Genomic DNA, 54472 nt, shown 5'->3' with positions numbered 1-54472 from the left:
CCCGAATCCCGAATCCCGAATCCCGAATCCCGAACGTTGCTCCGACACGAGATGTGTAACCCGCCATGCAAGACACCGAACTGAATTTCGAAGGCATCGAGCGCCTGCCGCTGCGCACCTTCACCGAAAAGGCCTACCTCGATTATTCGATGTACGTCATCCTCGACCGCGCCCTGCCGCATCTCGGCGATGGCCTCAAACCGGTGCAGCGGCGCATCGTCTATGCCATGTCCGAACTCGGTCTGGCGGCGACCGCCAAATACAAGAAATCGGCACGCACCGTCGGTGACGTACTCGGCAAGTTCCACCCCCACGGGGACTCGGCCTGCTACGAGGCCATGGTGCTCATGGCCCAGCCGTTCTCCTATCGCTATCCGCTGGTGGACGGCCAGGGCAACTGGGGCTCACCCGACGATCCCAAGTCCTTTGCCGCCATGCGCTACACCGAATCACGCCTGACCCCGTACGCCGAGCTGCTGTTGTCCGAGCTTGGCCAGGGCACGGTCGATTGGGTGCCGAACTTCGATGGCACGCTGGAGGAGCCCGCGCTGCTGCCGGCACGCCTGCCGAACGTACTGCTGAACGGCGCCACCGGCATTGCCGTGGGCATGGCCACCGATATCCCACCGCACAATCTGCGCGAAGTCGCCGCCGCGACCATCCGCCTGCTGGAGCAACCCAAGGCCACGGTGGCACAGCTCTGCGAGCACATCCAGGCACCGGATTTCCCGACTGAGGCCGAGATCATCACCCCGCGCGCCGAGATCCAGCAGATGTACGCCAGCGGCACCGGTTCGGTGCGTCTGCGCGCCCGCTATGAGCAGGAGCAGGGCGACATCGTCATCACCGCGCTGCCGTATCAGGTGTCCGGTTCCAAAATACTGGAGCAGATCGCGCAGCAGATGAACACCAAGAAGCTGCCCATGGTCGAGGACCTGCGCGACGAGTCCGACCATGAAAGCCCCACGCGCCTGGTGATCGTGCCACGCTCCAACCGTGTCGATGTCGAGGCACTGATGTCACATCTGTTCGCGACCACCGACCTGGAGCGCAGCTACCGCATCAACCTCAACATGATCGGTACCAACGGCCGCCCGGCGGTGAAGGATCTGCGCAGCATCCTCGGTGAATGGCTGGAGTTCCGCACCGCGACCGTACGCCGGCGCCTGGAACACCGTCTCGACCGCGTCACCCGCCGTCTGCACCTGCTGGACGGTCTGTTGATCGCCTTCCTCAACCTCGACGAGGTGATCCGTATCATCCGCACCGAAGACGAGCCCAAGCCGGTATTGATGGCCCGTTTCAAACTGAGCGAGGAGCAGACCGACTACATCCTCGACACCCGTCTGCGGCAATTGGCGCGCCTGGAGGAGATGAAGATCCGTGGGGAGCAGCGCGAGCTGGAGGCCGAGCGCGACGACCTGGCAAAGACCCTCGCCTCACCGCGGCGTCTGAAGCAGCTCATCCGCAAGGAGATCAGCGAGGACGCCGAGCGCTACGGCGATGCGCGCCGCTCGCGGCTGGTCGAGCGCGGGGCCGCCCGAGCCCTGGACGAGACGGCGCTGATCCCCAGCGAGGCGGTCACCCTCGTGCTGTCGGAGAAGGGTTGGGTGCGCGCCGCCAAGGGTCACGAGGTCGACGCGGCCGCGCTGGCCTACAAGTCCGGGGACGGTTTCCTCGCCGCGGCGCCGGGGCGCAGCAATCAGCAGGCGGTATTCCTGGATTCGACCGGCCGCAGCTACTCGCTGCCGGCGCACGCGCTGCCCTCGGCGCGCGGCCATGGGGAGCCACTCACCGGCAGGCTGAGCCCGCCCGATGGTGCCGTGTTCGTCGGCCTGGCGCTGGGTAATCCGGACGATCTCTATCTGGTCGCGAGCGACGCCGGCTATGGCTTCGTGGCGCGGCTCGAGGATTTGTACGCCAAGAACAAGAACGGCAAGGCCGTGCTCAACCTGCCGGCCGGCGCGAAGGTGCTGCCACCGCTACCCATCACGGACGTGGGCAGCGACCAACTCGCCGCCGTCAGCTCTGCCGGTCGTCTGCTGGTGTGCCCGCTGAGCGAGCTCGCACACATGGCACGCGGCAAGGGTGACAAGTTCTTCGCCATCCCCGCCAAGAAGGTCGCGGCGCGCGCGGAGTTCGTCGTCGCGGCACGCCCGCTGACGCCGGGCGGGACCTTGCTGGTGCGGTGCGGCAAGCGCTATCTCAAGCTCAAGGGGGCGGATCTGGATGCGTATCGTGGCGCCCGCGGCGCGCGCGGCGCGAAGCTGCCACGCGGTTTCCAGGGCGTCGGCGGTCTCGACGTCGAGGCTTGAGCACGTTGAAGAAAAAAGCTCATTTCAGTCACAGAAACACGCGGCAGACACGGAGATGAAACCGTGTCGCGAAGCGCCGGTTCGTCACCTGGCCGGTGGGGTGGACTGGTAGGTGAGGCGTACGATTTTGTCTGCGTTTTTCCGTGTGTTTCCGTGGCGCATGCGGTTTTTGGGCTGAATACATCCCCTGCCAGACACGCTGAGGGGCACCTTCGCTACGGCGGGGAATTATTCACAAGCACTGAACCGGCCCCTCGGGACAGGTTCGCCGCATCTCAATGGGACGTCACGGTACCGCGCCCGGCGCAGCCGTCGATGAGCTGGGGGGTGAGGTGGCCGGGGCGACGGTTGGCGCGACGGGCAGCGGCGCCGTGGCCTCGGGGTTGGTGCCCTGCAGCTCCTCCAGCTTCTTCAGGACCCGTTCGGCGCGATCGAGATTGGTGCGCGCCTGCTCGTTTTCGGGGTCCAGCTCCAGAATCTCTTTCCAGATGTCCCGCGCCTGCTCGATCTGACGTTCGCGATAGTGAACGCTGGCACGCTCGTTGGCCTCCTGCGCATAGGCGGCGATGGCGGCATCGATCGAGGCGCTGAGTTCCTGCAGCTCTGCGGTGTCGCCCTGCAGGCGGCGCAGTTCGGTCAGGGCGCCCTTGGCCCCCTTGAGGTCGCCCTGTGTCATGGCGGCCATCAGTGCGGTCCGCTGCTGGCGGATGCGTTGCTGGGGGGTGACGGTCGCGCGCGTCGGCGCTGCAGCCTTGGTGGGGGCGGCAGCCTTGGGCGGATGCTGGAGCGCCTCCAGGCGCTGGCGTTCGGCAGCGACGAATTCGGTGCCGTTCACCTGTACGGCGGCGGTGAGGGCCTCCTCCGCCAGACGCAGCTGCCCCGTGGCGATCGCCTGGTTGGCGCAGTCGCGCAGGCGTATGGCCAGTTCGCCCAGCTCCTGCCGCTCGCGCCGGCTCAGCCAGTCCTGCAGATAATCGCGCGCCTCCAGCGAGGCGCGCGCCTGCAACAGCGCCGATTTGTCCGCCAGATAGCGGGCGCGCGCGGCGTCCATCTGGCATTCGTTGGTGGCCAATCGCTGGGCGCGCGTCGCCGCGATCTCGCGGCGGGCATCGAGCAGGCGTTTACTGTACGGAAGCTCTTTGAGGGCCAGGTCCAGCGTGTCCTCGGCGCGGAACCATTCGCCGGCATCGCGCTGCTGACCTGCCAGTGTGACGACCTCATCCTCGAAGGCCCGGCGCGCGACATCCATCCGGCGTTCGGTCGCGGGCCCGGGGGCGGCCACCTGTTCCCGGCGCGCTTCGGCATAGCTGGCGATCGCGTCGCGGAGGGACTGGTCGTCCGGCGCGCCCTGCTGTTGGGGCAGCAGCGAACAGCCGGCGAGGAGGCAGCCGGCGAACAGGGCCGGGAGACGGGGGATCGTTGGGTGCACCTTCATCAGCCGGTGCGGCGGTGACCCTGCCACCACAACTGCTGTATCTGCCGCTCGAAGGCCTCCCGGTACGGGGGCGCCACGTCCTTGATGAGGTACGTGGTGACGGGGTGCTGGATGCCGCGTAGACGGATGGAGCGATGCCGGTGGGCGACGAAGCGGTCCGTTACGTCCGGCCGGGTATAGACCTGTTCGGTCACGACGATCTGACCGGCCTCTGCGGTCGAACCCAGACGCGACGCCAGATTGACGGAATCACCGACCACCGTGTACTCCATGCGCTCGCGGGCGCCCATGTTGCCGGCGAGCATACTGCCACTGTTCAGGCCCAGGCGGAAGCGTACCGGTGCCTGGCCGCGCGTCTCGCGCTGTTCGTTCTCCATGGCCACCAATCGCTGGATGGCCAGTGCACAGGTGATGCCATGGAAGCAGTGTTCGGGATCGGCCTGGGGAACGCCGAACACGAGCATGGCGCAGTCGCCGATGTATTTGTCGACCATGCCCTGGTTCATCTCGCAGGCGCTGACGATATGGGCGAAGTAGCGGTTGAGCAGATTCGCGATCTCTTCGGGATTCATGCCCTCGGCCATGCCGGTGAAGCCGGCGATGTCTGCGAACAGTACCGTGGCCTCGACCCGCTGCCCGCCGAGCTGGATGGAGTGACTGCCGGTCAGGACCTCGCGCGCCACGCTGGGCGAGAGATAACGTGACAGCGCCGTCTCCACCTCGGTCTTCTCCTTCATGTGCTCGGCGTAGCGGTTGAACGAGGACATCAGGTTGCCGATCTCGTCGTTGCGGCGCTCCGCGAAGCGGAAATTGTAATGGCCCTGCTCGAGGGCACGGCTGGCATCGATCAGCTCATGGATCGGGCGCGACAGCCGGCGGCTGATGAGGTGGGTGACGAACGCGCCGATGATGACCACCAGGATGCTGGCGAAGACGATGCTCTGGGTGGCGCTGCGCATGGACTGGTCCAGGGTCGAGCGGCTCAGGGTGACGACCACGTAGCCGGCGACGATGTCCTGGAAGCGCGCGCTGCTGGTGTAGGCGACCAGCATGCGCGGCGGGGCGCGGTGGTTCGGCCGACTGGTCCACTCCAGGCCACGCAGGTTGCGCGCGTCCACACCCGAGCGCTCACCGGCGTAGGGCGCGTCGGCCTGGAAGGGCGTCAGACCGGCCTCGGCCAGTACCTCGCCCGTGGCCGACAGGATGGCCGTGCCGAGGACATTGCCCTCGGCCGTCAGGTTGCTGGTCAGCACGCCGAGCGCCAGCCGGTCGTCGGTCAGCAGCGGGTCCAGTGCCGAATGTGCGATCTGGGCGGCGAGTGTGCTGCCAAGCTGATCGATCTGGCCACGCAGTACCTGGTTCTGGTGCTGGACGATGACGCCGGCGAGCATACCGATGCAGGCCACCATCAGCACCGAGATGGTCAGCGACAGTTTGTAGACGATGGGGATATGGGCCGGGTTGAAGCGCTGCAGAAAGGCCTTGATCCGCATCCAGGTACCGGGTCGCGGCAACGCTTGCGTGTGGGCGCCGTCTGCCGGGGCCACCGGTGCGGGGCCGGCCTGTGGATCTGTTGTGGTGCCGTTCATCGTCGTGGTCCTGGGGACTGGAGGCCGGGCTCATGAGGCGGGCGCCGGGCTATTGATATGCACGAATCATACCCCAGCGCCTTGAAATCCGCTGATCCCGCCCGCGCCCTCGTGCCGGCTGCCGCTCGGAGACGCCTGCGGTCCTCGATCGCCGTCTATTCAGTGACCCTTGAATATCATAGAGGTTTCACCATCGATGAAACGTATTTTCCTGTTCCTGGCCACCAACCTGGCGATTTTTTTGGTACTGAACATCGCGCAGCATCTCCTGGGCGTGGGGCGCATCCTGGCCGGACAGGGTGCGAACCTGGACCTGAATGCCCTGCGGATCTTCGCGGCAGTGCTGGGTTTCGGTGGTTCGTTGATCTCCCTGGCGGTATCGAAATGGACCGCCAAGTGCATGGTCGGTGCACGGGTCATCGGGACTCCGCACACCCCGGGCGAGCAGTGGCCGATGGCAATGGTCCGCCGCCAGGCGGAGCCGGCCGGCATCGGCATGCCGGGGGTGGGTATCGATGCCGCCCCGGATATGAACGCCTTCGCCACCGGCGCCTCGCGCAATAACGCCCTGGTCGCGGTCAGTACCGCCCTGCTCGACCGCCTGCGCCGGGAGGAGGTGGCGGCGACTCGCCCATGAGGTGAGCCACGTGGCCAACGGCGACCTGGTGACCCTCGGCCTGATCCAAGGTGTTGTCAACACCTTCGCGTCCTATGCGGTACAAAGCCGCGCTCGCCGGGCGGACAGGCACGCCCCGAGAGGTTAGAATAGCCCGCTTTCGTAATTCAGCCATGAGTTGAGCCATGTCGACCCTGATCCGTCCCTTCGCCGCGTTGCGCCCGGTCGCCGGTCACGCCGCTGATGTCGTCGCACCGCCCTATGATGTCCTGAACAGTGCCGAGGCACGCGCGCGGGCCCATGGCAGGCCGTGGAGTTTTCTGCATATCTCCAAGCCCGAGATCGATCTGCCGGAGGGCGCCGACCCGTACGCCCCGGCGGTGTATGCGAAGGCGGCGGAGAACCTGACGCAGTTGCGCCGCGAGGGTGTGCTGGTGCAGGACGAGCGGCCGTACTACTACATCTATCAGTTGCAGATGGGTGAGCATGTCCAGACGGGGCTGGTGGCGGTGGCCGCGGTCGCGGACTACGACACCAACCGCATCCGTAAGCACGAGTTCACGCGACCGGACAAGGAAGACGACCGGGTACGCCAGATCGACGCACTGAACGCGCAGACCGGCCCGGTGCTGCTCGCCTGTCGTTCGGATGCCGCTGTCGACGGATTACTGAACGCGGTCGCCGCTACAACACCCGAGGTGGAGGTCACCGCCGACGACGGTATCGTACATCGGCTGTGGGTGGTTCGCGATGAAGCGACGATCAACGAGATCACCCAGCGTTTCGATGCCATGCCGAATCTCTATATCGCCGATGGTCACCACCGTTCCGCCTCGGCCTCGCGCATCGCCGCTGCGCGCCGTAGCGCCAATCCGCACCATACCGGCGCGGAGCCGTACAACTATTTCCTCACCGTGATCTTCCCGCACGCGCAGATGCGTATCTTCGATTACAACCGGGTGGTGCGAGATCTGAACGGCCGCACGCCCGAGGAGTTTCTGTCCGAGGTCCGGAAGGTATTTTCCGTGGAGCCCAGCACCGACCCGGCACGGCCGGCGCAGCGCGGTGAATTCGGCATGTATTTGGGAGACCGGGGAGGGCATTCAGGCGGGCGATGGTACCGGCTGCGTATCGACCCCGAGCGCATCCCCACCGACCCGGTGGCGCGCCTGGACGTCAGCCTGCTGCAGGACAATCTGCTGCAGCCGCTGCTGGGCATCGATGATCCGCGGCGTGACGCACGCATCGACTTCGTCGGCGGCATCCGCGGTCTGCAGGGTCTGGAGAAGCGTGTCGACAGTGGCGAAATGCAGGTTGCCTTCGCCCTGTTCGCCACGCCGATGCAGGACCTGATGGCAGTCGCCGACGCCGGCGCGGTCATGCCGCCGAAGTCGACCTGGTTCGAGCCCAAGCTCGCCGACGGGCTGGTGTCGCACCTGCTCGACTGATGATCTCCGTCAGAGCGAGCCTTCCGAGAAGTCGTAGGTGAGGCCTTCGGCGGGTTCCTGCAGGAAATTGCCCTGGATGTACTGCACACCGTACTGGAACAGCACGGTGAGGCTGGTGGGGTCCTCGACGAATTCAGCGATGCACACCTTGTTCATGGAGCGGGCCATCTCGATGATGGATTTCACCATCGCCTGGTGACTGTCATCGCGCATGAGGTTGTGGATGAACTTGCCATCGATCTTCAGATAATCGACGGTCAGATGCTTGAGCAGCTGGAATGAATTCGGGCTGCTGCCGAAGTGTTCCAGTGAGGTCTTGCAGTGCAAGCTGCCTACCGCCGTCACGAAGGCCTTGGCGCTCTTGAGATACTTGCAGGCATCGGCCTCGGCGATCTCCAGCACGATGGCGTCGCTGGACAGGCGCGCGGCCTTCAGCCGTTCGTGGATCCACAGCGGCAGTTCGTGGTCATCCAGGGTCGGACCGGCGATCTTGATGAAGAAGACGGTATCGGCACCGCCGCGGCGGCGTTGGGCCAGTACCTCGATCGCCTTCGCCAGCACCCAGCGGTCGATGGCCGCGATCTGGCCGGTCTGGATCGCCACCGGGAGGAACTGCCCCGGACGGATGTCCTCGCCCTCACTGTCGCGCATGCGCAGCAGCACCTCGTACTTTTCGCTGACCTCGCCCTGCAGGCTGACGATGGGCTGATAGACCAGATGAAAGCGGTCTTCGGCCAACGCCTCCTGGATGAGATTGCTCCAGGCCTGCTCACGCTCCTTGCCAACCTGTTCGTCCGCCACCGGGTTGTGCAGGTGTACGCGGTTGCCGCCCGAGGCGCGTGCCACCTCGCAGGCCAGATCGGCGCGCGACAGGAGTTCCTGTGCCTCCGGCGAACTTTCGGTGATCAGGCTGATACCGATACTGACGGTGATGGTGACGCTGCGGCCCTCCACGTCGACGATGTGTTCCTCGATGGCGCGGCGCAGTGCCTCCGCCAGTGTCTGAGCCGCGGCGGCGTCGGCCGGCGTCAGCAGTACGGTGAAGGAGCTGTCGCCGAAGCGGGCAGCAATGCCCTGTTCGCCGACGTGCTCGCGGATCAGGTTGGCGGCGTCGCTGATGACCAGGTCGGCACAGCCCAGGCCGACCGATTCCTTGACGGTCTTGAAATTATCCAGCAGCACATACAGCAGGCAGCTGCCACCGGAGCCGGCCCGTGCATTGCCCGCCGCGTCCTCCAGTTCTTCCATGAAGTATTGGCGGTTGTACAGCCCGGTGAGGATATCCTGCTTGCTCAGGAATTTGAGTTTGCGCTCCAGCTCCTTGTCGCCCAGTGCCTGGTCGCGGATCACGATCTGGGTGCAGGGCTCGCCTTCGATGGAAGCCGGCGTGAATTCCATGCGTGCATTGAAACTGCCCTTGGCGTTGACGCACTTGACCTCGAGTTGCTGCTCAGCGCCTTCCTCCTTCGCGTAGGTCCGCAGGAAGTCCTTGAACGCCCCATGGCCCTCCGGCGCGACCGTGTCCATGATCGGCGTGCCTTCGATCTCGTCGAGGTCGTCGAATCCGAACATCTCCAGATACGATCGGTTGGCGTAGATGTGCATGCCATCGTGCACATAGGCGATGGCATCGCGCGAACTGTCCAGTAAGGCGCGGCAGCGGCGTTCGCTCTCCTGGTAGCCATTGCGGTGGAAGCTGAGCGCACGACGCATCTCCAGATTCCTCTGTTCGCGCGCCACCACCAGCTGCAGATGTTCCGGGTAATCAAAGGAGACCAGGTCCGTGGCGCCGGCGCGCAGGGCCTCGGTGACACCTTTTTCGTCAGCGGTCGCGCCGATCGCGATGACGGGGATTTCGGCTTTGCGGCTACGCAGCAGACCGACGAGTTGCTCCAGACCGAGCGCCTCGAGTTCCTGCGAACACAAGACCAGGTCGGGTGGCTGTTGTTCCAGCGCCTGCTCGAGGTCTTCCTGGTCTTCGACATAGGTGAAGCGTACCGCCTGGCCGGCGTTGCGCAGCACGTTGGCGATGGCTTCGGCGTCGTTCTGGGTTTCCTCGGCGATGATCAGGCGCAGCACCTGTTGTTCCTTGTTCACCGTATATCTCCGTAGGCTGCCCGGGGTCCTCGAGGGAGGGTAGGTCTGTGGGGGACTACTCCGACGTAGCGGCGTGTGCAGAGGGAACTGAACCGCGGCACCGGCGCCGGTCTGGCCCCGTTTTTACAGGAATCGCTACCGGTTTTCCATACTGCGGAATCCTGCTAGCATCGGAGTCGAAGAGTTGTTGCGGACCGTTACGATGCGCGAGCACCGTGGCGGGGGTCCGGCCTCGCCGAGGTGGGCCGCCATCAACTGGAGTCAGTCATGCAAGAGGTCATTGTCAGGGCAGAAGTCCCCGAGGACGTCCGGGCGATCGATGTAGTGAACCTCAGCGCCTTCCAGGGTGAGGAGGAGGCGCGCCTGGTCAGTGCGATCCGCCGTTCGGCGGACTTCGTGCCGGAGTTGTCCCTGGTTGCCGAACTCAACGGCCGCATCGTCGGCCACCTGCTGCTGTCGAAGGTCAAACTGCAGCGCGGCGGGGAGAGTCACGTGGTGCTGGCCCTGGGGCCGATGTCCGTGGTTCCCTCGCAATCGCACCGGGGTATCGGTTCGGAGCTGATCCGGGCCGCCACCCAGCGGGCCCGGGAGATGCGCTACGTGGCGATCGTGGTGGCGGGACAGCCGGACTATTACCAGCGCCTCGACTTCAAGCCGGTCTCCACCTGGGATCTGGTATCGAACCTGCGGCTGCCGGAAGACGCCCTGACGGCGATGGAGCTGGTCCCCGGTGCCTTGAACGGCGGGGGCAAGGTCATCTACCCGGACGTCTTCGCGGAAATCTTCTAGGGAATCTCTTCACCTAAACTCGCTTGGCATACGGGCGGTGTCCATGTAAGGGCGCCCCTAGAGCAGTTCCCACAGCGCCTCGAAGTCATCTCGCGTGCCGGCGTCCGTCCCTGCGCCGTGGTGCAGCGGATGGAACTGGAACTGCGCAAAGATACCGGTATTTTCCACCAGTTTGGTGAGCTCGACCCGCAGCTCCTTGCCGTGGCTGTTGACCAGCAGATGATCGCCCACCCGATAGGGGAGCGCGGCGGTGAGCAAGGTGGCCGGCTGATCGAGCGCCTCGATGGCCGGCAGCAGCAGGCAGCGGGTGTACTCGCCCGCCCCGCGTTTTTTGGCGCCTACCGCGACGGCACCCGGGGCCAGCATCTCCACTCCGAGTTCCAGCCCCTCAGCGGCGACCTTCATCCAGCGCACGACGCCGAGGCCGAGGTGAAAGCTGTCGAGGTCGGTGCTCTCGCGCAGGCCGAGCAGTTCACCCACCCGCGCCTGTGACCCCGCAGTGCTGTCCCACAGCAGCCGATAGCCACCGGCGCTGACGTTGACCATCTTCCAGTCGTGGGTGCGGTAGTCGGGTGCGCCGGGGGTCTTGGTGGATACCCCCGTCGGTGCGGTCGTCGATTGGAAGTCGATGTACTGGGTGGCCGCGGCGCGGGTGTGGGTGTCATGGAGGGGTCGGGCGCCGCCGAGCTCCCATACGTCGCGCGTAGTCCGCCGTACCGCGGCCGGCTCCTTCGCATCGAACCGGGCCAGGTTGTCGAACAGCCCCGGGTTCGCCGCGTCGCCGGCGAACGCGGCCTCGCCACCGATGAAATAATGGGCGGTGCTCAGGCCCAGCGCGACCACCGCGGTGGAATGCCGCTGGCGGCGCGAGAAGCGCCGTTTGGGCAGGACTCCCCAGGCCAGCATCAGGCGCCGCAACACCTGTTCATTCACCCGCTGCCCCGTCTGGCCGTCGCGCCGCAGGCTGCCAAGGTGGTCACGGACCACCTCGGCCAGGCGCGTCGCATTCAGGATGCGGCAGGTCTCGTCGCGGTATTCGGCGGCATGCAGCACCAGATAGATGGGTGGGACATCCGACTGGAAATCGACGACGAACCGGCCCGTGGGGTTTCTCGGTTCCGCCAGGCGCTCGAGCGTGGCATGCCGGCACCAGTCGGCGAGCCAGGCGTGGATCTGCTCCACCTCCCCCGGGCGGAGCCGGTACGGACAGGCCAGTGCCAGCAGGAGGATGCGCTTGTAGCACGCCTCGATGGTGTTCTCGACGGCGGGCTGCTCCGGATCCTGGATGGCGGTCGCGTCAATGCCGTCCGCTTCCGCGGCCTGGTAGAGGGCATGGATGTCACTCCATACACCGGTTGGATAGGGGGCATAGGTCTGGTAGGCGCGCAACAGTACCGTGCCGAGATCGTTCAAGGCGCGGTGGATCGCGACGGCACGGGTACGCCGGTTACCGAACCGGCCGCGTCCCTTGGCGCTGTCTTCGACCACGATGCGATAGCCGAGCGCCAGCTGTTGGGCGAGTGCTTGTGCCAGTTCGGCGATCTGCCGGCGTTTGTCTGTCAGCGGCAGCGGCTGACCGACGAAATGTGCCTTCATCGCGTCGGCGACCGTCTGCAGTGGTGCACGCAGGCGCTCGAGCATGGCGAGGCGCTGCTCGGCCGGCAGCTCCGTCTGGTTGGTCTCGATGAGGGTGTGGTAGAGCCGCCGACCGCTCTCGCCCAGGTTGGCGAGCGGCAGCGCGGCGATCCACCGTTCGACCTGGGCCGGTCGGCTGTCGAAGGAATCCGGGGTGGGTGCCTTACGGGCGGGGGTGCGCTGGTCCATGGCGTATCCGTATATTTCGAGCTGTCGCGGTCGCCGTTCGGCCGCGGCGTTTCCAGTGTTACGGCCGCGGACCCATCTTCTATAGGTGTACCCTCAAGAGTACAGGGCACCCTCTGCGGGCAAGGGCGTCTTGGCGGGTGCGTCCGCCTGTTCGCGCACCAGGCGCGGGACCAGGTAGCCGGGCAGGCGGGCGCGCAGCTCTGTCATCAGGGCGATGGCCTCGGCATCGGGCACCTCGAAATGTGCTGCACCCTGGACCCGGTCGAGCTGATGCAGGTAGTACGGCAGCGCCCCGGCCTCGAACAGCACCTCCGACAGGGCGCAGAGGGTGTCCGCGCGGTCGTTGATGCCGCGCAGCAGCACCGCCTGGTTGAGTACTGGCACACCGGCCGCCGCGGTCTGGCGCAGGGCCTGGCGCACGCGGGTGTCGATCTCGTTGGGGTGATTGGCGTGGACGACGAGGACGGCACCGAGGCGGCCGCCGGCCAGCGTCTCCAGCAGTCCCGGGGTGATACGCGCCGGCAGTACGACCGGCAGGCGGCTGTGGATACGCAGTCGCCGCAGGTGCGGGATGGCAGCGAGGTCCGTACACAGTGCAGCGAGCCGCGTGTCGCCGAGTGACAGCGGGTCGCCGCCGCTCAGGATGACCTCGGTGATGTCGGCATTGGCGGCAATGTAGTCGAGTGTCGCTGGCCAATGACTGCCGCCGGGGTTGGCCTCCGCATACGGATAATGGCGGCGGAAGCAGTAGCGGCAATGGACGCCGCAGGCACCGGTCAGGGTCAGCAGTACGCGGCCGCGGTATTTGTGCAACAGGCCGGGCACGACCATGGCGGCGGCTTCGTGCAGCGGATCGGGGCCATAGCCGCTCGGTGCGGCCGCACCTTCCGCCGCCTGGGGCAGTACCTGCAGCAACAGCGGGTCGTGACGGTCGCCGGGCCGCATGCGGGCGATGAAGCCACGGGGTACGCGCAGGCCGAAGAGCCCGGCAGCGGCCTCGGCAGCGGGTTCCGCCGGCAGCCCCAGCAGTGCGAGCAGTTCGTCAGCCCGGGTGACCGCCGCGGCGAGTTCGCGGCGCCAGACAGGTGCATGTTCCGAGTGCCTCGATCGCGGTATGATAGACGCCGTTTTGTTCATGGAGGGGACCTTCGGGTTTGTCCGGGCAGCGGCCGGTGCGCAGGTGCGAGTGTACACGCCTGTGGACGGTCGGCGAACGGGCGCCGCGGGTCCCGTCTCAGCGTAAATCAGGTCGGAAGGCGGTCGATGGCAACCTACAATACCAGTGAATTCAAGGGCGGACTCAAGGTCATGCTGGATGGTGACCCATGCGTGATCATCGAGAACGAGTTTGTGAAGCCGGGCAAGGGTCAGGCCTTCAACCGCGTCAAGCTGCGCAACCTCAAGACCGGCCGTGTCATCGAGCGCACCTTCAAATCGGGCGAGACCCTGGAAGGTGCCGATGTCGTGGATACTGACATGCAGTATCTCTACACCGATGGTGAATTCTGGCATTTCATGGTACCGGACACCTTCGAGCAGTTCGCGGCCGATGCCGCTGCCATCGGCGACAACGCCAAGTGGCTCAAGGAGCAGGATGTCTGCGTGATGACCTTATACAACGGTGTGCCGCTGGCGGTGACCCCGCCCAATCACGTCATCCTGGCCGTCACCGAGACCGATCCGGGTGTGCGCGGCGACACCTCCGGTGGTGGCGGCAAGCCGGCCACCCTGGAGACCGGCGCCGTGGTGCGGGTACCCCTGTTCATCAACATCGGTGACCTCCTCAAGGTCGACACACGCAGCGGCGAGTACGTCGCGCGCGCGAAGGAATAGGGACGACTGCGCTCCGGACCTGATGTAGGGTGCGTCGAGGCGCAGCCTGACGCACCGGGTTCCCGCGCCACGGTGCGTCGCTGGCGCCGACGCACCCTACAGATCTTTTCGTGGATTTCGTGGCTGAAATGAGGTTTCCGGGATGAACAGGCGCCGCCCAGGACCGGAGACCGTTTCAACATGGCTTCGGGCCGGCGCCGGTGTGCGCCATGGCTGACTGGCGGCCCACCGCCGTGCTGGGCACGCTGCGGCTGCGGGCGCAGCTGTTGGCGCGGGTGCGGCAATTCTTCGCGGCACGCGGCGTGCTGGAGGTCGAGACGCCAGTGCTGTCCGCGGCAGCCACCCCGGCACCCTACCTCGACAGTCTCACGGTCGCCTATCACGGCCCGCATGCGCCGCCGTCCGGACGCTTGTATCTGCACACCTCACCGGAATTCCCCATGAAGCGTCTGCTCGCCGCCGGCAGCGGCAGCATCTATCAGCTCTGCCGTGTGTTCCGCGACGGCGAGGCCGGCGCGCGCCACAATCCGGAATTCACACTGCTGGAATGGTATCGCGTCGACTTCGACCTGCGGCAGCTGATCGATGAGGTGGAGGCCCTGCTGCGCAGTATTCTGGCCGGGGTGCGCGAACTGCCGCAGGCCGAGTACTGGAGCTATCGCGCACTGTTCCAGACCTATGCCGGGGTGGACGGGCTGACAGCCGACGTGGGTGCATTGCGCACCTGTCTGGAGCGGCACGGCCACCGCCCGCCGGCGGGCATGCCGGAAGACGATCCTGATCCCTGGCGCGACCTGCTGCTCACGCACGTCATCGAGCCGCAGCTGCGCGGTCTGTTGTTCGTTACCGGGTATCCCGCGAGCCAGGCGTTGCTGGCACGCCTCGAGGCCGGCAACCCGCTGGTGGCCGCGCGCTTCGAGTGTTATCTCGACGGGGTGGAGCTCGCCAACGGTTTTCACGAACTCGCGGATGTCGCCGAACAGCAGCGGCGCTTCGAACGGGAGAATACCGCACGGGCCGCCGCGGGCCGGTCGCCCGTGCCACCGGACGAATACCTGCTCGCGGCGCTGGAGGCCGGGTTGCCGGACTGTAGCGGCGTCGCGCTGGGTTTCGACCGGCTGATGATGTGCGCCGCCGGCGTGGCGCGCATCGATGAGGTGCTGGCGTTCGGGATTGCGCGCGCCTAGGAGCCTGTCGGATTTGAGCGATCGTAGCGAGCAAGATGGGAGAGCAGTCTCAAATCCGACAGGCTCCTAGAACGAAACTGGGGCCGCCCATGGCATGGGCGGCCCCGCGTCGCGAGGACAGGTGCGAAAGCGCAGACGTCAGTCGAACACCTCCTCGTTCGCCGGCAGACCGGGGTCGCGGGACCATTCATTCCACGAACCGAAATAGTTACGCACCCGCTCGAAGCCGGCCTCCTTGAGTGCGACATAGGTGTTGGAGGCGCGCGCGCCCTTGAAGCAGTAGATGATGATGTCGTCCTCAGGATAGAGGCCATATTCGGCGCACAGGGCGCGGATCTTGTCCGGGGATTTGAAATATGGGATCTGGCCATCGCGCTCCAGGAATTCATACCACTCCATCCAGAGTGCCCCCGGCAGACGTCCCTTGCGCGGCGCGAAATCCACACCATAAGGCGATGAACTCTTCGCGACCCATTCGATACGGTCGCGGATATCGAGCAGTTTGACGCCCGGGTCCTGCAGACACTTCAGCACCTCGTCACGGGTGGCGAGCATGTGCGGCTGCGGCTTGACGGCGAACGCCGTCGGGGTGGTCGCGACCGTGTCGGCATCCGCCGGCAGGCCTTCGTCCAGCCAGGCACTGAAGCCGCCGTCCAGGACGCCGGTCTTCTCGTGGCCGAGATAGCGCAGCAGCCAGTAGCCGCGGCAGGAGCCGCCATAGCGGCTGTCGTAGGCGTCTTCATAGACGATGGCGGTGGTGTCCGGGGTGAGGCCTATTTCGGAGAGCTGGTCGCGGAAGTGCGCGTGCATCTTCTCCAGACCCTCGGGCGTGGTCTCGGACAGATAGTAGAAGATATCCGGGACATTGACCGCGCCCTGGATATGGTGCTCTGCATAGTCGTCCCGGTCGCGGATGTCGATCAGCAGGACCTTCTGTCTCTTCATCAGCTCCATCGCTTCGCCGGGTGTGTACAGCAGTTTCTCGGTCATGACTCCGTCCTCATTCGGTGGTTGCTGGGTGTATGCCGCCAGGGGGCGGTATCTACGGACCTGAGACAGGCGCCTCAGTGGGTATGTTCGAAGCGCTGGGCAGCGGATTCGGTATCGGTCTCGCCGTCCTTCAGCGGCGGGCGTGCCGCGAAGGCGGGGAAGAACACGCGCTCCTCCTCATCGGCCCGCATGCCGTACATCTTGTTGTGCTGAAAGGGTGCGTTCATCATCACCTGGCCGCCATGCTCGCGCGCCTCGCGCTGCGCCATCTCGAGTTCCTCGGCAGCGCGGCCCTCCCAGGGCATCACGTAGTAGCGGGGGTGTGACTCTCCCGGCAACTGCAGCCACAGATAGATCTCGCGATTCCGTTCGTCCTTGGTGCGTGAGCCCAGCACCACCACTTCCTTGGCGTTGTTGAAGAATTCCTGACTTACGGGTTTGGGCAGCGACAACAGCTGGTTGTAGAGGAATAACGCGGTGCCGACCGAGGCGCCGAGATACAGCAGGCTGATAGCACGAAACAGATTGCTGCGCGTGGTCTTCATCGAGAACAATGCATAGCCCAGGCAGAGGATCAGATAACCGATGAGCAGAGTGACCAGGTGCGTGTGCATCATTTGTGTCCGTCGAAGTTATAGCTGCCGGTCGCGGTGGTGATGAGTTTTTTCGGCAAGGAGTTGACACTGCCAGCCACGAGTTCGCCATCCTCGTCGAGCTGAAAGCGGAACACGGTCAGCTCCTCGCCCATCTGCCGCAGTTCCACGTCCGATACCAGGATCTGCCGGCTGGCGCGCGCGGTACCGGACGGCTTGATGGTGGACACCAGCACCGTGACCGGTACCGGCCAGATGTCGGCGCGGTTGAAGTACATGTGCAGATTGACAGTGTACTCACCCGCCACGATGCCGCGCGAATAGGCGTTCTCGTAGTTCAGCTTGGAGACATCGTTGCGGAAGCCGATGTCATCGCGCAGCAGATTGAAGACCTGGCCGGCGAGATTGGAGTAGCCGACGGGATTGTCGCCCGGACCTTCCACCCACAGGTCCACATCCGCGTCGATGTCGTCGGGCCAACGCGCCTCGATCATGACATTGCCGGGCGCGGCCGCCTCTTGCTCGGTACGCTTCTTCTCCGGTGGGTTGATGTGCGGCAGCATGATGATCACCAGTGCGATGAAGCCGAGCAGCGCCAGGGTGATCACATCACGGAACACGACGTCGGAGTCGTCGTCGGCCTCCGCGTCGAAGGAGAAATGCTTGCTCATGCGGCGGGGTCGGGATCGGCCGCCTCCAGGATGGCGGCGATCAGATTGACGACGCCGGTGCGCAACATGGTGTAGTTGGCGTTCAGCCACAGGTTGGTGATCGCGCCGACCAGGGTGGTGTACAGGGCCACGCCCATGCCGTTGGTGAGCACCGCCACCAGCTTACCGACCTGCGAGGTGTCGCCGACGGCGTTGGCCGGCACCTGAGTGAGCACCATGATGAAGCCGATCACCGTACCCAGCAGGCCCAGGGTCACCAGGGCGGAGGCGATGTACCTGACGAAGGCGATCCGGGCGAACAGCTTGATCTCGAAGGCCTCCTTGACACTCTCACGGTCGCTGCGCGCGCTCAGCTCGGTGAAGTCCCGCAGCTTACCCTTGCCGCCGCTCTTGACGGCGTTGATCTCCCGGGTGGTCTTCCAGACGCGGTAGCCGCACAGCACCATGCCGTACAGGAACAGCAGCGCGATCACATAGGTGATGCGCGATGAGTCAGATTGGAATACCGGTACCACCAGGCCCTGCACGAAGAAAATCAGCAGAACCGTGAGCCCGACCAGATTGAAGGCCATCCAACGGTAAAACAGCAGATTGTTCCAATTCATGATTCCCCTTGCCCGTGGCGCGGTACGGTGGCCGCCTGTTCTGGTTGGTGGTGGCTGTCAAAGCCTGACGCGGTTGTTCAGCAAACCCTGTGCCACCGAGTTATTCGATTGATAATTATTAATAAAGTGGTACAGGCCGGGTGATTTGGCGTGCCCACGTTCCACTTCGGAACGGTACTGAAACGCCCCGCGGTAGCGGGCGCGTTTCAACGCACGACGCCCCGTAGCGCGGGATACCGGTTCCGCATCCGTTGCGGGCGCTGACGTTATCCGGGAAACTCCCCGCCCATGCAGGCACATACCTTTCAGGCCGAGATCGAGGTGGGCGCCGCTGGCATCCACTGCCGCGGGCCGTGGATCGTCGCGGAACTGGGTGCGGTGGCCCGAGAACTCGACCGCCTGCAGCCCGGTGGGAGCGCCCCGGTCGTGGTGGACGCCGCGGGCGTGGCGGCCCTCGATACTACCGGTGCGTGGCTGCTGCGGCGCCTGCAGCGACGGCTGGAACAGGCAGGGCGCGAGGTCCGGATCGAGGGGCTGAGCGCACCGTTCGCGGATCTGCTGGCGCAGGTCACCCAACTGGGCGGTGTCGAGCTGGCGCGGACGGAACGCCTCGGGCGCTTTGCCGAACTGGGACATCGGGTGGCGGAGGGGCTCGAACAGGTTTACACCTTCTTTGGCTTCTTCGGCGAGGTCGTGCTGCGTATGGGCGCCCTGGCGCTGACACCCTGGCGCGTTCGCTGGAATGCCGTCTGGACCGACCTGTACGCCGCCGGCGCGACCGCGCTTGGCATCGTCGGTCTGCTGTCGTTTCTGATGGGGGTGGTGTTTGCCTACCAGGGTGCGGTGCAGTTGAGCAGCTTCGGCGCCAACATCTATATCGCTGACCTGGTCGGCCTGGTGATGACGCGCGAACTCGGACCGTTGCTGGCGGCCATCATCGTGGCGGGCCGCACCGGCTCGGCCTACACCGCGCAGATCGGCACCATGAAGGTGACCGAGGAGGTGTCGGCGTTACGCACCATCGGTGTCGATCCGCTGGACCTGCTGGTGATCCCCAAGGTGCTGTCGCTGTGTATCGCGCTGCCGCTGCTGTCGGTGTTCGCTGATATCATGGGTGTGGCCGGCGGCATGGTCCTGTCGAAGGCACACATCGGGTTGAGCTTCACTGTGTTCCTGGACCGCATCCAGGAGGCGGTCTCGGTACGTTCCTTCCTGATCGGTATCGGCAAGGCGCCGGTATTCGCGCTGATCATCGCGTTGATCGGTTGCTTCCAGGGCTTCCAGGTCAAGGGTAGCGCGGCCAGCGTGGGGCAGCACACGACCATCTCCGTGGTGCAGTCGATCTTCCTGGTGATCGTCGCCGACGCGCTGTTCTCGGTGGTATTCAGCTGGCTGGGCATCTGATCCCAACAACCGGCTGCAGTCACGGACATGCAGGGAGGCTGACATGAATTATCAGGAGCAAGGCTTCCATTGGCCACGGAAGCAGACGGAATACGCTGACAATGAAACATCGTCGCGAAGCTCCAGCTTGGCACCTGGCGGGCAAGGGATATCTCGTCCAGCGTACAAATGGCCACGGAAACACACGGAAATACACGGAAGGTGGGGACACGGTGGGCTTTGCATTCCGTGTGCTTCCGTGTGTTTCCGTGGCCAATGTGGTTTCCGGGGTTGCGTAGGGGTGCGCCTGGTATGACGACAGACGCAGAGCTGGTACTGCAACTGCGCGGCGTGTGCACGCGCTTTGGCAGCTTCAGCGTGCACGAAGGCCTCGATCTGGATGTCCGCCGCGGCGAGGTACTGGCCATCGTCGGCGGTAGCGGCAGTGGCAAGACCACCTTGCTGCACGAGATGATCATGCTGCGCCGCCCGAGCGCGGGCAGCATCCGACTGTTTGGTGAGGAGATCGTTGCCGCGGGGCCGCGCGTACAGGCACGGCTGCGGCGACGCTTCGGCGTACTGTTCCAGCACGGCGCGCTGTTCAGCGGCCTGACCGTGCAACAGAACGTCGGCGTGCCGCTGCACGAACATACCGATCTGGATGCGGCCCTGATCGACGAGATCGCGCTGCTCAAGATCCAGCAGGCCGGCCTGCCCGTGGACGCGGCGCTGAAATATCCCAGCGAACTGAGCGGCGGCATGATCAAGCGCGCGGGCCTGGCGCGGGCCATGGCGCTGGACCCGCAGCTGCTGTTTCTGGATGAACCGACCTCCGGCCTCGATCCGGCGAGCGCCGCGGGCTTTGACGAACTGGTGCTGCGGCTGAAACAATGGCTGGGCTTGACCGTGGTGATGATCACCCACGACCTGGATTCGCTGTGGCGGGTCGCCGACCGCGCCGCCGTCCTGGGGGACCGCCGCGTGGTCGCCGTGGCGCCGATGGCGGAGCTTGCGCAGGTCGAGCATCCCGCGGTGCGGGTCTATTTCGAGGGACCGCGCGCGCGCGCCGCACAGCCGCGCTGAGGCCGTACGAGAACCAGCCAGATGGAATCGAAGCCGCATTACGTCATCGTCGGGATTTTTGCGCTGCTGCTGGGTACGGCGACGGTCGGGCTGAGCCTGTGGCTGGCCTTCGGCGACCTGACGGCCGAATACCGTACCTACCGCATCTACACCAACGAATCCGTCGCCGGCCTGTTCGTCGATTCGCAGGTGCGGTACCGCGGCGTCGACGTCGGCAAGGTGCGCGCGCTGGAACTGGATCCCGATAATCTTGAGCAGGTACGCATCACCGTCGACATCGCCGCCGATGTGCCGATCAAGGAGGACACCGTCGCCAAACTGACCGTGCAGGGCGTGACCGGCATCGCCTCGGTGGAACTGTCGGGTGGTACGGCCGCCGCGCCGGAGCTCAAGGCAAGGGCCGGCGAACCGTATCCCGTCATTCAGACGGTGCCCTCGTTGTTCTCGCGTGTGGATACCACCGTGTCCGAGCTGATCGGCAATCTCAACACCGTGGCCGCCGACCTGCATGCCCTGCTCAATCCCGAGGTGCGCGGTCATTTCACCAGTACGCTGAAGCACATTGCCGAACTCAGCGAGACGCTGGCCGGGCAACGCGAGGCCCTGGCCGGCAGCATCGAGGCGTTCTCGCGTTTTGCAGGCAACGCGGCTGATGCCAGCGCCCAGATGCCGGCCCTGGTAGCCCGTGTCGACACTGCGGTCATCGCGCTGGAGGCGATGGCCGAGGACATCGCCGCGACCTCCCGCGAGGTACGCGAGCAGGTACAACTGGGCGGTGACCGGTTGGAGGCGCTGGGCAGTCGCACGCTGCCGGAGACGGAACGGCTGCTCAGTGAGTTCCGCCGGCTCACGGCCAGCTTCCAGCGTCTCAGCGATCGCCTGGAGGAGGACCCGCGGGTACTGCTGTACGGTCCGCAACTGACGACCCCGGGGCCGGGCGAGTAGCGAGGATACGAACGATGCACAGACGTGGTCTGCCGTTTGCACTGCTGGCACTGCTGGCAATGGCCTGGCTGGCGGGTTGTTCCATTCTGCCCAAGCCCGAGCCGCAGACCTTCGAGCACTATGTCCTGGAGCCGCAGATCGCCCCGGCGGTGGGCCCGACGACGGGCGCCGGGCCGGTGCTGCTGGTCGCCGTGCCGCAGGCACGCTCGGACCTCGACACGCCCCGCATGGCCTATCGCCAGCAGGATTTCGACATCCGCTATTTCGCCCGCAGCCGCTGGGCGGAGACGCCGCCACAGTTGCTCCTGCCCGGCCTGGCCGAGGCACTGGAGCAGAGCGGTCGCTTCGCGGCCGTGCTGCGCGCGGGGTCACCGGCCACGCCGGGCCTGCGCCTGGACACCGAGCTGTTGGATTTCAGCCAGGACTTCCGCACCCGGCCGAGCGAGTTCACGCTGCGGCTGCGGGTGCAACTGGTCGATCTCACTGATCGGCGTGTCGTCGCCAGCCGCATCTTCGAGGTGCGCCGCGCCGCGCCGGAAGAATCGCCCTACGGCGGCGTGCAGGCGGCCAACGCCGCCTGGCAGGCGCTGCTGCCGGAGGTGGTCGAGTACTGCATCGCCAGCCTGCCCGCCGCCGGCCCGCGCTGAAACCATCATGCTGAGCGGTGTACGCATCGTACTGGTGCAGACTAGCCATCCCGGCAACATCGGTGCCGCCGCGCGCGCAATGAAGACCATGTGCCTGGAACAGCTGGTGCTGGTGCGCCCGGCACGTTTCCCGAGCGCCGAGGCGACGGCGCGCGCGTCGGGTGCGGATGATCTGCTGGCGCGCGCGCACTGCTGCGATACCCTGGAGGAGGCGGTTGCGGATTGTGGTTTCGTGGTCGGCGCAAGTGCACGGCTGCGCAGCCTGCCCTGGCCGGAACTCGATCCCCGCGCCTGCGCCGAACGGTTGCTCGCGGAGCGTGCACGGGCCCCGGTCGCGCTGGTGTTCGGACGGGAGCAGTCGGGGCTCACCAATGCCGAACTGGAGCGCTGCCACGTCCTGGTGCACATCCCATCCAACCCGGATTACGCCTCGCTCAACCTCGCCCAGGCGGTGCAGGTACTGACCTACGAGCTGCACATGGCCAGTCTGGGCCACGCCTGGCGCGGCTCACCGCCTGACTCCCCCGCCTGCACGGCCGCCGACATGGAACGCTTTTTTGCCCATCTGGAGCAGACGGTCATCGACCTCGAGTTCCTGGATCCGCAGCGGCCGCGACAGCTCGTGCGGCGGCTGCGACGTCTGTTTCAGCGCGCCCAGCCCGACGCCAACGAAATGAACATCTTGCGCGGTATCCTGGGCGCGGCTCAGGCCAAGGCGCGGGCCGCGCGCGGTGGCTGAGGAGAGCCGGCAGCTGCACGGATCGCGCCGCGATGACCGTCCTGTGCCCGGGGCTTCCTCGCTGCGGCGAGCGCCCCGCTGTCGCCCCCCGAACGAAGCCGGTACAATGGCCGCGCCCCGTGGTCGGTTTTGCCGGCACTCCCGCGGGATACGTGGTCCATGCTGCCAGCGGTGATCCGCCCTCTATGACATCCAGGTTCGGCCGCCTTCGGGAAGATGTGCGCTGCGTGTTCGATCGCGATCCGGCGGCGCGCAACACGTTTGAGGTACTCACCACCTATCCCGGACTGCACGCCGTGCTCGGGCACCGCCTGAACCACAAACTGTGGACCTTGGGCCTGAAATGGGTGGCACGCTTCGGGTCCATGCTGATGCGCTGGTTCACCGGCATCGAGATTCACCCCGGCGCCCGGATCGGCCGGCGCTTCTTCATCGACCACGGTATGGGCGTGGTGATCGGCGAGACCGCTGAGATCGGCGATGACTGCACCCTCTATCACGGCGTCACCCTGGGCGGTACCAGCTGGCAGAAGGGGAAGCGCCACCCCACGCTGGGCAACGACGTCGTCATCGGTGCCGGGGCAAAGGTCCTGGGACCGGTGATCATCGGTGCCGGCGCGCGCATCGGTTCCAATGCCGTGGTCCTCAAGGACATCGAGCCGGGCGCGACCGTGGTGGGCGTGCCCGGACGGGTGGTGACCCGCCGCGAGCCCGAAGACGACCGCCGTGCCGCCATCGCCCGCAAGATGGGCTTTGATGCCTACGGTACCACCAAGGACATGCCTGACCCGGTGGCGATCGCGATCAATTGCATGCTCGATCATATGCATGGCATGGATCAGCGGCTGGAAGAGGTGTGCAAGGGGCTCAAGACCCTGGGCGCGGAACTCGACGAGGTAGACCTGCCGGACCTCGGCGCCTGCGAAATCGAGAGTACGGGCGGGTCATCCGTGCCGCGCGAACCGCCGACAGGCGAGGAGAACAACGGCAGGGATGATGGCAATTCTTGACTGATTTACTAAGGTATGGCATCGTGGCAGGCGTCCTTACCAGTGGGCGGCCCGCGAACCGGGCTGCCGAAGTCAGCAGGCCGATCGAATGAAACTCACGACCAAAGGGCGTTACGCCGTCACCGCCATGCTGGATCTGGCATTCCATGGCGGTGGTGGGCCGGTCAAGTTGGCGGAGATCTCGGAGCGCCAAGGCATATCCCTGTCGTACCTGGAGCAGCTGTTTACACGGCTGCGCAAGGAAGGCCTGGTGGCCAGCACCCGCGGACCGGGTGGTGGTTACTCGCTGGGCCACCCCTCTGACCAGATCGCCGTTGCCGACATCATCGAGGCGGTCGACGAGAGCGTCGACACCACGCGTTGCGGCGGCCTGTCGAACTGCCATAACGACGAACGTTGCCTGACGCATGACCTGTGGACCGAGCTCAGCGATCAGATCCGCGGATTTCTCAGCCGGATCTCCCTGGGGGATCTGATGGCGCGCGGTGGGGTGCGGGAAGTGGCTGATCGCCAGGACCGCGCCGCAGGCAAGGGTGGCGTCGTGGAAATACCGGTTCCGTTCACCTCTGCGCGGGTGTAGGCGGCGGACCAGCCTGCGTCGGTGATGGGGGCTTCGGTCGTTCTTGTAATACAATAACCTTGCATATCGACAGGCCTTTCCGCGGTAGCGGTGGCCTGTGGCCCTGCCCGGAGGCCACTGCAGCGGTCCGTCGCAGACCGCGTCGCGGGTGCGGACAGAAATGATGAGATGAGATGTGACCATGACGGTAAAGACGCCGATCTATTTTGACTACAGTGCGACGACACCTGTGGACGCGCGGGTGGCGGAGGCGATGTGCGCCTGCCTGACGCGGGACGGTTTGTTCGGCAATCCGGCCTCGCGCAGCCACCCATTCGGTTGGGACGCGGAGGCCGCCGTGGAGCGTGCCCGCGCACAGGTGGCGTCGCTGGTCGCTGCCAACCCCAAAGAGATCGTGTTCACCTCGGGCGCGACCGAGTCAAACAACCTGGCCATCAAGGGTGCCGCCCACTTCTATCAGAAGAAAGGCCGGCATCTGGTGACGGTCAAGTCCGAGCACAAGGCGGTGCTGGACACCTGCCGGCAGCTGGAGCGCGAAGGCTTCGAGGTGACCTACCTGGATCCACAACCGAACGGCCTGCTGGATCCGGACATATTCGCCGCGGCCCTGCGCGCGGACACCCTGCTGGCGTCGGTGATGCATGTCAATAACGAGATCGGTGTCATCCAGGACATCCACACGCTTGGCGAGATCTGCCGTGCCAAGGGAGTGTTGCTGCACGTCGATGCCGCCCAGAGTGCCGGCAAGGTGCCGATCGATCTGGCCAGCCTGCCGGTGGACCTGATGAGCTTCTCGGCGCATAAGGCCTACGGGCCGAAGGGTATCGGCGCCCTGTACGTGCGCCGCAAGCCGCGCGTACGTCTGGAGGCGCAGACGCACGGCGGCGGCCACGAGCGTGGCCTGCGCTCCGGTACGCTCGCGACCCACCAGATCGTCGGCATGGGTGAGGCCTTCCACATTGCCGCGAACGAGATGGTTGACGAGAACAGGCGCATCCTCGCCCTGCGCGAGCGCCTGTGGGATGGCCTCAAGGATATGGAAGAGGTCTACATCAACGGCGATCTGACGCAGCGCGTGGCCGGCAATCTGAACGTCAGCTTCAATTTCGTCGAGGGCGAGAGCCTGATCATGGCACTCAAGGACATTGCCGTATCCTCCGGCTCCGCCTGCACCAGCGCCTCGCTGGAGCCGAGCTATGTCCTGCGCGCCCTGGGGCGCAACGATGAGCTCGCGCACAGCTCGATCCGTTTCACGCTGGGCCGCTACACGACCGCCGAGGAGGTCGACTACACCATCACCCTGGTGAAGGAGAAGGTGGCCAAACTGCGTGAACTCTCGCCCCTGTGGGAGATGTATCAGGAAGGCATCGATCTGAACACGGTGCAGTGGGCGGCGCATTGATTCAGAGGCAAGAGACAAGCGATTAAGAGGCAAGTGAAATCCTGTATTTTCTAGCTTGCATCTCGCACCTTGTCTCACGCGACCCGAAGCGCCGCCGTCTGAATACCACCGTAACTGATGAACGTTAGGGCAGCAATCGAGGACTAAGCCATGGCCTACAGTGACAAGGTGTTGGACCATTACGAGAACCCCCGCAACGTGGGGAGCCTGGACAAGAATGACACCCGTGTCGGTACCGGCATGGTCGGTGCACCGGCCTGCGGCGATGTCATGAGGCTGCAGATCAAGGTCAACGAACACGGCGTGATCGAGGACGCCAAGTTCAAGACCTACGGCTGTGGCAGTGCGATCGCCTCCAGCAGCCTGTTGACCGAATGGGTCAGGGGTAAGACCCTGGACGAGGCGAGCCAGATCAAGAACACCCAGATCGCTGAGGAGCTGGCGTTACCACCGGTGAAGATCCATTGCTCAGTGCTGGCCGAAGACGCCATCAAGGCGGCCATTTCGGATTACCAGACCAAGCAGACGGGTGGACAGGTGAGCAAGACGGCCTGAAGACGGGGTACGCAAGCATGGCGATTACATTGACTGCAGGTGCCGCCGAGCGGGTACAGAAATTCCTGGCCAACCGTGGCAAGGGTATTGGTCTGCGTCTGGGCGTGAAGACCACAGGCTGCTCCGGCATGGCCTATGTACTGGAATTCATCGATGCCATCGAGGCGGACGATCAGGTGTTCGAGAGCCACGGTGTGCAGGTCGTCATCGACCCCAAGAGCCTGGTCTACCTGGACGGTACCGAACTCGACTATGGCCGGGAAGGTCTGAACGAGGGCTTCAAATTCAGCAACCCGAACGTGAAGGACACCTGCGGCTGCGGCGAGAGCTTCAACGTCTGAGTACATCCCGGGCACACCCCGGGCGCGCAGTCATCACCGGCCCGGCCCAAATCCGATCCCCCTGATCCGTGGACCTCAAGCAGAACTACTTCGAACTATTCGGCCTGGCGCCGGGTTTCGGCCTCGACCGTGCGGTGCTCGACGCCCGCTACCGCGATCTGCAGCGGCTGGTGCATCCGGACCGTTTCGCCAGCGCGGGCGATCAGGAGCGGCGCATCGCCATGCAGCAGGCAACGCGCATCAACGAAGGCTACCAAGTACTGAGGGACGCCCTGGCGCGCGGCCGCTACCTGCTGGAGCTGCGCGGTCATCGTTTCGATGACGAACGCGCCACCCATCAGGATCCCGGTTTTCTGATGGAGCAGATCGAACTGCGCGAGGAACTGGCGGCGGTGCGCGACACCGCGGATCCTGGCGGTGCGCTCGCGGTTATCCTGGGGCGCATCGGCACACGCCTGGAGAGACTCGAGATCGAGCTCGGTGCCGCGCTCGCGCAGCCCGATGAGATACCCGCAGCGGCGTTGACCGCCATCCAGCACCTGCAGTTCTTCCGCAAGCTCGCCCACGAGGCCGAGGAACTGGAGGCCGAATTGGAAGACGAGCTCGGTGGCTGAGTCCGCGTCAACCACAAAGGACATAACCGGGTCCGCAAACCTGAAAACCGTATTGGCCACGGAAACACACGGAAGCACACGGAAGGCACTGAAATAAATTCTGATTGATCCAGGTTTACTCGATGCAGGGCAAATCCCGAGAGGATTCAATACTGAAAACCTCCGTGCCTCCGCGTTGAACATGTATAAAACGCTATAGATCCCAGCAGTGACGCAGAGTCGTGAAGCCCCGGTGCAGCGCCTGGCGGGTAAGATGGGCTGCTGTGTGAAGCAGTTGATCCCGTCCGTATTTTTCCGTGTATTTCCGTGGCCAATACGGGTTTTGGGATGACTATACCGTTCCTTCGTGTCCTTTGTGTCCTTAGTGGTTAAAATCGCTCCCTATGGCATTACTGCAGATCTCAGAACCCGGCCAGTCCAGCGCGCCGCACCAGCACCGGTTGGCGGTCGGTATCGATCTCGGCACCACCCATTCGTTGGTCGCGACCGTGCGCAGCGGTCTGGCGGACACCCTGCCCGACGACGACGGGCGACATCTGCTGCCATCGATCGTGCACTATCGGCCGGATGGCAGCCGTGTCGTCGGCGTCGAGGCCAGGGCGGCCGCGGCCCGGGATCCGCTGAACACCATCGCCTCGGTGAAGCGCCTGCTGGGCCGCGGCGTCGAGGACATCAAGACCCTGGGCACGCAGTTGCCGTACACCTTCGTGCCCGGCGTCTCCGGTATGCCGCGCATTCGCACCGCCGGCGGCGACGTCAGCCCCGTGGAGGTCTCCGCCGAGATCCTCAAGGTCCTGCGGATCCGCGCGGAGGAATCGCTGGGCGGTGAGCTCGCCGGTGCGGTCATCACCGTGCCGGCCTATTTCGACGATGCCCAGCGTCAGGCGACCAAGGATGCCGCCACGCTCGCCGGGCTGAACGTGCTGCGGTTGCTGAACGAGCCCACCGCAGCGGCGGTCGCCTACGGTCTGGACCGCAACAACGATGGCGTGATCGCAGTCTACGATCTCGGCGGCGGTACCTTCGACGTCTCCATCCTGCACCTGAACCAGGGTGTGTTCGAGGTCCTGGCCACGGTCGGCGACACCGCGCTCGGCGGTGACGACATGGACCGCGCCGTCGCCAGCTGGATCATGCGCGCGGCGGGCATCGGTGACGACGCCGACCACAAGCAGATGCGCCGTCTGCTGCGCGACGCCTGTGCCGCCAAGGAGGCCTTGACCGAGACCGGGGCTGTGCCGCTGCGGATAGAATTGATGGATGGCAGCCACTGGGAGGGTGAACTCACCCGTGCGCAGCTCAACGAACTGATCGACCCACTCGTCAGCCAGACGTTGGGTCCCTGCCGCCGCGCATTGCGGGATGCCGGCGTGAAGGTCGACGGGATCACCGCCGTGGTGATGGTCGGTGGTTCCACCCGCGTGCCGCGCGTGCGCGAGCGTGTCGGCGAGTTCTTCGGGCGTGCGCCGCGGGTCGACATCGATCCCGACAAGGTGGTCGCCATCGGCGCCGCCACCCAGGCCGATATCCTCGCCGGCAACAAACCCGGGAACGAAACACTGCTGCTGGACGTGATCCCGCTGTCGCTGGGTATCGAGACCATGGGCGGGCTGGTGGAGCGGATCATTCCGCGCAATACGACCATCCCGGTGGCACGCGCCCAGGAGTTCACCACCTTCAAGGACGGCCAGACCGCCATGGCGCTGCACGTGCTGCAGGGCGAACGTGAACTGGTATCCGACTGCCGCTCACTGGCGCGCTTCGAGCTGCGCGGGATCCCGCCGCTGGTGGCGGGTGCGGCGCGTATCCGCGTGGCCTTTCAGGTCGATGCCGACGGGTTGCTGAGCGTGACCGCGCGCGAGGAGACCAGCGGCGTGGCGGCGAGCATCGCCGTGAAGCCGTCCTACGGTCTGGCCGACAGCGAGATCGAGACCATGCTGCGCGATTCCATGACCCATGCGCACGACGACATGGAAGCGCGCAAACTGCGCGAACGGCGGGTCGAGGCCGACCGTGTCATCGAGGCCCTGAACGCCGCCCTGGCGGCGGACGGTGCCTTGTTTCTGGACGCCACCGAGCGCGCCCGCATCGACGCGGCGGCCGCCGCGCTCGACCGCCTGCGCCGCGGCGACGATGCCGGCGCCATCAAGCAGGCCATCGAGGCCGTCGAGCAGGCCAGCGCCGACTACGTCGCCCGGCGCATGGACGCCCATATCCGCCAGGCCATGGCCGGCCATGGGGTGGACGATTTCAAGTGATCATGAGTATGACCACAGGCGTCGCGTGGATGGGCGATCATACAAAATCATTGTTGGCCACGGAACCACACGGAAAACACAGAAAAACTCATTAGATAAAATTCCAGACCATGGCATTTGAGATGATCGCCGGACTTTTGCATTACGCACTATTCCGTGTCTTTCCGTGTGGTTCCGTGGCCAGCAATGATTTTCACAATACGAATCTGAGTAAGAGCAATGCCCCAGATCATTTTCCTGCCCCACAAACAAATCTGCCCGGACGGGGCGGTCATCCAGGTCGAGCCTGGCGTCACTGTGTGCGACGCCGCGCTCGCGAACGGCATCGAGATCGAGCACGCCTGCGAGAAGTCCTGCGCCTGCACCACCTGCCACGTCCACATCCGCGAGGGTGCCGAGTCCCTGAACGTTGCGGAGGAGACCGAGGAGGATCTGCTCGACAAGGCCTGGGGCCTGGACCCGGACTCGCGGCTGAGCTGCCAGACCGTGGTCGGCGACACCGACCTGGTCGTGGAAATCCCCAAATACACCATCAATATGGTCAGTGAAGCAGCGCCGAGGTCCTAGGGCCGAAGGGAACCCCCCCATGTTCCCGACCCCGCCCCTAGAACCTAGAACCTAGAACCTGGGACTTGAATGTATGCAATGGACCGACACCCTCGACATCGCCATCGCCCTGGATGAGGCCTACCCGGACGTGGATCCGCTGCGGGTCAATTTCGTGAATCTGCGCAACTGGGTCCTGGCCCTGGAGGGTTTCGACGACAATCCCGACCGGAGTGGCGAGAAGATCCTGGAAGCCATCCAGATGGCCTGGATCGAGGAACGCGACTAGCCGGATGCCGCTGCCGCTGCAATTGCCCGTGATTGCCGGCAGCGGTACACTAGGGTGCTGGAGTTCTATTCACTAAACCCGCGTTTAGCCGCGGGTTTATGTTATCTTCCCCGGCAGCTCGCGGAGCCCCGTGCCATGGCCGTCGAGCGCACCCCGTCCATCATCAAGCCCGATGCGGTGGCCAGGGACGTCAGTAACGAACTCTGCCCGCGTACGCGGTGATCGTGTAGTAACCACAAAGGGTACCAAGGGCACAAAGGTTTCCGGAATCTCTGATTTATCCGTCATTGCGAGCGTAGCGACAAAGCAATCGCCAAGCCCTTGATGCATCAGCTGGGAGAGTGCTTCACTTCGCTCGCGATGATGGCTTCAATGAGTTGATCAGAGATACCTTTATTTTCAATCCGATCTCCTTCGTGTACTTCGTGTCCTTTGTGGTTAAAGTGAATTGATTGTAAGGCTGCATGACGCATACGGCTGAAATGACCGACACCACCAAGATCAATCTGCTGAATTTCGATCGCCAGGGGCTGGAAAACGTCTTTTCCGGTCTCGGCGAGAAGCCGTTCCGTGCGCGGCAGATCCTGCAGTGGGTCTATCAGCGTGGCGTCGACGACTTCGCTGCCATGAGTGACCTCAGTAAGGCCCTGCGCGCGCGTCTGGTGGATCTCGCCGAGGTACGCCTGCCGGACGTCGCGCTGGACCAGAAATCCGATGACGGTTCGCGGAAATGGCTGCTGCGGCTGGCCGACGGCAACTGCATCGAGGCCGTCTACATCCCCGAACGCGACCGCGCCACGCTGTGCGTGTCCTCGCAGGTCGGTTGCGGGCTGAACTGCAGCTTCTGCTCGACGGCGCAGCAGGGCTTCAACCGGGATCTGACCACCGCCGAGATCATCGGCCAGGTGCTGGTTGCCAGCCGGCTGCTCACCGCCGACGGGATCAGCTGCAACGAGAACGGCCGCGCCATCAGCAACGTCGTGATGATGGGCATGGGCGAGCCGCTGTTGAATTTCGACAACGTCGTGCCGGCCATGCGGCTGATGCTCGACGATCTGGCCTTCGGCTTGTCCAAGCGCCGGGTGACGCTCAGCACCTCCGGCGTCGTTCCCGAGCTCGACCGGCTGCGCGAGGCCTGCGATGTGGCGCTGGCGGTGTCGCTGCACGCGCCCACGGACGAACTGCGTGACGAACTGGTGCCGATCAATCGCAAGTATCCGATCCGGGAGCTGCTGGCTGCCTGCCGGCGCTATGTCGGGGACGGCTCGCGCCGCCGTGTGACCTTCGAATATGTCATGCTCGATGGCATCAACGACAGCGACGAACAGGCGCGTGCACTGGCCAGGCTGCTGCGCGACGTGCCGGCCAAGGTCAATCTGATTCCCTTCAACCCGTTCCCGAACACACGCTACCGCCGCAGCCCGGCGGAGCGCATCGCGCGCTTCCAGCAGATCATCGTCGACGCCGGTCTGGTGACCATCACCCGCAGGACCCGCGGCGACGACATCGACGCCGCCTGCGGCCAGCTGGCCGGACAGTTCCAGGACCGCACGCGACGGCGCCTGCGTGCCATCGGGGTGGCCGCACAACACCTGCAACAGGATGTGGTTTCATGAGACAGCTCGGAATGGCAGCCGTCCTGGCGGCGGCATTGATGGCTACCGCCTGCACGCAGAACACGAAGGATTATCCGCCCGGCCAGAGCCCGGCCGAGATCAACGTCGAACTGGGCCTGCACTACATGCGCGAGGGCGAGAAGAACGCCGCCATGGAGAAGTTCCAGAAGGCGCTCGAACAGGAGCCGAACCTGGCGGCGGCGCACAGCGGCATCGCCGTGCTCTACGAGAGTCTGGGTGAGACCGCCAAGGCGGATCAGCACTTCCGGCGCGCCGTCAGTCTCAACCCGAAGGATGCGCGTGCACAGAACAACTACGGTGCCTTCCTGTGCCGGGATGACCGCTGGCCGGAGGCCGAAAGGCATTTCCTCGCAGCGGCCAACGAGCCGCTGTACGACGCCCCGTACATGGCGCTCACCAACGCCGGCATCTGCGCCTACGGCGCCAAGGATGTCGCCAAGGCCGAACAGTACTGGCGGCGGGCGCTGGAACTGAATCCGCGCTATCCGGCCGCGTTGCTGCAGATGGCGCGCCTGGGGGTCGAACAGAAGCAGTACATGAGCGCGCGCGCCTATCTGCAGCGGCTGCACGAGGTGGTGCGGCCGAGCGCCGAGAGCCTGTGGCTGGGCATTCAGACCGAGCGCGCCCTTGGCGACCGCAACGCCGAGGCCAGCTACAGCCTGCTGCTGAAGAATCACTTCCCGCAGTCCCCTCAGGCCAGGCAGCTCCAGGGCAAGGCGGCCGATGAGTGATACGCCCGTAACCAAGGCACCTGTAACCGACACGCCTGGCACCGAAACCGCTGGCACCGTGACGGTTGACCCTGCAGGTGTAGGGCCGCTGTTGCGCGCGGCCCGCGAGGCGCAAGGTCTCTCCACCGGTGCGATCGCGGTCCAGCTGAATCTGAACGTACGCACCGTCGAGGCACTGGAGCAGGACGACCACCGGCGGTTGCCCGCGCCCATCTTCGTGCGTGGTTACCTGCGTAACTATGCACGCCTGGTCGGAGTGGCTGAAGATCGGGTGCTGGAGGCCTATCAGGCTCAGGCACCGACCGAGCCGGCGCCGCGCAGTATCGGCCTGCCGCGCCGGCGGCGCCTGAGCCTCCGTGCGCCGCGCATCCCCTGGACGGGGCTGTTCACGCTGTTGCTGCTGGGCGCGCTGGGCCTGCTGGCCTGGGAATTCGGGCCGACCCTGGTGGCGCGTTTCAGCGACCAGGCGCCATCGGCCGAGGCGCCGGCGGCATTGACCCTGCCGCTGCCCGATGGCGACGCGGCGGACAGCGGTGACCAGGCACCGTCGGTGGCGACGGACCCGCTGGATCTGGTGCCTCCCCCGACACCCCTCCAGACACCCACCACATCCATAGAAGAAGATGGCGGGGCGGTCACCCCTCTCGATGAATTCGAGCCGGTGCTGCCGCCGGAGGCCGGGATGGAGCCCGACGCACCGCCCGTGACCGAAGCCGATACGCTACCCGATGCCGCGGTTGCGGCGCTTGCAGAACCGCCGGTCACCGCAGCGCCTGCCAGCGTGCCGGCCGCGCCGGAGGAGGTGCAGTTGGAACTGCACTTCACCGATGACAGCTGGGTGGAGATCAACGCCGCCGACGGCACGCGCCTGCTGTACGGTCTGATGCGCAAGGACCAACGGCGCAGCGTGGCGGGGCAGGCGCCGCTGCGGGTGCTGCTGGGCAATGCCCAGGCCGTCGAGCTGCAGGTCGACGGTGTACCCTTCGATCTGGCGCCCCACACACGCGAGGCGGTTGCCCGCTTCCGTCTGGACGCCGATCGTTGATGCCGGCGGCGCCGGTTTTAGCGGGGTTCCCCCCGGTTTCCGATCCACGCTCGACACGCATACAGCCCATGTCACAATCACCCAAGACACTGCAGGCCATCCGCGGGATGAACGACATCCTGCCCGGCGAGACCGGTGCCTGGCAGCAGCTCGAGGCCCGCTTCCGTGCATTGCTCGGCGCCTACGGCTACCGTGAGATCCGCATGCCGGTGGTCGAGAAGACCGAGCTGTTCAAGCGCTCCATCGGCGAGGTCACCGACATCGTCGAGAAGGAGATGTACACCTTCGAGGACCGCAACGGCGACAGCCTGACGCTGCGTCCCGAGGGTACCGCCAGCTGCGTACGCGCCTGCATCGAGCACGGCCTGCTGCACAACCAGGTGCAGCGGCTGTGGTACATGGGGCCGATGTTCCGGCACGAGCGCCCGCAGAAGGGCCGCTACCGTCAGTTCCATCAGCTTGGTGTCGAGGCCTTCGGCATGGATGGCCCGGATATCGATGCGGAGCTGATCCTCATGACGGCGCGCCTGTGGCGCGTGCTCGGACTCACCGACGTCGCGCTGGAGATCAATTCGCTGGGCACCGCGGCGGCGCGCGCGGCCTATCGCGACGTCCTGGTCGCGTACCTGAGCGCGCACCGCGCACAGCTCGATGAGGACAGCCAGCGGCGCCTGCACACCAATCCGCTGCGCATCCTCGATAGCAAGAACCCCGTCATGCAGGGCCTGATCGAGGCCGCCCCCCGGTTGGCCGACCACCTGGACCTGGAATCGCAGGCGCATTTCGCCGCGTTGCGTGCCCTGCTCGATGCCGCTGGTGTCGCCTACCGTGTCAACCCACGCCTGGTGCGCGGCCTGGATTACTACAGCCGCACGGTATTCGAGTGGGTCACCGATCGCCTCGGTGCGCAGGGCACGGTCTGTGCCGGCGGTCGCTACGATGGCCTGGTCGAATACCTGGGTGGCCGGCCCACGCCGGCGGTCGGCTTCGCGCTCGGCATGGAGCGTCTGGTTGCGTTGCTCGCCGATCTCGACGTGCGGCCGGACGCCCCGGCGGTGCATGCCTATCTGGTGCTGGTAGGCGAGACCGCCCAATGCCAGGGGCCGGTGCTGGCCGAACGCCTGCGCGATGCTGTGCCCGGCCTGCGCCTGCAGGTAAACTGTGGCGGTGGCAGTTTCAAGGGTCAGTTCAAGCGTGCCGACCGCAGCGGTGCGGCCTGGGCCCTGATCGTCGGCGAGGACGAGGCGCGGTCCGGCCGCATCGGCATCAAACCCCTGCGCGGCACGGCCGGGCAGGAGACCCTGAGCGAGGCCGACGCGATCGCGCGGCTGGGGGAGTGGGTGGGGCGTGAGGAGTGAGGAGTGAGGAGTGAGGAGTGAGGAGTGAGGAGTGAGGAGTGAAACTTCTTTATGGCCACGGAAGCACACGGAATGACACGGAAAACTCAATGAGCAAAAGCCCAGGTTGTGAGCAAGTGGGTTGATTACTGGGCTTTTACCCAAGCATTTTTCCGTGTTGTTCCGTGGATTCCGTGGCCAAAAAAGTGTTTGTGTTTTTTGCCTAACGCCTAACGCCTAACGCCTCACTCCCCACCACCCGAAACAATCTGCAATACGGAGTCCGTCCAGTGGAGATCTATAGAACCGACGAAGAACAAGGCGAGGCCCTCAAGGGCTGGCTGCGCGAGAACGGTCTGCCGCTCATCACCGGCGTGCTGCTCGGTCTGGCCGCACTGTTCGGTATCAGGGCCTGGACCGAGTATGGCGACCGCTATGCGGAGGGGGCGTCGAACCTGTATACCCAGTTGGTTGCCGCCATCGGTGCCGGCCAGCCGGAAGACGCTGCCCGCGCCTACGACGAAATGATCAAGGAATTCCCGGGTTCGGAATATGCGGTGCTCGCCGCCCTGCAGATGGCCAGGGTACAGATCGAGCAGGACGACCTCGCCGGTGCCCGTGGTCAGCTGCAGTGGGCCTACGAGCATGCCAAGGATGAGGGGATCAAACACAGCGCGCGCCTGCGCCTGGCGAGGGTGCTGCTCGGCAGTGGCGATGCCGATGCCGCGGAGCAGCTGATTGCGGGGGTCGATGCGCCGAGCTACACGGTGCTGTATGAGGATCTGCGTGGCGACATCGCGCGCGCACGCGGCGACCTGGAGGCGGCTCACGCGGCCTACGAGCGTGCCCTGGCGGCGGCGCCGGAACAGTTGTCGGGGCGCGCCCTCATCGAGGCCAAGCGCGACGACACGGTGCGCGTGCCTGACGCCGGCCCCCAGTCATGAGACGCCTGCTGCCCGTTGTACTGTTGGCGCTGGCCGTTGGCGGGTTGAATGGCTGCGCCTGGCTGCGCGGCAAGGACAATGTCGAGCCACCTGCCGAACTACCCGAATTCGAGCCCCGTGTGCAGTTGCAGTCGCTGTGGGAGCGCGATATGGGCGCCGGCATCGACGCACAGTTCCTGCGATTGCGCCCGGCCGTGGATGGTGGACGGGTGTTCGCCGCCGACCGCAAGGGTAAGGTCAGTGCCGTCGATGCGGCCAGCGGTAAAGGCATCTGGGAGACCAGGACCGGCATCGCCGTGTCCAGCGGCGTGGGTGTCGGCGACGGTCTGGTGCTGGTCGGCAGCAGCGAGGCCGATCTGGTCGCCCTGGACTGGAATGACGGTCACGAGGTGTGGCGCACGACGCTCACCAGCGAGATCCTGTCCGTACCGGCCGCCGGCAACGGCAAGGTGGTGGTGCAGACCGTCGACGGCAAGCTGGCCGGGCTGAATGCCGCCGACGGCAAACGTGTCTGGGTGCTCGACCGCAGCGTGCCGGTGCTGTCGCTGCGGGGTACCAGTTCACCCGTGCTGGTCCAGGGGGCCGTGGTCGCCGCGTTCGACGACGGCAAGCTCGCCGTGCTGGACCTGGAGCGTGGCCTGCCGGTCTGGGAGACCGGTATCGCCATTGCCCGCGGCCGTTCGGAACTGGAGCGCATGGTCGACATCGACGCGCCGCCGCAGGTCTGGGGAGGAACCATCTATGTCGCCGCCTACCAGGGCCGCGTGGCCGCCGTCGAAGGCAACAGTGGACGCGTGTTGTGGTCGCGCGACATGTCGTCTGCAGCCGGCGTGGGGGTCGATTTCAGCCAGGTGTACGTCACCGATGACAGCAGCGATGTGTGGGCGCTGGAGCGCGGCAACGGTGCCTCCGTCTGGAAACAGGATAAGTTCCAGCGGCGTGCACTGACCGCGCCCGTACCTTTCGGTGAATATGTCGTCGTGGCCGATTTCGAAGGCTATGTGCATCTGCTCGCGCGTTCCGACGGCGCCATCGTCGGCCGCACGCGCGTCGATCGCAAGGGCGTGCTGGCCACGCCCGTGGTCGATGACGACACCCTGTTCGTCTACGGCAACGGCGGCAAGCTGGCAGCGTATAAAATCAGAGGGGCTGGGGACTAGGGACCAGGGACGAGGATGGAAAACTACCCGCCAGCAGGCGCAATGCGCGAGTGATACGCCGTGTGGAGCGGGTGTTCCATATCCAAGGTCTGATGGCACGTACTCAAACCCTTCCTTCTAGGCCACGGAATTCACGGAACAACACGGAAAGAAGTTACGATGTAAACTCAGGATCATCACCCACGGTTTGGTTTCCGGGCTTTGTACAGTGAGTCTTTTTCCGTGTCATTCCGTGTGCTTCCGTGGCCATTTTCCGGGACATCAGCGTACGTAAGCGCCATGCTGTCCAAAGTCCATTCTCCGGTCGTCAGCCCCCAGCCCCCTGGCCCCTAAGATTCCTATGCTTCCCGTCATCGCCCTGGTCGGTCGTCCCAACGTCGGCAAATCGACACTGTTCAATGTGCTCACGCGCAGCCGTGACGCGCTGGTCGCGGGTACCCCTGGACTGACGCGCGACCGTAAGTACGGCGAGGGCAAACTCGGCGGGCGGCCCTATCTGGTGGTCGATACCGGCGGTCTGTCCGGCGACGAGACCGGCATCGACGCACTCATGGCCAAGCAGTCCTGGCTGGCGGTGGAGGAGGCCGATGTCGTGTTGTTCATGGTGGATGCGCACGCTGGTCTGACCGTCACCGATGAGGCCATCGCCACACGCCTGCGCCGCGCCGGCAAGTCCGTCACCCTGGTGGTCAATAAGGTCGATGGCTGCAACAGTGCGGTGGTCACCGCGGAGTTTCATCGCCTGGGGCTGGGCGAGCCGTTGCCCATTGCCGCCGCCCACGGCCAGGGCGTGCCGCAGCTGATGGATCGTGTACTGACCGGCCTGCCGGAGCCGGAGGTTGGCGAGGCGGCCGCGCCGGAGCACGATGACAGTATCCGCATCGCCCTGGTCGGCCGCCCCAACGTCGGCAAGTCCACCTTGCTCAACCGCATCCTCGGCGAGGAACGCGTGGTCACTTTCGACCAGCCCGGTACCACCCGCGACAGCATCTACGTACCCTTCGAGCGTGACGGGCAGCGCTATACCCTGATCGACACCGCCGGCGTGCGACGCCGCGCCCGCGTCAGTGAGGCCATCGAGAAGTTCAGTGTCATCAAGGCGCTCCAGGCCATGGAGGCGGCGCACGTGGTGATCCTGGTGCTGGATGCGCACGCGGGCTTGAGCGAGCAGGATGCGACGCTGGCCGGCTACGCCGCCGATTCCGGGCGTGCGCTGGTGGTGGCGATCAACAAGTGGGACGGCCTCGACCCGGACGCGCGCAACTGGATTCGCCAGGAACTCGACCGGCGCCTGCCGTTCATCGGTTTCGCCGAGTTCCACTTCGTCTCCGCGCTACACGGTTCGGGTGTCGGCGACCTGTTCAGTGCAGTACGGCGCTGCTACCGCTCGGCCACGACGAAGTTTTCCACGCCGCAGCTCACGCGTATCCTCGAACAGGCGGTGTTCGCGCATCAGCCGCCCCTGGTGCAGGGCCGTCGCATCAAGCTGCGCTACGCCCACCAGGGCGGGCAGAATCCGCCACTGATCATTATCCACGGCAACCAGACCGAGCACGTCCCCGAGGCCTACCAGCGCTATCTGGTGAATGTCTTCCGCAAGGCGCTCGACATCGTCGGTACCCCGGTACGCATCGAATTCCGCACCGGCGAGAACCCCTTCAAGGACCGGCGCAACAAACTCACACCGCGACAGCAGGCGAAGCGCAAGCGCATGGTGCGCCATATCAAGAAGAAGGGCTGAAGCAAGGGTGCTAGGTGTTAGGCGTGAGGCGTGAGGAGTGAGGAGTGAGGCGTAAAAGACAAACCTTTTTTAGCCACGGAAGCACACGGAACAACACGGAAAAGGGCTTTTGCAAAATCCCAGCAAGCAAGCTGCCCGGTTACCACCAGGGCTTTTACATGAAGTAGTTTCGACTTGATCTGACACCTGACTTAAAAAAGTGAGGGTTACCGGTTCTGATGGAAGTGCGAACTCACCATCGGACCCGGTAACCCTCATGCTCACAAACTGGGCTTTTGCTCAGTGAATTTTTCTGTGTTTTTCCGTGTGGTTCCGTGGCCAGAGATGGGTTTTATTTTTCTCCTCACGCCTCACGCCTCACCCGCCACCAGGTTACTGTGTCTCTTCCACCACCTCGAATGCCGAGAATTCCACCTCGGTACGACGGTTCGGCCCCAGGCATTCGATCAGCGCCCGCCCGGTCATGCCCTCACAGTTCACTACCGGGTTTTTCGGACCCATGGCGGCAGTCTCCATGATATCGGTCTGGATACCCTTGCCCGCGAGATAGGTCTTCACGGCGTCGGCGCGGCGCTGCGACAGGCCCATATTGTAGGCCTCGCTGCCGATGCGGTCGGTGTAGCCGGTGATCTGGATGCGTGGATCCTTCTTGCCGGCCAGTTCGGCGGCCATCTCGTCGAGCTTGGCCTTGCCGGAGTCGGTCAGTTCGGCCTTGTCGAAGCCAAAGTAGGTGTCGGACTCGAGACTGATGCGCACCACGGTCCGCCGGGGCTCGGGTGCGACTGCGACCGGTGCCGGTTCCTCGACCTTGGCGATCAGGTGCGGCTCGCATTCGGCGATGGCCTTGTCCTTGGTCCAGGAGGAGGTGTGCCAGCATTCCCCGAAAGCGCTGCGCCAGATGGTGTTGCCAGAATTGGCGGCGTAACCCTGGTGGGAATCCGCGGCTGCCGGTGTGGCGAGCGCCAGCCCCGCCGTGAACAGGGTGGTCAGCAGGGTTGTGTACAGGGTTCGATTGTTGTTGGTGGTCTTCATGGTTGCTTCTCCTTAGCTGAAAATCGGATCCCGGACGATGTGCCGGTGGTCCGCGATCGGGCCGGTAACTCGGTAGGGGTGCGTGTACGACAGGGAATGGGCAGTACTTCAAACAATGGCGCAGTCCCTGCGACCTCCATAAGACACAGCATAGGAGACATACGCCGTCTGTCAAATGATCGACGGCAAGGGTACGGCGGCTGTGACGGGTTTATGACACATGTCTCCGTCTACAACACGGTGGAGTGTACGTTGCCCTGCCCGTCCCGTCGATACCCACTGCCTGCCGGCCGCCATGTCTGGATCCGAGCCCGGGCCCGGCAACCCGGTCGACGACAAGGATATTTGTGCTCCATCACGTTGGCCCGTTACTTGAATGGCAGGTCCGGCAGTAGCCGGTGGATTGTCTGCGCGAGTCGGGCATCGGCTTCCTGGATTCAGCCGCTGTGTATCCATCTGGACGCAGGGCGGCGTGCAGGTGACACCGTTCATACGGAAGGTGGTCGGACATGGTTTGGAGTTCAAGGCATTCAAACACCCTCAAGACCCGGCGCGTGCATGCGCGTTGCGCGCGAGTGCTCGAGCGGGGTGAAATGCAGCACTGCGGGAGGCTTCCCGGCATGACATGGAAATTTCTGGCTGGCACCGCCCTGGCGGCCCTGAGTGTTGCGGTGCTGGCGGGGCCGCCGAAGTACGAACCGCCGCCGCTGACCTACCAGATCGTCGCCGTGCGCCTTACCGGGGGTGGCACCGACGAGGCGGGCAGCGTACTGCTCGAGCAACAGACCGGTCGCACCTGGGTCCTGGTGCAGCGCGGCAGTGCCCCGCCGTCCTGGCAGGCGCTGGCCTTCGATTCCGGGTTCACCCTCAATCAGCAGCTGCAGCCGCCCGAGGCGACACGCCAGTTGGCCGGAAAATAATCGTACGTCACGATTCCAGGGCGGTTGCGGCGTACTTCGCGCCGTCGTAGCACCCACCCGTCACAGAACCCCGCACCCCGTTCGGCGCGCGGGGGTTCGACACCTGTTCAATCCCGCAGCAGCAGCAACGGACTCGTCGACAGCACCTGCCGCGTCGTGAGGTAGCCGGCGGCGGCGATCGCGAGTGCGCCGGTCAGTGGTGCCGCGATCCACACCGGCCACTTCCAGGCGTAGTCGAGATGGAAGACCTGGGTGTAGAGCAGCCAGATCACCAACTCGCAGCCGGCGGCGGCGAGCAGTCCGGCGAGCAGGCCGATCAGTGCGAACTCGGCAACATGTCCGGCGCGCACCTGGCGGCGGCTGGCGCCCAGGGCGCGCAGCAGCGCGCCCTCGTGCAGGCGCTCGTCGTGACTCGCGGCCAGCACGGCGAGCAGCACGGCGAGGCTGGCCAGCAGCACGAAGCCAAGGATGTACTCGATCGCCAGCGTCACCTGTTCGAGGATGCGTCGCACCTCGTTGAGCAGCACCTCCACGTCCAGCACGGTCACGGCCGGGAAGCGCTCCACCAGGCGCGGCAGCAGGCCGCGCTGCGCTGCAGCCAGATGGAAACTGGTCATGGCCGTCATCGGAAAGGCGTCCAGCGCACCGGGCGGAAAGATCATGTAGAAGTTCGGCCGGAAGGAATCCCACTCGACGCTGCGCAGGCTGGTGACCGTCGCTGTCAGCGTCTGCCCCGCGATCAGGAACTCCAGGGTGTCGCCCAGCCGGATACCGAGGCGTTCGGCCAGCTGCTGTTCCACCGACACCGCGGCGGCGTCCGCCGTACCCTGTTCGGTAGCCGCGAACCAGCGGCCGGCGAGGATGCGGTTGTCCGCCGGCAGGTCGGTACTCCAGGTCAGGTTCAGGTCGCGGTGCAGGGCATTGCTGTCCTGCGCCTCCTTGGTCACCGCCGCCCGCATCGGTTCGCCGTTGATCGCGGTGAGGCGGCCGCGCACCACGGGGTACACCGGTGCGCCGTCGATACCCGCGGCCTGCATGAACGCCATCCAGGCGGCCTGGTCTGCGGGCAGGATGTTGATGGCGAAGTAGTTGGGCGTGTCCGCCGGCAACTGTGCCTGCCAGCTCTCCAGCAGATCGGTGCGCAGCAGCAGAGTCACGCTCATCGCCATCAGCACCAGACCGAAGGCGAAGATCTGCCCGGCGCTGGCGGCGCTGCGGCGCCACAGGCTGTTGATGCCGAAGCGCCAGGCCGTGCCGACGCGGTGTCGCAGCCGATGGCTCGCGGCGAGCAGGGCGGCGGCCGCGCCCAGCATCAGCAGGGCGATCCCGGCCGTGCCGGCAGCGAGACTGAGCGTCAGACGCGCATCGCCGGTGTAATACCCCATCAGGCCGAGCAGCGTCGCGATCGCCAGCCCGTAGACCAGCCAGGCGCGCGGCGGGCTGGGTGCCAGGTCGCGGCGCAACACGCGCAGCGGCGGCACCCGCTGCAGCCGCAGCACGGGCGGCAGTGCGAAGCCGACCAGGGTGATCAGACCGGTGGCGGTGCCGACCAGCAGTGGCAGCGGCCCGGCGGCCGGTGGCGTCAGCGGGAACAATTCGGCGAGCAGCGCCACCAGCCCGTACTGTGCGATCCAGCCGAGTGCGGCGCCCGTCAGACTGCCCGCCAGCCCCAGCAGCAGCATCTGCCACAGATACAGTGCGAGGATGTCGGCCTGCACCGCGCCCAGGCAGCGCAGCATGGCACTGACATCGTAATGGCGTGCGCTGTAGCGCCGTACCGCCATCGCCACTGCCACGCCGGCCAGCCCGATGGCGACGAGACTCGCCAGGCCGAGGTATTGCTCGGCCTTGTCCAGTGCGTTGCCGATCGCCGGCCGGCCGGTGCGTGCCTCCTGCAGATGTTCCTGCTCGCCGAGTCGCGGCTGCAACCAGTCACGGTAGCGCGCCACGGCCAGTTCGTCACCGGCGAACAGCGTGCGATAGGTGACGCGACTGCCAGGCTGGATCACACCGGTGCGCGGCAGGTCGTCGACGCGCATCAGGACGCGCGGCGAGAGATTGAGGAAATCGCCGCCGCGGCTGGGTTCGAAACCGAGTACGCCGGCGATGCGGAACTCGGCGTCGCCGATGCGCAGCCGGTCATCCAGGGCGAGTTGCAGCGCGCCGAACAGCCGTGATTCCGCCCACAGCGTGCCCGGCGCGGGCATCGTCTCGGCGGGCCGTTCGGTGCCGAAGGGCGCGTCCGCGATGCGCACCGCGCCGCGCAGCGGATAGTCGGCGGCGACCGCTTTGACGCTGACCAGCTGCAGGCCGTGGTCGGCCACCGCCATGCTGGCGAATTCCACCGACTGCGTGTGACGCAGGCCGCGCCGCCGGGCCTCGTCCAGCAGTTCGGCACGTGCCGGCGTCGAGCCCTCGAGCACCAGGTCGGCACCGAGCAGTTCCGTGGTCTGCTGGCCCAGCGCGCGCGTCAGCCGCTCGGAGAAGGCGGTGACGGCGGTGGTCGTGGCGGCGGCGACGGCGAGCGCGAACAGCAGCGCGTGCAACTCGCCGGCACGCCCATCGCGGCGCAGCAGCCGCCAGGCGAGCCGTAGCCGGCCGCTGCCGGTCATCGTGGCCGCTCCGTCGCGCGGCCGGCATCGAGCTGCACGTGGCGCCGGCAGCGCTCCGCCAGTGAGGGGTCGTGGGTGACCAGCACCAGTGTGGTCTGCTGGTCGCGGTTGAGCTCGAACAGCAGCTCGATGATGCGTGCTCCGGTGACGCTGTCGAGGTTGCCGGTGGGTTCGTCGGCGAACAGCAATGCGGGCCGCGCGACGAAGGCGCGGGCGATGGCGACGCGTTGCTGTTCGCCGCCCGAGAGCTGGCGCGGATAGTGGTCGAGGCGGTCGGCGAGGCCGACGCGCCCCAGCCAGTCGCGGGCATATTCGCCGGCATCGCGTCGCCCGGCGAGCTCCAACGGCAGCATGACGTTCTCGACGGCCGTGAGGCTGGGCAGCAGCTGGAACGTCTGGAACACGAAACCGATCTGTCCGGCGCGCGCGCGCGCGCGGCCGTCCTCGTCCAGACGGCTGATGCAGACCTCGCCGACCCACACTTCGCCGTCGCTGGGAACATCCAGACCGGCCAGCAGTCCCAGCAGGGTGGACTTGCCCGAGCCGGATGCACCGAGGATGGCGACGCTGTCGCCGCGATTGATCTCCAGGTCGACTTTGTCCAGGATCGTCAGGGTACCACCGCCGATCGGTACGACTTTGCTGAGCTGATGCACCGTAATGAGAGCAGTCTTTTCCATGTGGGTCCTTTGGAGCCTGGCCTGGGTGGCGCAGGCCGACGGTGCGGTGGATGCCCAGTCTGACCGTGCGCCGCGCATCCTGGTTCTCGGCGACAGCTTGAGCGCCGCCTATGGTATCCGAATCGAGGAGGGCTGGGTGGCGCTGCTGCAGCGGCGGCTGCGTGAGCACGGCCTGCCGCAGCAGGTCGTCAACGCCAGCGTCAGTGGCGAGACCAGCGCCGGCGGCCGGGCGCGCCTGCCGGATCTGCTGGCACGGGAGGCCTATGCCGTGGTGATCGTGGAGCTCGGTGGCAACGACGGCCTGCGCGGGCTCGGTATCGACCAGACCCGCGATAATCTGCGCACGATCATCCGCACCGCGCACGCCGCTGGTACCCGGGTGCTGCTGGTCGGCATGCGTCTGCCGCCCAACTACGGCCGCACCTACACCGAGGCCTTCGCCGCGATGTTTCCGCAACTCGCCGCCCAGGAGCGGGTGGCGCTGGTGCCCTTTCTGCTCGACGGTATCGCCACCCGGCCAGGTCTCATGCAGCCCGACCGTATCCATCCGCGCGCCGAGGCCCAGGCTCACATGCTTGATATCGTCTGGCCGGAACTCGAGCCGCTGCTGGACACGGGGGACTGAGCAGCGCGGCCGCACGATGGCTACCGCGCGCAAAGCATATGGCCACGGAAACACACGGAAACACGCGAAAGGCGGGGATGTGGCGGGTTTTGCATTCCGTGTACTTCCGTGTGTTTCCGTGGCCATATGCTTTGCGGGGCGCGGCATGCAGGCTGCGCCCCGACGCAGCCGCAGTCTGTCGAGGACATTCGACCCACCGTGCCGTGCATTTTGCGCCCTGGCCAGCCAGCTCTCCCAGAGGGTAGAATCCGCGCCTTTCACCGTCCGCGCCTTGACAGGCCCGGTCCCTCGACCAATCTTGATGGGGATTCGACCATGACCCGGACCGCGGAGCAGTCGATGGACGACACCAGGCTCACCCTGCCCACGAGTGAGACGCCCAACCCGATGGCGCCACTGCTGGCCATGCCCGCGACGCGGGCCGCAGCCATCATCGCCTCGGTGCAGCTCGACAAGGTACGTGAAGGACACCTGCGCCTGACCAAGCACCCCGACGGAGAGGCGCTGCACGACTTCCGCGTCGGCCTGCGTCAGCTGCGCAGTACCCTCGATGCCTATCCAGAGGCCTTCCCCTCGCTGCCCAAAAAACTGCGCAAGCGCATGCGCCGGCTGGCGCGCGACACCAGTGAGGCGCGCGACAGCGAGGTGCAGCTCGACTGGTTGCGCCGTCAGGAACGGCAGGTGCGTGGTGAGGGGGCGCTGGGTTTCCGCTGGCTGCTGCGGCAGATCGAGTTGCGTACCGCCGAGGCCTATCGCGAGCTGCGCAACGACGTACTGGAGGATTTCGGCTACATCGATCAACGGCTGTGCGAGGTGCTGGCCCACAACGAGGCCTTGGATACGGCCGTCGCTGGCGCGTCACCTGGTGCATCGCTGGGACATCTGTGCGCCGATCATCTCACGGAGCTGGTCGACGAGCTGGCCTTCCATCTGCACCACATCGAGACGCGCGAGGACGAGGACCAGGTGCACGCGGCGCGCATCTACGGCAAGCGCATCCGCTATCTGCTCGCACCGCTGCGCGCCGAGAGCAAGGGCTGTGAGTCCGTTGTGCGGCGCCTGCAGCGGCTGCAGAATCTGCTCGGTGAATATCACGACGCGCAGGTGTTCGGCGATGTGCTGCGCCGGCGCATCCGCAAGGCCTCCACCGGACAGGCTGAGCGCTGGCTGGAGCTCATGCTCAATACGGCACCGGACGCACGGGCGCTGGCCCGCGAGCGCAAGCAGGATATGGTCACCGGCGTGCTGCTGGTGGCGCGCCTCGTCGCCAAGCGTAAGGAGAAGTTGTTCCAGCAGCTCGGTCGGATGCAGGCGCAGGGTGAGATCGAACAGCTGCTGCACGACATCGCCATGCTGGCGACTGACCTCGCCGCGCAGTCGGACGCCCGCTAGCCATCCCGTCCGGCCCGTCCGACACATCCCGGCAGCCCTCGAATCGCGGGCCCAGATCGGCTCAGAAATCCTTGCCGGGCTCCCACAGTACGTACATCTTGAAGCGCTCCAGCAGGTCCCGGATCTTCGTGTCCTCGCAGCCGTCGGCCGCGACGACCGCGAACACCTTGTTCGAGAGATGGTCCGCCTTGGCCTTCATGGCTTGGCCGATCTGGTCCTTCGTCCGGTCGGGATAGTGTTCCTCCAGCGCCTCCGCAGTGCGCATCCACACCCGCTCGAAATTCGCCAGGAACTTTTTCAGCGTGGCCTCGTCGGGGCGCCCGCACTTGTTGGCGGCCGCGCTGGACAGCACGAACGCGTCGAAGGTCTGCAGGATGTCCGGCCCCTCCTCGGACCGGGCAGGGGCGGCGGCGAGCAGCAGGGCGAGGCCGAGTGAAACGAGCAGTGTCTGCATGACCGGTTCCGTCAGCGGATGGGGTGTTTATGCCGGACACCGAGTGTAGCGCAGTCGCGGCACAGACTGGAGTTTCGTATTTACACGGCCGGATGCGCGTGACCGGTTGATCTCTATCAACTGAATATGGTTCCGGGCTGGTTGCGGAACCGGCGGCACGGCTATGCTGTCCCGGACTGTGGGCGGAGTTCCGCCCGGGAGTGAGCGTATGAATGCTGGATCCTGGCTGACCATCGACGGCAACGAGGCCACCGCGACCGTCGCGCACCGCGTGAGTGAGGTGTGCGCCATCTATCCCATCACGCCGGCCTCGGCCATGGGTGAGTTCGCCGACGCCTGGTCGGCGGAAGGTCGCAAGAACCTCTGGGGCACGGTGCCGCACATCGTCGCGATGCAGAGTGAGGGCGGCGCCGCCGCCGCGGTGCACGGCGCCCTGCAGGCGGGCAGCCTGGCGACCAGCTTCACGGCCTCGCAGGGTCTGTTGCTGATGATCCCCAGCATGTACAAGGTCGCCGGCGAGCTCTCCCCCATGGTGTTGCACGTCGCGGCGCGCTCACTCGCCTGCCAGGCGCTGTCGATCTTCGGCGACCACAGCGACGTGATGGCGGTGCGTCAGACAGGTTTCGCCATGTTGTGCGCCGGTTCGGTGCAGGAGGCGATGGATTTCGCCGCCATCGCGCATACCGCGACGCTGGCGGGCCGCGTGCCCATGGTGCATTTCTTTGACGGCTTCCGTACCTCGCACGAGGTCGCCAAGATCCGTGCGGTGGAGGACAGCGTACTGCGTGCGCTGGTGTCCGACGAGCAGGTGCACGCGCACCGCGCCCGTGCGCTGTCGCCGGAGCATCCGGTGCTGCGTGGCAGTTCGCAGAACCCGGACGTGTATTTTCAGGGCCGCGAGGCCGTGAATCCCTACTACATAGCGTTTCCCGGCATCGTGCAGGCGACCATGGACCGCTTCGCCGCACTCACCGGGCGTGCCTACCGATTGTTCGAGTACCACGGTGCGGTGGATGCCGAACGTGTCATGGTCATCATGGGCTCGGGCGCGGAGGCGGTGCACGAGACGGTCGATTTCCTGAACGCGCAGGGCGCGCGGGTCGGGTTGCTGCGGGTGCGTCTGTACCGGCCGTTCGACGCCACGGCGTTGCTGGCCGCACTGCCGGAGACGGTGCGCGCCCTCGCCGTGCTCGACCGTACCAAGGAGCCGGGTGCGGACGGCGAGCCGCTGTACAAGGACGTCGTGACCGCGCTGGCGCAGTCGCACATGGGCGGCGACCCGAAATTCGGCCGGCTGCCGCGCATCATCGGCGGCCGCTACGGCCTGTCGTCCAAGGAATTCACGCCGGGCATGATCAAGGCGGTATTCGACGAACTCGGGCGTGAACAGCCGAAGAACGGTTTCACCATCGGTATCCACGACGATGTCACCCATACCAGTCTGGAATGGGACACCGGCTGGCGCACGGATGCGCACACGGGTGCCGTGCAGGCGCTGTTCTACGGCCTCGGTTCCGACGGCACCGTGAGTGCCAACAAGAACTCGATCAAGATCATCGGCGAGGCCACCGAGTTGTACGCGCAGGGCTACTTCGTCTACGACTCCAAGAAAGCCGGCGCGGTGACGGTATCGCATCTGCGCTTCGGCCCGCGGCCGATCCGCTCGACCTATCTGATCGGCGACGACGAGGCGCAGTTCGTCGCCTGCCACCAGCCGGTGTTCCTGCAGCGCTACGATATGCTCGACAAGGCCGCCACGGGCGCGGTGTTCCTGCTGAACTCGCCCGAGCCGCCGGAGCGCGTCTGGGACAGCCTGCCGCGGCGTATGCAGCAGCAGATGATCGACAAGCGCATCCGCTTCTACACCATTGACGCCTACCAGGTCGCCCAGGATGCGCAGATGGGCAAGCGCATCAATACCATCATGCAGACCTGTTTCTTCGCCATCTCCGACGTGCTGCCGCGCGCGCAGGCCATCGCCGCGATCAAGGCGGCCGTGGAGAAGACCTATGGCCGCAAGGGCGGACGCATCCTCGAGTTCAATTTCCGCGCCATCGACGCGACGCTTGCCAGCCTGCACGCGGTGCCGTTGCCCGAGACGGCGACCAGCGGCTTCGAGCGACCGCCGGTGGTCGCCCCCGATGCCCCGGATTTCGTGACTCGGTTCACCGCCGCGCTCCTCGCCGGCGAGGGCGACCGGGTGCCGGTGAGTCTGATGCCGGTCGACGGCACCTTCCCGCTGGGCACCGCGGCCTATGAGAAGCGCAACCTCGCGCTGGAGATCCCGGTATGGGAGCCGGAGCTCTGCACCCAGTGCGGCAAGTGTCCGCTGGTCTGTCCGCACAGCGCGATCCGCAGCAAGCTGGTGCCCGCGAGCCTGATGGAGAACGCGCCGGAAGGTTTCAAGTACCGTCAGGCACTCGGCCGGGACTACCCGCAGGACCACGTGATGATGTATCAGGTCGCGCCCGAGGACTGCACCGGCTGCGGGCTGTGCGTGGACATCTGCCCGATCCGCGACAAATCCAACGCCTCACGCAAGGCGCTCAACATGGCACCCATCGAGCCCCTGCGCGCGCAGGAGCAGGCCAACTGGGCATTCTTCCTGACGCTGCCGGAATACGACCGCAGCGCGGTGAAGCGCACCACCCTGAAGGGCTCGATGCTGCTGGAACCCTTGTTCGAGTTCTCCAGTGCCTGTGTCGGTTGCGGCGAGACGCCCTACATCAAGCTCGCCAGCCAGCTGTTCGGCGACCGCATGCTGGTTGCCAATGCCACCGGTTGTTCGTCCATCTATGGCGGCAATCTGCCGACCACGCCCTGGACGGTGAACGCCGCCGGCCGCGGCCCGGCCTGGAACAATTCGCTGTTCGAGGACAATGCCGAGTTCGGCCTGGGGCTGCGCATCGCCGTCGACAAGCAGACCGAATACGCGCGCGAGTTGCTGTGCGACCTGCGCGAGCGCCTCGGCGAGGACCTGGTCGCCGAATTGCGCGCCGCGGCCCGGCCGGACCAGCAGGGCGACGAGCAGGCGATCGCCGAGCAGCGCGCGGGCGTGGCGCTGTTGCGCCAGGTACTGCAGGATATCGACGACCCGCGTGCCCGCGCACTGGAGACCGTTGCCGATGCCCTGGTGCGGCGCAGCGTGTGGATCATCGGCGGTGACGGCTGGGCCTACGACATCGGCTACGGCGGTCTGGACCACGTGCTCGCCTCCGGCCGCAACGTGAACATCCTGGTGCTGGATACCGAGGTGTATTCCAACACCGGCGGCCAGATGTCCAAGGCGACGCCGCGCGGCGCGGTGGCCAAGTTCGCCGCCGGCGGCAAGCCGACCAGCAAAAAGGATCTGGCCCTGCTGGCGATGGGTTACGACAACGTCTATGTCGCACAAGTCGCTTACGGTGCCAGGGATACGCAGACACTGCGCGCCTTCCTCGATGCCGAGGCGCACGACGGACCGTCGCTGATCATCGCCTATTCGCCCTGCATCGCCCACGGCGTGGACCTGTCGTTCAACCATCGCCAGCAGGACCTCGCGGTCGCGAGCGGTCACTGGCCGCTGCTGCGCTACGAGCCGGCGCGCGCCGCGGCCGGCAAGAATCCGCTGCGGCTGGATTCCGCCGAGCCGTCGATCCGCTACCGGGAATTCGTCGAGACCGAGACACGCTTCAACATGTTGTGGCGCAGCCACCCGGATGCGGCCGAGACCTTCCTGACAGAGTCCCAGCAGGAGGTGCGGGAGCGCTATCATCGCTACCGGCAGCTGGCCGACCTGCCCCCCGAGCCGCCGGTGGACCCGGCAGCTCGACCCGTGGAACCGCCCATACCGCCGACGGCCGAGGAGGATGGATCATGATCGATCTCAGCACCGACTATCTCGGCCTCAGGCTCGCCAATCCGCTGGTACCCTCGGCCTCGCCGCTGTCGCGCGATCTGGACACGGCACGACGGCTGGAGGACGCCGGCGCCGCGGCGCTGGTCATGTATTCGCTGTTCGAGGAGACCATCGCCGCCTCGGAGGAGGCGGCGGCGCGCTTCTTTCACGAGCAGGCCATCGGCTTCGGCGAGGCGGACTCCTTCCGGCCCGTGCCGGTGGCCGATGAGTATCTGAGCGAGCTCGACGACTATCTGGAGCAGGTGGCCACGCTCAAACGCAGCCTGTCCATCCCCGTGATCGCCAGTCTCAACGGCATCTCCGCCGACGGCTGGGTGCACTATGGCCGGCAACTGCAGGAGGCGGGTGCCGACGCCCTGGAGCTGAACGTCTATTATGTCGCCGCCGATCCGTTCGAGTCCGGCGCCGAGGTCGAGAGCCGCTACGTCGAGCTGCTGTATCAGCTGAAGGCGGCCGTCGCCATCCCCATCACCATGAAGCTGTCGTCGCAGTTCAGCTCCGTCGGCCACTTCGTGCGCTCACTGGAGGCCGCCGGCGCACAGGGTGTGTCACTGTTCAACCGCTTCTATCAGCCCGACATCGATCTGGAGACGCGGGAGGTGACGCCGACGCTGACCTTGTCATCGCCCTACGAGGCGTTGCTGCGCGTCCACTGGGTGGCGGCCTTGTATGGCAAGGTCGATCTGTCGCTGGCGGTGACCGGCGGTATCCACACTGCGGAGGATGCCCTGAAGGCGCTGATGGCCGGTGCCGACGTCACCCACCTGTGCAGCGTGCTGCTCAAGAAGGGTCCCGAGACGCTCGGTCGCATCCGCACGGACATGCTGCGCTGGCTGGAGGAACACGAATATGCCTCGGTGCAGCAACTCAAGGGCTGCGTCAGCCGCCAGCACGCGATCGACCCGACCGCCTACGACCGCGCCAACTACGTCAAGGTGATGGACCGCCACCGCTCACCGGACGGGGTATGGCGCTGACCGGTTGACGGACAGGGCAGAGATCCCCGGGTGCTGGTGGGGTCATGGCGGGATGTTCGGACGGATTTTGTGTACGCTGGTCCGGCAGGGTCTCCGGTTGGCCATGACCTGAGCCATATCCACAGAAGGTACGGATAGCGTTCGGTTGCGTGGCTCTTCCGGCCTTCGTGCCGGAGACCCGGTGCAGTGCAATGGCCGAGGGCCCAGGGACTTCCGGAGGGAGCGATGGACACGCCTCTGTACACAGCGCGCAGGTCATGGGTTCTCACGGCCGCGCTGCTGACTGCCGCAACGGCGCTGGCGGCGGCCGGGTATGGCGGGCTGGTCGACCGTGGTGGTGGCGCGGGCGCTGCGCGGCATACACTGCCGGCGCATGCCATCGACACGCCGGTACTGCCGCATACGCGGCTGGGTGCGGACGATAGCCCCGATGATACCCTGCCGTTCTACCGGCTCGCCCCGGATACGTACTTTTTCTACGGCAACATCGCCACCATCGACGCCGACAACCGCGGCTTCAACGGTAATGCGGGCTTCGTGGTGACGGATGCCGGCGTGGTCGTGATCGATGCACTCGGTACGCCGCGCCTCGGCCAGCGTCTGATTGCCACGGTGCGCTCGGTCACCGATCAGCCGATCCGCTATCTCATCCTGACGCACAACCATCCCGATCACGCCTATGGCGCGACCGCGCTGCGCGCACTGGACGGTGTGCAGGTGGTGGGTCACCCCGGCATGGCCGAGTACCTCGGTTCGCCGACGTTCGAGCAATCCGTGGAGTACCGGCGTGGTCTGCTGCCGCAGGACATGGTCGGCTTCACCGCGGTCGCGCCTGATCTGCTGGTACCGGCCGAGACCTTCGGCCGGCTGCGGCTCGAACTCGGTGGCCGGACCTTCGATGTCTACAACAGTGGCCGCCACCACTCGCACGGTGATCTGGTGGTGCATCAGGTGGAGGACGGTATCCTGTGGGTCTCGGATCTGGCCTTCAATCAACGCGTCACCTACATCGGTGACGGCCACAGCGCCGCGCTGCTCGCCGCCCACGACTGGCTGCAGAAGACCTTCGGCGATATCCGCCTGATGGTGCCCGGCCACGGCAGCGCCCAGCGCCCGCCGTTTCCGATGCTGGCGGCGACGCGCGCCTACGTCGAAGGGTTGCGCGCGCGGATGCGGCAGCAGCTCGAGGCCGACCGGTCGCTGCAGGACGCGGTCGCTGCGGCGGCCATGCCGGACTGGGCGCAGGTGCCGCTGTACGAGGAAAACCACCGGGCCAATGCCAGTTTCATCTACCGCGAGCTGGAGCCGGAGTTCTTCTGAGGCACTGCGGCAGGCCCCGAGGACAGGCATTAAAACCATACCAGGCGCATGGGGTACATGCGTCCTGCGTTATGTGCGCCGTTTAATCGCTGCCGCGCCCCCCGAAATGACCAATATCAAGTCTTGGCGCCGCCCTCTGTTGGTAAGCTGGTAGCGGGTATTGATTGTGGCCCGCGCGGGCGGGCACCGATACAACGGCGAGGATGACGATGCACACCATCAGCGATTTTCTCAGCACCGATCACCGCCACTGTGACGACTTGTTCGCGGCGGCGGAAGCGGCGTGCGGCCAGCAGGACTGGCCGCGTTGCAGCCAGGCGTTCGCGGATTTCCGACAGGCCATGGAACAGCATCTGTCGATGGAGGAAGAGGTGCTGTTCCCCAGCTTCGAAGAGGCAGCCGGCAGCGCCGCGGGGCCGACCCAGGTCATGCGCCTGGAGCACGAGCAGATGCGCGAACTGTTCGAGCAGATGGCCGAGGCCGTCGCCGGGCAGGATGCGGCACAGTATCTCGGTCTGTCGGAGACGCTGCTGGTGCTCATGCAGCAGCACAATATGAAGGAGGAGCAGATCCTCTACCACATGTGTGACCGCATGCTGGGTGCGCGCACCGAACAGGTGCTGGAGCGCATGCGGCAGCTGCGGCGTGCCTGAACGCTGCGATCCAAAAACATCCGGGAGACGGCGCCATGGCACAGGAACGCGTGTTGGACGTGAGCATGCTCGAACCGCCGGAGCCACTGGAGCGCGCCCTGGATGCGGTAGAGACACTGCGCGCGGGCGAGTATCTGCGCATGATCTTTCCGCGCGAGCCGCACCCGCTGTTCACGCTGCTGGAGCAGTACGGCGTCGAATTCCTTTCCGATCCGACGCCCGACATGCGCTGGGAGGTGCGTGCCTGGCTGCAGGGTGATACCGAGGCCGCGCGTGCGGCACACGCGTCGGTACCCGGATCAGCCGGACCGGCTACCCACTGACCGGCATGGACCGGGCCGCACTGTCGCTGGAGCAGGCGCCGCCGTTGGCGGTGCCGGCGCGCTTCTTCCTGACCGCGCCGCTGTTCGGTGTCGCGGCCGCCGTGCTGGCGTTGTGGTCCGGGCCTGCGCTGCTGGCCTCGCGCTGGACACCGGCACTGCTCGGCGCTACCCATCTGCTCACCCTCGGCTTCGTCGCCATGGTCATGGTGGGTGCGCTGTTCCAGCTGCTGCCGGTGCTCGGCGGTGCGCGCTGGCGCCGGCCGTACCCGTTCAGTGTCGCAGTACACCTGCTGCTGACGGCGGGCACGCTGCTGCTCGCCGCTGGATTCAGTGCGGGCTGCACGTATTGCACGCAGATGGCGCTGCCGCTGCTCGCTACCGGCCTCACCCTCTTTATCGGTCTGGCACTCGCCGCGCTGCGCGGCAGCCCGTCGCAGCACGCCTCGGTGAAGGCCATGGGCTATGCCGTGACGGGGTTGGGCATGACGCTGTTACTGGGGTTGTACGTGGGTGCCTCCCACGGTTGGACGGCGCTGCCGGCGACGCGCACGTATACCGACCTGCATCTGAGCTGGGGCCTGCTCGGCTGGGTGGGACTGCTGGGGGT

The 54472-nt window shown here is 65.7% G+C and carries 48 protein-coding genes and 1 pseudogene; 36 read left to right on the top strand and 13 right to left on the bottom strand.

The features are described from left to right. Positions 1-65: 65 nt before the first annotated feature. Entirely contained in the window at positions 66-2315 is a 2250-nt protein-coding gene (gene parC, locus K8I04_12865; GenBank protein MBZ0072600.1) for a DNA topoisomerase IV subunit A, read from the top strand. A gap of 286 nt (positions 2316-2601) precedes the next feature. On the opposite strand, the gene K8I04_12860 is transcribed toward parC, so the two are convergent. Then, on the bottom strand, positions 2602-3750 hold the full coding sequence (locus K8I04_12860) for a hypothetical protein (GenBank protein ID MBZ0072599.1): 1149 nt from the start codon (positions 3748-3750) through the stop codon (positions 2602-2604). Next, on the bottom strand, positions 3750-5339 hold the full coding sequence (locus K8I04_12855; GenBank protein MBZ0072598.1) for a HAMP domain-containing protein: 1590 nt from the start codon (positions 5337-5339) through the stop codon (positions 3750-3752). The genes K8I04_12860 and K8I04_12855 overlap by 1 nt, the downstream gene beginning before the upstream one ends. A gap of 196 nt (positions 5340-5535) precedes the next feature. Here K8I04_12855 and K8I04_12850 point away from each other — a divergent pair. Beyond that, positions 5536-6103, top strand: a pseudogene (locus K8I04_12850) (M48 family metalloprotease). Between the two features lie 37 nt (positions 6104-6140). Continuing rightward, positions 6141-7403 carry a DUF1015 family protein gene (locus tag K8I04_12845; protein ID MBZ0072597.1) on the top strand — a complete coding sequence of 421 codons (1263 nt, stop codon included), beginning with the start codon at positions 6141-6143 and terminating at the stop codon, positions 7401-7403. Between the two features lie 9 nt (positions 7404-7412). Here K8I04_12845 and K8I04_12840 read toward each other — a convergent pair whose 3' ends face one another. After that, complete coding sequence (locus tag K8I04_12840) at positions 7413-9500, bottom strand: EAL domain-containing protein (protein ID MBZ0072596.1); 2088 nt, start codon at positions 9498-9500, stop codon at positions 7413-7415. A gap of 267 nt (positions 9501-9767) precedes the next feature. Here K8I04_12840 and K8I04_12835 point away from each other — a divergent pair, with 267 nt between their 5' ends. After that, complete coding sequence (locus K8I04_12835; GenBank protein MBZ0072595.1) at positions 9768-10289, top strand: N-acetyltransferase; 522 nt, start codon at positions 9768-9770, stop codon at positions 10287-10289. 57 nt (positions 10290-10346) lie between these two features. On the opposite strand, the gene K8I04_12830 is transcribed toward K8I04_12835, so the two are convergent. After that, a complete protein-coding gene (locus K8I04_12830) occupies positions 10347-12113 on the bottom strand; it encodes a hypothetical protein (GenBank protein MBZ0072594.1) in 1767 nt (588 codons plus the stop codon). A 93-nt stretch (positions 12114-12206) separates the two neighbouring features. Continuing rightward, complete coding sequence (gene epmB, locus K8I04_12825) at positions 12207-13250, bottom strand: EF-P beta-lysylation protein EpmB (protein ID MBZ0072593.1); 1044 nt, start codon at positions 13248-13250, stop codon at positions 12207-12209. A 126-nt stretch (positions 13251-13376) separates the two neighbouring features. Here epmB and efp point away from each other — a divergent pair, with 126 nt between their 5' ends. Together efp and genX are read left to right on the top strand one after the other, a co-directional pair. Further along, a complete protein-coding gene (efp, locus tag K8I04_12820) occupies positions 13377-13946 on the top strand; it encodes an elongation factor P (GenBank protein ID MBZ0072592.1) in 570 nt (189 codons plus the stop codon). 209 nt (positions 13947-14155) lie between these two features. Continuing rightward, positions 14156-15133 (top strand): EF-P lysine aminoacylase GenX, encoded by a 978-nt coding sequence (gene genX, locus K8I04_12815; GenBank protein ID MBZ0072591.1) that lies wholly within the window; start codon positions 14156-14158, stop codon positions 15131-15133. A gap of 138 nt (positions 15134-15271) precedes the next feature. Here the strand turns inward: genX and K8I04_12810 are convergent, their stop codons facing one another. The 4 genes from K8I04_12810 to K8I04_12795 form a co-directional block, all read right to left on the bottom strand. Beyond that, positions 15272-16123: a sulfurtransferase gene (locus K8I04_12810; protein MBZ0072590.1), complete on the bottom strand. Its 852-nt coding sequence runs from the start codon at positions 16121-16123 to the stop codon at positions 15272-15274. Between the two features lie 74 nt (positions 16124-16197). Next, on the bottom strand, positions 16198-16740 hold the full coding sequence (locus tag K8I04_12805) for a hypothetical protein (protein MBZ0072589.1): 543 nt from the start codon (positions 16738-16740) through the stop codon (positions 16198-16200). Then, a complete protein-coding gene (locus tag K8I04_12800; GenBank protein MBZ0072588.1) occupies positions 16737-17387 on the bottom strand; it encodes a hypothetical protein in 651 nt (216 codons plus the stop codon). The genes K8I04_12805 and K8I04_12800 overlap by 4 nt, the downstream gene beginning before the upstream one ends. Further along, complete coding sequence (locus K8I04_12795) at positions 17384-17833, bottom strand: MotA/TolQ/ExbB proton channel family protein (GenBank protein MBZ0072587.1); 450 nt, start codon at positions 17831-17833, stop codon at positions 17384-17386. Before K8I04_12795 ends, K8I04_12800 begins: the two co-directional genes overlap by 4 nt. 447 nt (positions 17834-18280) lie before the next feature. Here K8I04_12795 and K8I04_12790 point away from each other — a divergent pair, with 447 nt between their 5' ends. The 21 genes from K8I04_12790 to der all read left to right on the top strand — a co-directional run bounded on the left by K8I04_12790 (position 18281) and on the right by der (position 38979). Continuing rightward, the gene (locus K8I04_12790; protein MBZ0072586.1) at positions 18281-19396 is read left to right on the top strand and encodes an ABC transporter permease; all 1116 of its coding nucleotides are present in this window, start codon (positions 18281-18283) and stop codon (positions 19394-19396) included. 291 nt (positions 19397-19687) lie between these two features. Next, entirely contained in the window at positions 19688-20458 is a 771-nt protein-coding gene (locus K8I04_12785; protein MBZ0072585.1) for an ATP-binding cassette domain-containing protein, read from the top strand. A gap of 21 nt (positions 20459-20479) precedes the next feature. After that, on the top strand, positions 20480-21403 hold the full coding sequence (locus K8I04_12780; protein ID MBZ0072584.1) for an MCE family protein: 924 nt from the start codon (positions 20480-20482) through the stop codon (positions 21401-21403). Between the two features lie 14 nt (positions 21404-21417). Then, positions 21418-22050, top strand: a complete 633-nt coding sequence (locus K8I04_12775; protein ID MBZ0072583.1) for an ABC-type transport auxiliary lipoprotein family protein — start codon at positions 21418-21420, stop codon at positions 22048-22050. Between the two features lie 7 nt (positions 22051-22057). Further along, a complete protein-coding gene (trmJ, locus tag K8I04_12770; GenBank protein ID MBZ0072582.1) occupies positions 22058-22789 on the top strand; it encodes a tRNA (cytosine(32)/uridine(32)-2'-O)-methyltransferase TrmJ in 732 nt (243 codons plus the stop codon). A 185-nt stretch (positions 22790-22974) separates the two neighbouring features. Then, complete coding sequence (gene cysE, locus K8I04_12765) at positions 22975-23799, top strand: serine O-acetyltransferase (protein MBZ0072581.1); 825 nt, start codon at positions 22975-22977, stop codon at positions 23797-23799. Between the two features lie 88 nt (positions 23800-23887). After that, positions 23888-24379: a Fe-S cluster assembly transcription factor gene (locus K8I04_12760; GenBank protein ID MBZ0072580.1), complete on the top strand. Its 492-nt coding sequence runs from the start codon at positions 23888-23890 to the stop codon at positions 24377-24379. A gap of 181 nt (positions 24380-24560) precedes the next feature. Further along, entirely contained in the window at positions 24561-25781 is a 1221-nt protein-coding gene (locus K8I04_12755) for an IscS subfamily cysteine desulfurase (protein MBZ0072579.1), read from the top strand. Between the two features lie 150 nt (positions 25782-25931). Further along, positions 25932-26336 (top strand): Fe-S cluster assembly scaffold IscU, encoded by a 405-nt coding sequence (iscU, locus tag K8I04_12750; GenBank protein MBZ0072578.1) that lies wholly within the window; start codon positions 25932-25934, stop codon positions 26334-26336. Positions 26337-26353: 17 nt separating this feature from the next. Then, a complete protein-coding gene (gene iscA, locus K8I04_12745; GenBank protein ID MBZ0072577.1) occupies positions 26354-26677 on the top strand; it encodes an iron-sulfur cluster assembly protein IscA in 324 nt (107 codons plus the stop codon). A gap of 68 nt (positions 26678-26745) precedes the next feature. Beyond that, positions 26746-27291: a Fe-S protein assembly co-chaperone HscB gene (gene hscB / locus K8I04_12740; GenBank protein ID MBZ0072576.1), complete on the top strand. Its 546-nt coding sequence runs from the start codon at positions 26746-26748 to the stop codon at positions 27289-27291. A 383-nt stretch (positions 27292-27674) separates the two neighbouring features. Continuing rightward, a complete protein-coding gene (gene hscA / locus K8I04_12735) occupies positions 27675-29549 on the top strand; it encodes a Fe-S protein assembly chaperone HscA (GenBank protein MBZ0072575.1) in 1875 nt (624 codons plus the stop codon). 219 nt (positions 29550-29768) lie between these two features. Beyond that, on the top strand, positions 29769-30116 hold the full coding sequence (fdx, locus tag K8I04_12730; GenBank protein MBZ0072574.1) for an ISC system 2Fe-2S type ferredoxin: 348 nt from the start codon (positions 29769-29771) through the stop codon (positions 30114-30116). A gap of 73 nt (positions 30117-30189) precedes the next feature. Beyond that, positions 30190-30384 carry a Fe-S cluster assembly protein IscX gene (gene iscX, locus K8I04_12725; GenBank protein MBZ0072573.1) on the top strand — a complete coding sequence of 65 codons (195 nt, stop codon included), beginning with the start codon at positions 30190-30192 and terminating at the stop codon, positions 30382-30384. A 482-nt stretch (positions 30385-30866) separates the two neighbouring features. Then, positions 30867-32000: a 23S rRNA (adenine(2503)-C(2))-methyltransferase RlmN gene (gene rlmN / locus K8I04_12720; GenBank protein ID MBZ0072572.1), complete on the top strand. Its 1134-nt coding sequence runs from the start codon at positions 30867-30869 to the stop codon at positions 31998-32000. Further along, the gene (gene pilW / locus K8I04_12715) at positions 31997-32752 is read left to right on the top strand and encodes a type IV pilus biogenesis/stability protein PilW (protein MBZ0072571.1); all 756 of its coding nucleotides are present in this window, start codon (positions 31997-31999) and stop codon (positions 32750-32752) included. The genes rlmN and pilW overlap by 4 nt, the downstream gene beginning before the upstream one ends. Beyond that, entirely contained in the window at positions 32745-33797 is a 1053-nt protein-coding gene (locus K8I04_12710; GenBank protein MBZ0072570.1) for a helix-turn-helix domain-containing protein, read from the top strand. Before pilW ends, K8I04_12710 begins: the two co-directional genes overlap by 8 nt. A gap of 68 nt (positions 33798-33865) precedes the next feature. Continuing rightward, a complete protein-coding gene (hisS, locus tag K8I04_12705; GenBank protein ID MBZ0072569.1) occupies positions 33866-35155 on the top strand; it encodes a histidine--tRNA ligase in 1290 nt (429 codons plus the stop codon). A 269-nt stretch (positions 35156-35424) separates the two neighbouring features. After that, the gene (locus tag K8I04_12700; GenBank protein MBZ0072568.1) at positions 35425-36078 is read left to right on the top strand and encodes a tetratricopeptide repeat protein; all 654 of its coding nucleotides are present in this window, start codon (positions 35425-35427) and stop codon (positions 36076-36078) included. Beyond that, the gene (bamB, locus tag K8I04_12695) at positions 36075-37238 is read left to right on the top strand and encodes an outer membrane protein assembly factor BamB (protein ID MBZ0072567.1); all 1164 of its coding nucleotides are present in this window, start codon (positions 36075-36077) and stop codon (positions 37236-37238) included. Before K8I04_12700 ends, bamB begins: the two co-directional genes overlap by 4 nt. A gap of 340 nt (positions 37239-37578) precedes the next feature. After that, complete coding sequence (gene der, locus K8I04_12690) at positions 37579-38979, top strand: ribosome biogenesis GTPase Der (protein MBZ0072566.1); 1401 nt, start codon at positions 37579-37581, stop codon at positions 38977-38979. Between the two features lie 372 nt (positions 38980-39351). Here der and K8I04_12685 read toward each other — a convergent pair whose 3' ends face one another. Continuing rightward, positions 39352-40011 (bottom strand): OmpA family protein, encoded by a 660-nt coding sequence (locus tag K8I04_12685; GenBank protein ID MBZ0072565.1) that lies wholly within the window; start codon positions 40009-40011, stop codon positions 39352-39354. A gap of 620 nt (positions 40012-40631) precedes the next feature. Here K8I04_12685 and K8I04_12680 point away from each other — a divergent pair. Beyond that, positions 40632-40931 carry a hypothetical protein gene (locus tag K8I04_12680; protein ID MBZ0072564.1) on the top strand — a complete coding sequence of 100 codons (300 nt, stop codon included), beginning with the start codon at positions 40632-40634 and terminating at the stop codon, positions 40929-40931. A gap of 107 nt (positions 40932-41038) precedes the next feature. Here the strand turns inward: K8I04_12680 and K8I04_12675 are convergent, their stop codons facing one another. Next, a complete protein-coding gene (locus K8I04_12675) occupies positions 41039-43543 on the bottom strand; it encodes an FtsX-like permease family protein (GenBank protein ID MBZ0072563.1) in 2505 nt (834 codons plus the stop codon). Continuing rightward, positions 43540-44223 carry an ABC transporter ATP-binding protein gene (locus tag K8I04_12670; protein MBZ0072562.1) on the bottom strand — a complete coding sequence of 228 codons (684 nt, stop codon included), beginning with the start codon at positions 44221-44223 and terminating at the stop codon, positions 43540-43542. Before K8I04_12670 ends, K8I04_12675 begins: the two co-directional genes overlap by 4 nt. Between K8I04_12670 and K8I04_12665 the strand changes: the two genes are divergently transcribed. Together K8I04_12665 and K8I04_12660 are read left to right on the top strand one after the other, a co-directional pair. Beyond that, positions 44222-44848 carry an arylesterase gene (locus tag K8I04_12665; GenBank protein MBZ0072561.1) on the top strand — a complete coding sequence of 209 codons (627 nt, stop codon included), beginning with the start codon at positions 44222-44224 and terminating at the stop codon, positions 44846-44848. The two genes, K8I04_12670 and K8I04_12665, sit on opposite strands and share 2 nt — an antisense overlap. Positions 44849-45163: 315 nt before the next feature. Continuing rightward, complete coding sequence (locus K8I04_12660) at positions 45164-46240, top strand: CHAD domain-containing protein (GenBank protein MBZ0072560.1); 1077 nt, start codon at positions 45164-45166, stop codon at positions 46238-46240. Between the two features lie 61 nt (positions 46241-46301). On the opposite strand, the gene K8I04_12655 is transcribed toward K8I04_12660, so the two are convergent. Beyond that, the gene (locus K8I04_12655; GenBank protein ID MBZ0072559.1) at positions 46302-46694 is read right to left on the bottom strand and encodes a hypothetical protein; all 393 of its coding nucleotides are present in this window, start codon (positions 46692-46694) and stop codon (positions 46302-46304) included. 208 nt (positions 46695-46902) lie between these two features. Between K8I04_12655 and nifJ the strand changes: the two genes are divergently transcribed. The 6 genes from nifJ to K8I04_12625 form a co-directional block, all read left to right on the top strand. Continuing rightward, a complete protein-coding gene (gene nifJ, locus K8I04_12650) occupies positions 46903-50553 on the top strand; it encodes a pyruvate:ferredoxin (flavodoxin) oxidoreductase (protein ID MBZ0072558.1) in 3651 nt (1216 codons plus the stop codon). Further along, complete coding sequence (locus K8I04_12645; GenBank protein ID MBZ0072557.1) at positions 50550-51569, top strand: dihydroorotate dehydrogenase-like protein; 1020 nt, start codon at positions 50550-50552, stop codon at positions 51567-51569. The genes nifJ and K8I04_12645 overlap by 4 nt, the downstream gene beginning before the upstream one ends. A 225-nt stretch (positions 51570-51794) precedes the next feature. Continuing rightward, a complete protein-coding gene (locus tag K8I04_12640) occupies positions 51795-52889 on the top strand; it encodes an MBL fold metallo-hydrolase (protein ID MBZ0072556.1) in 1095 nt (364 codons plus the stop codon). A gap of 209 nt (positions 52890-53098) precedes the next feature. Beyond that, on the top strand, positions 53099-53542 hold the full coding sequence (locus K8I04_12635) for a hemerythrin domain-containing protein (protein MBZ0072555.1): 444 nt from the start codon (positions 53099-53101) through the stop codon (positions 53540-53542). Positions 53543-53577: 35 nt separating this feature from the next. After that, positions 53578-53865, top strand: a complete 288-nt coding sequence (locus tag K8I04_12630; protein ID MBZ0072554.1) for a DUF2249 domain-containing protein — start codon at positions 53578-53580, stop codon at positions 53863-53865. A gap of 5 nt (positions 53866-53870) precedes the next feature. Then, positions 53871-54472, top strand: a 602-nt coding sequence (locus K8I04_12625; GenBank protein ID MBZ0072553.1) for a hypothetical protein, incomplete at its 3' end; no start/stop codon positions are given.

The organism is Gammaproteobacteria bacterium, assembly GCA_019911805.1.
Taxonomy (GTDB): Bacteria; Pseudomonadota; Gammaproteobacteria; order Thiohalobacterales; family Thiohalobacteraceae; genus JAHJQQ01.
This window is presented reverse-complemented; position numbering and strand designations above follow the sequence as displayed.

Excerpts from the sequence above, each read along its gene's own strand:
- K8I04_12845 (MBZ0072597.1), top strand. The coding sequence starts at position 6,141 with ATGTCGACCCTGATCCGTCCCTTCGCCGCGTTGCGCCCGGTCGCCGGT.
- K8I04_12645 (MBZ0072557.1), top strand. The coding sequence starts at position 50,550 with ATGATCGATCTCAGCACCGACTATCTCGGCCTCAGGCTCGCCAATCCG.
- bamB (MBZ0072567.1), top strand. The coding sequence starts at position 36,075 with ATGAGACGCCTGCTGCCCGTTGTACTGTTGGCGCTGGCCGTTGGCGGG.
- der (MBZ0072566.1), top strand. The coding sequence starts at position 37,579 with ATGCTTCCCGTCATCGCCCTGGTCGGTCGTCCCAACGTCGGCAAATCG.
- K8I04_12805 (MBZ0072589.1), bottom strand. The coding sequence starts at position 16,740 with ATGATGCACACGCACCTGGTCACTCTGCTCATCGGTTATCTGATCCTC.
- K8I04_12670 (MBZ0072562.1), bottom strand. The coding sequence starts at position 44,223 with ATGGAAAAGACTGCTCTCATTACGGTGCATCAGCTCAGCAAAGTCGTA.
- K8I04_12775 (MBZ0072583.1), top strand. The coding sequence starts at position 21,418 with ATGCACAGACGTGGTCTGCCGTTTGCACTGCTGGCACTGCTGGCAATG.
- K8I04_12630 (MBZ0072554.1), top strand. The coding sequence starts at position 53,578 with ATGGCACAGGAACGCGTGTTGGACGTGAGCATGCTCGAACCGCCGGAG.
- fdx (MBZ0072574.1), top strand. The coding sequence starts at position 29,769 with ATGCCCCAGATCATTTTCCTGCCCCACAAACAAATCTGCCCGGACGGG.
- epmB (MBZ0072593.1), bottom strand. The coding sequence starts at position 13,250 with ATGAACAAAACGGCGTCTATCATACCGCGATCGAGGCACTCGGAACAT.
- K8I04_12785 (MBZ0072585.1), top strand. The coding sequence starts at position 19,688 with ATGACGACAGACGCAGAGCTGGTACTGCAACTGCGCGGCGTGTGCACG.
- K8I04_12855 (MBZ0072598.1), bottom strand. The coding sequence starts at position 5,339 with ATGAACGGCACCACAACAGATCCACAGGCCGGCCCCGCACCGGTGGCC.
- cysE (MBZ0072581.1), top strand. The coding sequence starts at position 22,975 with ATGACATCCAGGTTCGGCCGCCTTCGGGAAGATGTGCGCTGCGTGTTC.
- K8I04_12760 (MBZ0072580.1), top strand. The coding sequence starts at position 23,888 with ATGAAACTCACGACCAAAGGGCGTTACGCCGTCACCGCCATGCTGGAT.
- pilW (MBZ0072571.1), top strand. The coding sequence starts at position 31,997 with ATGAGACAGCTCGGAATGGCAGCCGTCCTGGCGGCGGCATTGATGGCT.
- iscX (MBZ0072573.1), top strand. The coding sequence starts at position 30,190 with ATGCAATGGACCGACACCCTCGACATCGCCATCGCCCTGGATGAGGCC.
- trmJ (MBZ0072582.1), top strand. The coding sequence starts at position 22,058 with ATGCTGAGCGGTGTACGCATCGTACTGGTGCAGACTAGCCATCCCGGC.
- K8I04_12780 (MBZ0072584.1), top strand. The coding sequence starts at position 20,480 with ATGGAATCGAAGCCGCATTACGTCATCGTCGGGATTTTTGCGCTGCTG.
- parC (MBZ0072600.1), top strand. The coding sequence starts at position 66 with ATGCAAGACACCGAACTGAATTTCGAAGGCATCGAGCGCCTGCCGCTG.
- iscA (MBZ0072577.1), top strand. The coding sequence starts at position 26,354 with ATGGCGATTACATTGACTGCAGGTGCCGCCGAGCGGGTACAGAAATTC.
- iscU (MBZ0072578.1), top strand. The coding sequence starts at position 25,932 with ATGGCCTACAGTGACAAGGTGTTGGACCATTACGAGAACCCCCGCAAC.
- K8I04_12710 (MBZ0072570.1), top strand. The coding sequence starts at position 32,745 with ATGAGTGATACGCCCGTAACCAAGGCACCTGTAACCGACACGCCTGGC.
- K8I04_12680 (MBZ0072564.1), top strand. The coding sequence starts at position 40,632 with ATGACATGGAAATTTCTGGCTGGCACCGCCCTGGCGGCCCTGAGTGTT.
- K8I04_12755 (MBZ0072579.1), top strand. The coding sequence starts at position 24,561 with ATGACGGTAAAGACGCCGATCTATTTTGACTACAGTGCGACGACACCT.
- K8I04_12790 (MBZ0072586.1), top strand. The coding sequence starts at position 18,281 with ATGCAGGCACATACCTTTCAGGCCGAGATCGAGGTGGGCGCCGCTGGC.
- hscA (MBZ0072575.1), top strand. The coding sequence starts at position 27,675 with ATGGCATTACTGCAGATCTCAGAACCCGGCCAGTCCAGCGCGCCGCAC.
- K8I04_12860 (MBZ0072599.1), bottom strand. The coding sequence starts at position 3,750 with ATGAAGGTGCACCCAACGATCCCCCGTCTCCCGGCCCTGTTCGCCGGC.
- K8I04_12635 (MBZ0072555.1), top strand. The coding sequence starts at position 53,099 with ATGCACACCATCAGCGATTTTCTCAGCACCGATCACCGCCACTGTGAC.
- rlmN (MBZ0072572.1), top strand. The coding sequence starts at position 30,867 with ATGACCGACACCACCAAGATCAATCTGCTGAATTTCGATCGCCAGGGG.
- genX (MBZ0072591.1), top strand. The coding sequence starts at position 14,156 with ATGGCTGACTGGCGGCCCACCGCCGTGCTGGGCACGCTGCGGCTGCGG.
- K8I04_12655 (MBZ0072559.1), bottom strand. The coding sequence starts at position 46,694 with ATGCAGACACTGCTCGTTTCACTCGGCCTCGCCCTGCTGCTCGCCGCC.
- K8I04_12640 (MBZ0072556.1), top strand. The coding sequence starts at position 51,795 with ATGGACACGCCTCTGTACACAGCGCGCAGGTCATGGGTTCTCACGGCC.
- K8I04_12830 (MBZ0072594.1), bottom strand. The coding sequence starts at position 12,113 with ATGGACCAGCGCACCCCCGCCCGTAAGGCACCCACCCCGGATTCCTTC.
- K8I04_12810 (MBZ0072590.1), bottom strand. The coding sequence starts at position 16,123 with ATGACCGAGAAACTGCTGTACACACCCGGCGAAGCGATGGAGCTGATG.
- nifJ (MBZ0072558.1), top strand. The coding sequence starts at position 46,903 with ATGAATGCTGGATCCTGGCTGACCATCGACGGCAACGAGGCCACCGCG.
- K8I04_12660 (MBZ0072560.1), top strand. The coding sequence starts at position 45,164 with ATGACCCGGACCGCGGAGCAGTCGATGGACGACACCAGGCTCACCCTG.
- K8I04_12800 (MBZ0072588.1), bottom strand. The coding sequence starts at position 17,387 with ATGAGCAAGCATTTCTCCTTCGACGCGGAGGCCGACGACGACTCCGAC.
- efp (MBZ0072592.1), top strand. The coding sequence starts at position 13,377 with ATGGCAACCTACAATACCAGTGAATTCAAGGGCGGACTCAAGGTCATG.
- K8I04_12665 (MBZ0072561.1), top strand. The coding sequence starts at position 44,222 with ATGTGGGTCCTTTGGAGCCTGGCCTGGGTGGCGCAGGCCGACGGTGCG.
- K8I04_12835 (MBZ0072595.1), top strand. The coding sequence starts at position 9,768 with ATGCAAGAGGTCATTGTCAGGGCAGAAGTCCCCGAGGACGTCCGGGCG.
- K8I04_12685 (MBZ0072565.1), bottom strand. The coding sequence starts at position 40,011 with ATGAAGACCACCAACAACAATCGAACCCTGTACACAACCCTGCTGACC.
- K8I04_12675 (MBZ0072563.1), bottom strand. The coding sequence starts at position 43,543 with ATGACCGGCAGCGGCCGGCTACGGCTCGCCTGGCGGCTGCTGCGCCGC.
- K8I04_12795 (MBZ0072587.1), bottom strand. The coding sequence starts at position 17,833 with ATGGTGCTGTGCGGCTACCGCGTCTGGAAGACCACCCGGGAGATCAAC.
- hisS (MBZ0072569.1), top strand. The coding sequence starts at position 33,866 with ATGTCACAATCACCCAAGACACTGCAGGCCATCCGCGGGATGAACGAC.